The sequence below is a fragment of the Streptomyces sp. NPDC027189 genome (assembly GCF_055566975.1).
Map to the genome: position 1 here is coordinate 1 of NZ_JBVHRI010000034.1, position 57671 is coordinate 57671.

General features: G+C 71.6%; 45 protein-coding genes (1 of these 45 running past the window's edge). 22 read left to right on the forward strand and 23 right to left on the reverse strand.

Annotation, left to right across the window (positions count from 1 at the left end; translation table 11 throughout):
- The first annotated feature begins 415 nt into the window (after positions 1-415).
- Together ACZ4RZ_RS43875 and ptsP are read left to right on the forward strand one after the other, a co-directional pair.
- Positions 416-865 (forward strand): PTS sugar transporter subunit IIA, encoded by a 450-nt coding sequence (locus ACZ4RZ_RS43875; RefSeq protein WP_467753162.1) that lies wholly within the window; start codon positions 416-418, stop codon positions 863-865.
- A gap of 80 nt (positions 866-945) precedes the next feature.
- A complete protein-coding gene (gene ptsP / locus ACZ4RZ_RS43880) occupies positions 946-2616 on the forward strand; it encodes a phosphoenolpyruvate--protein phosphotransferase (protein ID WP_467753163.1) in 1671 nt (556 codons plus the stop codon).
- 68 nt (positions 2617-2684) lie between these two features.
- On the opposite strand, the gene ACZ4RZ_RS43885 is transcribed toward ptsP, so the two are convergent.
- Positions 2685-3578: a hypothetical protein gene (locus ACZ4RZ_RS43885; protein WP_467753164.1), complete on the reverse strand. Its 894-nt coding sequence runs from the start codon at positions 3576-3578 to the stop codon at positions 2685-2687.
- Between the two features lie 300 nt (positions 3579-3878).
- Here ACZ4RZ_RS43885 and ACZ4RZ_RS43890 point away from each other — a divergent pair, with 300 nt between their 5' ends.
- Positions 3879-4265 carry a hypothetical protein gene (locus tag ACZ4RZ_RS43890; protein ID WP_467753165.1) on the forward strand — a complete coding sequence of 129 codons (387 nt, stop codon included), beginning with the start codon at positions 3879-3881 and terminating at the stop codon, positions 4263-4265.
- Between the two features lie 82 nt (positions 4266-4347).
- Here the strand turns inward: ACZ4RZ_RS43890 and ACZ4RZ_RS43895 are convergent, their stop codons facing one another.
- Positions 4348-6315 (reverse strand): acetoacetate--CoA ligase, encoded by a 1968-nt coding sequence (locus ACZ4RZ_RS43895; protein ID WP_467753166.1) that lies wholly within the window; start codon positions 6313-6315, stop codon positions 4348-4350.
- 213 nt (positions 6316-6528) lie between these two features.
- Here ACZ4RZ_RS43895 and ACZ4RZ_RS43900 point away from each other — a divergent pair, with 213 nt between their 5' ends.
- Positions 6529-8907 (forward strand): glycoside hydrolase family 31 protein, encoded by a 2379-nt coding sequence (locus ACZ4RZ_RS43900; protein ID WP_467753167.1) that lies wholly within the window; start codon positions 6529-6531, stop codon positions 8905-8907.
- A gap of 91 nt (positions 8908-8998) precedes the next feature.
- Here the strand turns inward: ACZ4RZ_RS43900 and ACZ4RZ_RS43905 are convergent, their stop codons facing one another.
- Positions 8999-9535: an NUDIX domain-containing protein gene (locus ACZ4RZ_RS43905; protein ID WP_467753168.1), complete on the reverse strand. Its 537-nt coding sequence runs from the start codon at positions 9533-9535 to the stop codon at positions 8999-9001.
- 240 nt (positions 9536-9775) lie between these two features.
- Between ACZ4RZ_RS43905 and ACZ4RZ_RS43910 the strand changes: the two genes are divergently transcribed.
- The 5 genes from ACZ4RZ_RS43910 to glpK all read left to right on the forward strand — a co-directional run bounded on the left by ACZ4RZ_RS43910 (position 9776) and on the right by glpK (position 16456).
- Positions 9776-10201: a Zn-ribbon domain-containing OB-fold protein gene (locus ACZ4RZ_RS43910; RefSeq protein WP_467753221.1), complete on the forward strand. Its 426-nt coding sequence runs from the start codon at positions 9776-9778 to the stop codon at positions 10199-10201.
- Positions 10202-10229: 28 nt separating this feature from the next.
- On the forward strand, positions 10230-11420 hold the full coding sequence (locus ACZ4RZ_RS43915) for a lipid-transfer protein (RefSeq protein WP_467753169.1): 1191 nt from the start codon (positions 10230-10232) through the stop codon (positions 11418-11420).
- A gap of 422 nt (positions 11421-11842) precedes the next feature.
- Positions 11843-13486: an EAL domain-containing protein gene (locus ACZ4RZ_RS43920; RefSeq protein ID WP_467753170.1), complete on the forward strand. Its 1644-nt coding sequence runs from the start codon at positions 11843-11845 to the stop codon at positions 13484-13486.
- Positions 13487-14181: 695 nt separating this feature from the next.
- Positions 14182-14922: an MIP/aquaporin family protein gene (locus ACZ4RZ_RS43925; RefSeq protein ID WP_467753171.1), complete on the forward strand. Its 741-nt coding sequence runs from the start codon at positions 14182-14184 to the stop codon at positions 14920-14922.
- A 13-nt stretch (positions 14923-14935) separates the two neighbouring features.
- On the forward strand, positions 14936-16456 hold the full coding sequence (glpK, locus tag ACZ4RZ_RS43930) for a glycerol kinase GlpK (protein ID WP_467753172.1): 1521 nt from the start codon (positions 14936-14938) through the stop codon (positions 16454-16456).
- 186 nt (positions 16457-16642) lie between these two features.
- On the opposite strand, the gene ACZ4RZ_RS43935 is transcribed toward glpK, so the two are convergent.
- Genes ACZ4RZ_RS43935 through ACZ4RZ_RS43955 form a run of 5 tightly spaced genes read right to left on the reverse strand, consistent with a single transcriptional unit; the run spans position 16643 to position 24688 of the window.
- Positions 16643-17248 (reverse strand): GTP-binding protein, encoded by a 606-nt coding sequence (locus ACZ4RZ_RS43935; RefSeq protein WP_467753173.1) that lies wholly within the window; start codon positions 17246-17248, stop codon positions 16643-16645.
- Positions 17229-20873 (reverse strand): hydantoinase B/oxoprolinase family protein, encoded by a 3645-nt coding sequence (locus ACZ4RZ_RS43940; RefSeq protein ID WP_467753174.1) that lies wholly within the window; start codon positions 20871-20873, stop codon positions 17229-17231. The genes ACZ4RZ_RS43935 and ACZ4RZ_RS43940 overlap by 20 nt, the downstream gene beginning before the upstream one ends.
- A gap of 24 nt (positions 20874-20897) precedes the next feature.
- Positions 20898-21293 (reverse strand): DUF742 domain-containing protein, encoded by a 396-nt coding sequence (locus ACZ4RZ_RS43945; RefSeq protein WP_467753175.1) that lies wholly within the window; start codon positions 21291-21293, stop codon positions 20898-20900.
- A gap of 9 nt (positions 21294-21302) precedes the next feature.
- Positions 21303-21743: a roadblock/LC7 domain-containing protein gene (locus ACZ4RZ_RS43950; RefSeq protein ID WP_467753176.1), complete on the reverse strand. Its 441-nt coding sequence runs from the start codon at positions 21741-21743 to the stop codon at positions 21303-21305.
- Entirely contained in the window at positions 21740-24688 is a 2949-nt protein-coding gene (locus tag ACZ4RZ_RS43955) for a sensor histidine kinase (protein ID WP_467753177.1), read from the reverse strand. The genes ACZ4RZ_RS43950 and ACZ4RZ_RS43955 overlap by 4 nt, the downstream gene beginning before the upstream one ends.
- A gap of 422 nt (positions 24689-25110) precedes the next feature.
- Between ACZ4RZ_RS43955 and ACZ4RZ_RS43960 the strand changes: the two genes are divergently transcribed.
- Positions 25111-25647: a hypothetical protein gene (locus ACZ4RZ_RS43960; protein WP_467753222.1), complete on the forward strand. Its 537-nt coding sequence runs from the start codon at positions 25111-25113 to the stop codon at positions 25645-25647.
- A gap of 168 nt (positions 25648-25815) precedes the next feature.
- Here the strand turns inward: ACZ4RZ_RS43960 and ACZ4RZ_RS43965 are convergent, their stop codons facing one another.
- From ACZ4RZ_RS43965 to ACZ4RZ_RS43985, 5 genes are all read right to left on the reverse strand, one after another.
- On the reverse strand, positions 25816-26193 hold the full coding sequence (locus ACZ4RZ_RS43965) for a hypothetical protein (RefSeq protein ID WP_467753178.1): 378 nt from the start codon (positions 26191-26193) through the stop codon (positions 25816-25818).
- A 611-nt stretch (positions 26194-26804) separates the two neighbouring features.
- On the reverse strand, positions 26805-31679 hold the full coding sequence (locus ACZ4RZ_RS43970; protein ID WP_467753179.1) for a hypothetical protein: 4875 nt from the start codon (positions 31677-31679) through the stop codon (positions 26805-26807).
- Positions 31680-31740: 61 nt separating this feature from the next.
- On the reverse strand, positions 31741-32619 hold the full coding sequence (locus ACZ4RZ_RS43975; RefSeq protein WP_189188118.1) for a hypothetical protein: 879 nt from the start codon (positions 32617-32619) through the stop codon (positions 31741-31743).
- Between the two features lie 133 nt (positions 32620-32752).
- The gene (locus tag ACZ4RZ_RS43980; RefSeq protein ID WP_467753180.1) at positions 32753-34279 is read right to left on the reverse strand and encodes a hypothetical protein; all 1527 of its coding nucleotides are present in this window, start codon (positions 34277-34279) and stop codon (positions 32753-32755) included.
- A 164-nt stretch (positions 34280-34443) separates the two neighbouring features.
- A complete protein-coding gene (locus ACZ4RZ_RS43985; protein ID WP_467753181.1) occupies positions 34444-35148 on the reverse strand; it encodes a GntR family transcriptional regulator in 705 nt (234 codons plus the stop codon).
- Positions 35149-35369: 221 nt separating this feature from the next.
- On the opposite strand from ACZ4RZ_RS43985, the gene ACZ4RZ_RS43990 reads away from it, so the two are divergent.
- The 5 genes from ACZ4RZ_RS43990 (at position 35370) to ACZ4RZ_RS44010 (ending at position 39930) form a co-directional block, all read left to right on the forward strand.
- Positions 35370-36689: an MFS transporter gene (locus ACZ4RZ_RS43990; protein ID WP_467753182.1), complete on the forward strand. Its 1320-nt coding sequence runs from the start codon at positions 35370-35372 to the stop codon at positions 36687-36689.
- Complete coding sequence (locus ACZ4RZ_RS43995; RefSeq protein WP_467753183.1) at positions 36686-37516, forward strand: putative hydro-lyase; 831 nt, start codon at positions 36686-36688, stop codon at positions 37514-37516. Before ACZ4RZ_RS43990 ends, ACZ4RZ_RS43995 begins: the two co-directional genes overlap by 4 nt.
- Before the next feature lie 45 nt (positions 37517-37561).
- Positions 37562-38320: a LamB/YcsF family protein gene (locus ACZ4RZ_RS44000; RefSeq protein ID WP_467753184.1), complete on the forward strand. Its 759-nt coding sequence runs from the start codon at positions 37562-37564 to the stop codon at positions 38318-38320.
- A 50-nt stretch (positions 38321-38370) separates the two neighbouring features.
- Positions 38371-38988: a 5-oxoprolinase subunit B family protein gene (locus tag ACZ4RZ_RS44005; RefSeq protein ID WP_467753223.1), complete on the forward strand. Its 618-nt coding sequence runs from the start codon at positions 38371-38373 to the stop codon at positions 38986-38988.
- A gap of 72 nt (positions 38989-39060) precedes the next feature.
- Positions 39061-39930 carry a 5-oxoprolinase subunit C family protein gene (locus ACZ4RZ_RS44010; protein WP_467753185.1) on the forward strand — a complete coding sequence of 290 codons (870 nt, stop codon included), beginning with the start codon at positions 39061-39063 and terminating at the stop codon, positions 39928-39930.
- Between the two features lie 25 nt (positions 39931-39955).
- On the opposite strand, the gene ACZ4RZ_RS44015 is transcribed toward ACZ4RZ_RS44010, so the two are convergent.
- The 5 genes from ACZ4RZ_RS44015 to ACZ4RZ_RS44035 all read right to left on the reverse strand — a co-directional run bounded on the left by ACZ4RZ_RS44015 (position 39956) and on the right by ACZ4RZ_RS44035 (position 45446).
- Positions 39956-40810 (reverse strand): SGNH/GDSL hydrolase family protein, encoded by an 855-nt coding sequence (locus ACZ4RZ_RS44015; RefSeq protein WP_467753186.1) that lies wholly within the window; start codon positions 40808-40810, stop codon positions 39956-39958.
- Positions 40807-41961 carry a glycosyltransferase gene (locus ACZ4RZ_RS44020; RefSeq protein ID WP_467753187.1) on the reverse strand — a complete coding sequence of 385 codons (1155 nt, stop codon included), beginning with the start codon at positions 41959-41961 and terminating at the stop codon, positions 40807-40809. The genes ACZ4RZ_RS44015 and ACZ4RZ_RS44020 overlap by 4 nt, the downstream gene beginning before the upstream one ends.
- Before the next feature lie 109 nt (positions 41962-42070).
- On the reverse strand, positions 42071-43195 hold the full coding sequence (locus ACZ4RZ_RS44025) for a glycosyltransferase family 4 protein (protein ID WP_467753188.1): 1125 nt from the start codon (positions 43193-43195) through the stop codon (positions 42071-42073).
- A 139-nt stretch (positions 43196-43334) separates the two neighbouring features.
- On the reverse strand, positions 43335-44753 hold the full coding sequence (locus tag ACZ4RZ_RS44030; protein ID WP_467753189.1) for a HEAT repeat domain-containing protein: 1419 nt from the start codon (positions 44751-44753) through the stop codon (positions 43335-43337).
- A 300-nt stretch (positions 44754-45053) separates the two neighbouring features.
- Complete coding sequence (locus ACZ4RZ_RS44035) at positions 45054-45446, reverse strand: ankyrin repeat domain-containing protein (RefSeq protein ID WP_362517465.1); 393 nt, start codon at positions 45444-45446, stop codon at positions 45054-45056.
- Positions 45447-45783: 337 nt separating this feature from the next.
- On the opposite strand from ACZ4RZ_RS44035, the gene ACZ4RZ_RS44040 reads away from it, so the two are divergent.
- Positions 45784-45978: a hypothetical protein gene (locus tag ACZ4RZ_RS44040; protein ID WP_399076138.1), complete on the forward strand. Its 195-nt coding sequence runs from the start codon at positions 45784-45786 to the stop codon at positions 45976-45978.
- Positions 45979-46015: 37 nt separating this feature from the next.
- Positions 46016-47596: a hypothetical protein gene (locus ACZ4RZ_RS44045; RefSeq protein ID WP_467753190.1), complete on the forward strand. Its 1581-nt coding sequence runs from the start codon at positions 46016-46018 to the stop codon at positions 47594-47596.
- A 231-nt stretch (positions 47597-47827) separates the two neighbouring features.
- Here ACZ4RZ_RS44045 and ACZ4RZ_RS44050 read toward each other — a convergent pair whose 3' ends face one another.
- The gene (locus ACZ4RZ_RS44050; RefSeq protein ID WP_467753191.1) at positions 47828-49327 is read right to left on the reverse strand and encodes an SCO1417 family PLP biosynthesis transcription factor; all 1500 of its coding nucleotides are present in this window, start codon (positions 49325-49327) and stop codon (positions 47828-47830) included.
- A 102-nt stretch (positions 49328-49429) separates the two neighbouring features.
- Here ACZ4RZ_RS44050 and yczE point away from each other — a divergent pair, with 102 nt between their 5' ends.
- The 4 genes from yczE (at position 49430) to ACZ4RZ_RS44070 (ending at position 52878) form a co-directional block, all read left to right on the forward strand.
- Positions 49430-50092, forward strand: coding sequence for a membrane protein YczE (gene yczE / locus ACZ4RZ_RS44055; protein ID WP_467753192.1), 663 nt, complete (start codon positions 49430-49432; stop codon positions 50090-50092).
- A complete protein-coding gene (locus ACZ4RZ_RS44060) occupies positions 50089-50856 on the forward strand; it encodes a glycerophosphodiester phosphodiesterase (protein WP_467753193.1) in 768 nt (255 codons plus the stop codon). Before yczE ends, ACZ4RZ_RS44060 begins: the two co-directional genes overlap by 4 nt.
- A 42-nt stretch (positions 50857-50898) precedes the next feature.
- Positions 50899-52248, forward strand: coding sequence for an MFS transporter (locus ACZ4RZ_RS44065; RefSeq protein ID WP_467753194.1), 1350 nt, complete (start codon positions 50899-50901; stop codon positions 52246-52248).
- A gap of 255 nt (positions 52249-52503) precedes the next feature.
- The gene (locus ACZ4RZ_RS44070; protein ID WP_003977404.1) at positions 52504-52878 is read left to right on the forward strand and encodes an RNA polymerase-binding protein RbpA; all 375 of its coding nucleotides are present in this window, start codon (positions 52504-52506) and stop codon (positions 52876-52878) included.
- 150 nt (positions 52879-53028) lie between these two features.
- On the opposite strand, the gene fxsA is transcribed toward ACZ4RZ_RS44070, so the two are convergent.
- The 4 genes from fxsA to ACZ4RZ_RS44090 form a co-directional block, all read right to left on the reverse strand.
- A complete protein-coding gene (gene fxsA, locus ACZ4RZ_RS44075; RefSeq protein WP_467753195.1) occupies positions 53029-53607 on the reverse strand; it encodes an FxsA family membrane protein in 579 nt (192 codons plus the stop codon).
- A 179-nt stretch (positions 53608-53786) separates the two neighbouring features.
- Positions 53787-54578, reverse strand: coding sequence for a polyprenol monophosphomannose synthase (locus tag ACZ4RZ_RS44080; protein ID WP_467753196.1), 792 nt, complete (start codon positions 54576-54578; stop codon positions 53787-53789).
- Positions 54579-55141: 563 nt separating this feature from the next.
- Positions 55142-56758, reverse strand: a complete 1617-nt coding sequence (locus ACZ4RZ_RS44085; protein WP_467753197.1) for an amidohydrolase — start codon at positions 56756-56758, stop codon at positions 55142-55144.
- A gap of 150 nt (positions 56759-56908) precedes the next feature.
- Positions 56909-57349, reverse strand: coding sequence for an Lrp/AsnC family transcriptional regulator (locus ACZ4RZ_RS44090; protein ID WP_467753198.1), 441 nt, complete (start codon positions 57347-57349; stop codon positions 56909-56911).
- Positions 57350-57616: 267 nt separating this feature from the next.
- Here ACZ4RZ_RS44090 and ACZ4RZ_RS44095 point away from each other — a divergent pair, with 267 nt between their 5' ends.
- Positions 57617-57671 carry the 5' portion of a hypothetical protein gene (locus ACZ4RZ_RS44095; RefSeq protein WP_189188096.1) on the forward strand. It continues 383 nt past the right edge of the window, so the window shows 55 of its 438 coding nt (coding positions 1-55); the start codon lies at positions 57617-57619; the stop codon falls past the right edge of the window.

Below are 57671 nucleotides of genomic sequence, written 5' to 3' on the forward strand. Positions count from 1 at the left end.
TTTTGGCACGCTGTTGAGTTCTCAAGGAACGGACGCTTCCTTTGTACTCACCCGAGAGACTCTCTCAGGCTTTCCTCCGGGCGCTTCCCTTCGGTGTTTCAAACTCTATCAGTGTTTTTCCGTCTCGCTGACCATCGTCCTGCGGACATGCAGAACGAGACCCCGAGATAGGATCTGACAAGTTGGGTGCTGCCAGGCAAGGACGCTTGGTCGCGTCGCTCAGCCTCAAGCAGGAGTACGACTGTACACGGGGCCCGGGAGCGGGCGCAAATCGTTTGCGCCGTTCTCTACGGCCGCCAACCGGGACGTCCCATGCGGAACCGGTAGTTCATATGACATACCCTGCTCAACAGTGCGCCGTCCGGGACAGGCAGTGACGGCTCATATAAAAATCTCCACCCCTGGGAGGCTTCCCATGACCACCGTGACGTCCCCTATTGCAGGACGCGCCATCGGACTCGCCGCGGTACCTGATCCCGTGTTCTCCGGGGCGATGGTGGGCCCCGGCACCGCGATCGACCCGGTGCGCGAGCCCTCGGAGGCTGTCGCCCCCGTGGACGGAGTGATCGTCTCGCTTCACCCGCATGCTTTTGTCGTCGTCGACGACGAGGGGCACGGTGTGCTCACGCACCTGGGCATCGACACCGTACAACTCAACGGTGAAGGCTTCGAGCTGCTCGTCAACAAGGGTGACACCGTCACGCGGGGTCAGAGCGTCGTGCGTTGGAACCCGGCCCTCGTCGAGGAGGCCGGCAAGTCCCCGGTGTGCCCGATCGTGGCGCTTGAGGCCACCGCCGACTCTCTCTCCGACCTCCAGGAGGACGGCGACACGAAGGCCGGCGACGTCCTCTTCACCTGGCGCTGACATCAGGGCCGTCAGAGACGGCGACTTGGACAACCACCACCGCGGCGGCGGGACCCGCCGCACTATCGGAGACGGGTGAGATGGAGACAACGCTGCGAGGCGTCGGCGTGAGCCACGGTGTGGCCATCGGCGAGGTTCGGCACATGGGAACGGCGGTTCTTGAGCCGCCTGCCAAGCAGATCCCTGCGGAGGACGCGGAGCGCGAACAGGGGCGTGCCCGCCAGGCCGTGGAGGCTGTGGCAGCCGACCTGATTGCGCGCGGCAATCTGGCGGGGGGCGAAGCCCAGGCGGTGCTCGAGGCCCAGGCCATGATGGCCCAGGACCCCGAGTTGATGGCGGATGTGGAACGTCGTATCGCGGTCGGCAGTACGGCCGAGCGCGCCGTCTACGACGCGTTCGCCGCCTACCGCGCGCTGCTGGCCGGCGCCGGTGAGTACCTCGCCGGCCGGGTGGCCGACCTCGACGACGTGCGGAACCGTATCGTCGCGCGGCTGCTCGGGGTGCCCATGCCGGGTGTCCCGGACAGCGACGAGCCGTACGTCCTTATTGCTCGTGACCTCGCGCCCGCGGACACCGCGCTGCTCGACCCGACTCTGGTGCTCGGTTTTGTCACCGAGGAGGGCGGGCCGACCAGCCACAGCGCGATCCTGGCGCGTGCGCTTGGCGTTCCCGCCGTGGTCGCGCTCCCCGGTGCCGGTGAGCTCGCCGAAGGCACGATGATCGCTGTGGACGGCAGCACCGGTGAGATCTTCGTGGAGCCGAGCGCGGAGAAGAGGACACAGCTGGAGGCCGCGGCGGCGGAGCGCAAGGCGGCGCTGTCCGCGTCGACGGGTCCGGGTGCCACCTCCGACGGTCACAAGGTGCCGCTGCTGGCGAACGTCGGCGGTCCGGCGGACGTGCCGGCCGCTGTCGAGGCCGGTGCCGAGGGTGTCGGTCTCTTCCGTACCGAGTTCCTCTTCCTGGACGACAGCAAGAATGCGCCGTCCGAAGAGAAGCAGGTCGAGGCCTACCGTCAGGTGCTCGAGGCCTTCCCCGAGGGCCGCGTCGTGGTGCGGGTGCTCGACGCGGGAGCCGACAAGCCGCTCGAATTCCTGACTCCGGCCGACGAGCCGAACCCGGCGCTGGGTGTGCGGGGTCTTCGGTCGCTGCTCGACCACCCCGAGGTGCTGCGTACGCAGCTGACCGCCCTCGCGAAGGCTTCGGAGGGGCTGCCGGTCTATCTCGAGGTCATGGCTCCGATGGTCGCGGATCGCACCGACGCCAGGGCGTTCGCGGACGCGTGCCGTACGGCCGGGTTGCAGGCGAAGTTCGGCGCGATGGTGGAGATCCCCTCGGCCGCGCTGCGGGCGCGGTCGATCCTGCAGGAGGTCGAGTTCCTGTCCCTGGGGACCAACGACCTCGCGCAGTACACCTTCGCGGCCGACCGGCAGGTGGGTGCGGTCTCTCGTCTGCAGGACCCGTGGCAGCCCGCGCTGCTCGACCTGGTCGCGCTGTCCGCGGAGGCGGCGAAGGCCGAGGGCAAGAGCTGTGGTGTCTGCGGTGAGGCCGCGTCGGACCCGCTGCTCGCGTGTGTGCTGACCGGTCTGGGCGTCACCTCCCTTTCCATGGGTGCCGCGTCCATTCCGTATGTCCGGGCCACGCTGGCCAAGTACACGCTGGCCCAGTGTGAGCGTGCGGCCGCGGCCGCACGTGCCGTGGACACGGCCGAAGAGGCGCGTACGGCGGCGCAGGCGGTGCTGTCCGGCGAGTAACCGGGCCGCGTCGTCGCCCGACCGGTGTCCAGGGGCGCTCCACCCACGGGTGGGGCGCCCTTTCGCGTTCAATGCGTGTGGCCCGTCCCTTGTCCTTCGTCTCCGAGGCCGGGTGGCACGCAGTAGTCGACACCCGATTCCGGGGAGACGAGGTCACCGGAATCGGTGTCGGTGCAGTAGGCGTCGAAGACTTCCGCGGCGGTCAGGGGTTCCAGGTCTTCGCCGCGCAGGCGCCATCCGTAGACACAGTCGGTGGTATCGGGGGCGGTGGTGCGCATGACCAGTCCTCCGGCGCTCCGTGTCGCGATGCCAAGGGCCAGCACCGTGGTGAATTCGAGGGCTTCTGTCTCGTCGAGGCGGGTACCGCCCCCTGGGTCGCCATCGGCTCGGAGTACGGCGACGAGCGTCTCTGGGGCTGCCGAGACGCTGCATACGAGGTGCAGGTCGCCGCGGCGCGCGGTATCGAGGATGCGGGCGAGCAGGTGGGAGGCGCGGGCGAAGGACGCTCGGCCGATGTCCTCACCACAGGACGCGCAGTTGCCGATGCGGGCCAGGAGTGTGCTCGCGTACTCCCAGGTGGCCTGGCGGATGGCCTCGTCGACGAGGTCCGGGACGAGTTCGTCGAGAGGCTGTCCGTCGTACGGAACGGTGGGGCCCGTAGTGGCCAGCTCGGCGGTGAAGCGTGTGCGGCTGGCCGGGGCGTCGGGTTCCAGGCGGCTTTCGGCGCAGAATTCGGCGTACTCCTCGGGGTCGAAGAGTGCCACCGTGGTGTGGCTGCCCTGGGCGGCGAGGGTCCTGAGCAGGGCTTCCACCTGTTGGAGGTAGGTGGTGTGGTCGTCGAAGGCGAACGTGCGGTAGCGCCGCATCGCCGTGAAGTCCTCTTCGTCGGTCAACAGGCCGATGGTGCCGGCGATTTCGCGGCGCAGTACGCGTCGCATGGTCTGGTGCTGGGTGTGCGCCATGTTTCCCCCTGTGCGCAGTCGATCAATGCTCACTCACAGTAACTGGCGGCACTGACAATGCCGGGCGGGCGAGGTGGTCGCGCACCAGACGGTGCTGAAACAGGCAGGTCACGGCTATGGTCGCGCCGAATGCAGTCCAGCCGAGGGGACCGATGGCGATGGCCGCGGTGACGGCCAGTGGTCCGACGCTGCGTTGGGCGGACTGCGCCGGTCCGTGGACGCCGAGGTAGGCGCCTTGCGCCGTGTCGGGTGCGCACCTTGGCCACGGGCGATCTGGTGCGTTGGGTGCATGTGCGGACCGTGAGCAAGTTCCTGGGGACCGATCTGCGGTCGGCCGCGGCGGCCTGCGATCCGACGACGCTGGCTCGGCACGACGGTCGGCTGCTGTTGACGTCGGGCTGGGTCAGCCATCTGTTGCAGGAGACGGTGTACGGGCTCGTGACGGACGACGACACACGCGCGTTGGTGGCGCGTGCCCGGGAGACGTATGGGCTGCGGCGCAGTGCCCTCGCCCGGGAGCTCGCAGGGCGTGGGATCGAGGCCCACGGTGTGAGCGGGATGAACCGCTGGGTGCCCGTGCGGGACGAGTCGGCCGTCGTGAACGGGCTGAGGTCGTACGGGTGGTGTGGCGGCGGGTGCGCGCTTCCGGCTCGCTTCCGGACCCGGCGTACGGATCTCGGTCGCTGATCTCGAACCCGCCGACGCGGTGCGGCTGGCCTCGGACTTCGCTGCCGTGCTCGGCGAGCCCAAGGCCACCTACGGGGGATGATCAGGCGCGCTTGCGGGCCAGGTCTTCGTAGAAGCGCAGCAGTTCGACGTTGTCCACGGAGCCGACGTTGACCGCCTTCTCCAAGGAGGCGCCCTGGAGGAGGCGTTTGACCGGGACCTCGATGCGCTTGCCCGTGAGGGTGTGGGGCACGCCGGGTACCTCGATGACCTCGTCGGGGACGTGGCGGGGGGAGAGTTGTTCGCGGATGGTCTCCTTGATGCGCTTCAGGAGGGCCTCGTCGAGCACGGCTCCCGGGGCGAGGTGCACGAAGAGGGGCATCCAGTAGCCGCCGTCGGGCTGTTCGATGCCGATGACGAGCGACTCCTTGATCTCGGGGAGGCGTTCGACGGCTTCGTAGATGTCGGCCGACCCCATGCGCACGCCCTGGCGGTTGAGCGTGGAGTCGGAGCGGCCGTGGATGACGACGGAACCGCGTGAGGTGGCGGTGATCCAGTCGCCGTGGCGCCACACTCCGGGATACGTGTCGAAGTAGCTGTCGTGGTAGCGGCTGCCGTCGGGGTCGTTCCAGAAGCGGATGGGCATGGACGGCATCGGGTTGGTGACCACCAGCTCACCGACTTCGTCGGTGAGAGGCTTTCCACTGGGGTCCCAGGACTGGAGGTCGGTGCCGAGGCCGGGGGCCTGGAGTTCGCCGATGTACACCGGGAGGGTCGGTACGGCTCCCGCGAAGCAGGAGCACACGTCCGTGCCGCCGCTGACGGAGGCGATCCACAGGTCCTCGCGGACCTCGTCGTGCAGCCAGCGGAAGCCGTCGGGCGGAAGGGGCGAGCCGGTGGTGGCGACGCACTGCACGCGCGCGAGGTCGAAGTCGTGGGAGGGGCGGACGCCCGCCTTTCGGCACGCCATGACATACGCCGCGGAGGTGCCGAAGAGGGTCGCCCCCGTGCGTTCGGCGATGCGCCACTGGGCGCCCGTGTCCGGATACCCCGGGCTGCCGTCGTACAGGACGATCGTGGTGCCCGTGAGCAGGCCGGAGACGAGGAAGTTCCACATCATCCAGCCCGTTGACGTGTACCAGAAGAAGCGGTCCTCGGGGCCCAGGTCGCAGTGCAGGCCGAGCTGCTTGAGATGCTCGACGAGGATGCCGCCCTGGGACTGGATGATGGCCTTGGGGAGGCCGGTCGTTCCGGAGGAGTAGAGCACCCACAAGGGGTGGTCGAAGGACACCTCCTCGAAGACGGGCTCCACGTCTGCGGAGGTCAGGGCGGACCACTCCAGAGCGCCCTCGGGTGCCTCGGTGCCGAGCAGTGGGATGTGCACGACGGCGCGCACGGTGGGCAGTTCCCGGCGCAGCTCGGCGACGGTGTCGCGGCGGTCGTGCTCCTTGCCGCCGTAGCGGTAGCCGTCGACCGTGAAGAGCACGACGGGTTCGACCTGCTGGAAGCGGTCGAGGACGCTGCGGGCGCCGAAGTCGGGGGCACAGGACGTCCAGACGCCCCCCACGGCGGCTGTCGCGAGCAGGGCGACCACGGCCTGCGGAATGTTCGGGAGATAGCCGCTGACACGGTCTCCGGGGCGTACGCCGAGGGCGCGCAGCTCGGCGGCCAGGGAGCCGACCTGGCGGCGCAGCTCGGACCAGGTCACCGGGATCGGCTCATGGGTCTCGTCGACGTAGAGGAGGGCCGGATCGTCCGCGCGGGACTCCGCCGCACGGAGGGCGTGCTCCGCGTAGTTGAGCGTCGCCCCGGGGAACCATTCGGCGCCGGGCATGGAGCGGTCGCCGAGCACGCGCGCGTAGGGCGTCGAAAACCGTACGTCGAACCACTCGGTCACGGCTTGCCAGAACGTGTCCAGCTCGTCCACCGACCAGCGGTGCAGCCCCGCGTAGCCGCCGCCGGACGGGGCTCCGTGATGCTCGGCCGCCCAGGCCTGGAATTTCGTGATCTGCGCCTGGGCGATGCGTTCCTCGGTGGGCTGCCAGAGCGGTGAGGGGTTCGCGGTGGACATGGGGCGGCTCCAGGACTGTGCGCGTCGTGTGCGTCTGTCGCGCACGAGCAGGGGTGTGCGCGTCACGCGGCTGACACGGACGATGCCATGTGATCGACTTCTGCACCAGGGTGCGCCACACATAGTCGGCAGAGTGAAGATGTGGCGTCGCCACGGGTGAACGGGAGTTGAACGACTCACCCATTTGGCGCCGGCAATGGCAGGGTGAGCAGCATGGACGGTCGTGACCTGGTGCGTTCGATGAAGTCGGTCGGTTCGGGGGGTGTCACTCAAAGGTTGCGCACCATGCGGGCCGCGTGGCGTAGGAGGCGTGCCGACGCCACCGGGTTGCCGCGGCAGGGCGCCGAGCGGGCGCGGGTACCCGGGCCGGTGCGCGGTGTGGAGCCGGGGCCCGGCGGCGGTGTCGTCCGGTTCACGCGGTCCGAGCTGCGGATCATGGTCGCGGTGAACGGAGCGGTGTTCTGGGGCTGGGACGGGGTCGGCCCGGAGCCGTCGTACGCGCTCGCGGGCCGCTGCCCGGAGCCGGACCCGCGCGCCGTCCTGGAGCCGGACAAGGACGGCGGCTGGCGGGTGGTGGCCGAACGGGCGACCGTCGTCGTGTCGCGGCACGGAGCGGTCGAGGTGCGTACCCCCGGTGGTGTGATCCTGCGCCGCGACCTGCCGCCTCGCTGGTGGGAGCCGGTCGACGGCGGCGGGGCCCGCTGGATGCAGCGTTCCGAAGTGGCCGCCGACGCGCGGTTCTTCGGCCTGGGCGGGCGCGCGGCGGGTCCCCGGCTGCGCGACGGGCAGTACCGGCTGTGGAACACGGACCCGGGCCAGGCCTTCGGGCCCGGCGACGATCCGCTGTACATCACCATGCCCGTGCAGATGGTGGTCGCGGACGCTGCCACGCACCTCGTGTTCCACGACACGTCGTGGGACGGCACGGTGACCCTGCGCGAGGGCGAGGAAGGGGCGGGCTCGGGGCACGACCGGGCCGGGACGTGCGAGCTGCGGATGGACGGCGGCCCGCTGCGCTGCTGGGTGATGGTGGGCACCCCCGCGCGCGTGCTGCACGCGTGGGCCTCACTCACCGGAGCGCCCGCACTGCCGCCCGTGTGGGCGCTGGGGCACCATCACGCGCGGTGGGGCTTCGGCAGCGAGCATGAGGTGCGGCGGATCGTCGCGGGGTACCAGGAGCGTGGTCTTCCGCTCGACGCGGTCCACCTGGACATCGACCATTACGACGCGCACCAGGTGTTCACGGTCGACCGGGAGCACTTCCCGAAGCTGCCCGTGCTCGCCGAGGAGCTGCGCCGCGACGGCATCCGCCTGGTGTCGATCGTCGACCCGGCGGTCAAGGCCGAGCCCGGCAACACCGTGTACGACAGTGGGCTCGCCGAGGACGCCTTCGTACGGGACGCCTCGGGGCGGCTTGTGCGGGGTGTCGTATGGCCTGGAGAGTCGGTCTACCCGGACTTCACGCACGCGCGCGTGCGGAATTGGTGGGGCGGACTGTACGAGGAGCGGCTCGCGCAGGGGTTCGCCGGGTTCTGGCACGACATGAACGAGCCGACGTCCTTCACGGCGTTCGGGGAGTCGACGCTGCCCCGCTCGGCCCGGCACTCCCTGGAGGGGCACGGCGGAGACCATCGCGAGGCGCACAACGTGTACGCGCTGGGGATGGCCCAGGCAGCGTACGAGGGTCTGCGTGAACTGGCGCCCCAGGAGCGGCCGTTCCTCTTCTCGCGGTCCGGGTGGGCCGGAATGCAGCGCTACGGAGGGACCTGGTCCGGGGATGTGGCCACGGGCTGGCCCGGGTTGCGGGCCTCGCTGTCACTGGTGATGGGGCTCGGGCTGTGCGGGGTGCCCTACTCGGGGCCCGATGTGGGCGGCTTCGACGGGAGTCCGTCGCCCGAGCTGTATCTGCGGTGGTTCCAGCTCGGCGCGTACCTCCCGCTGTTCCGTACGCACGCGAGTCTGCGCGCGGGGCGCAGGGAGCCCTGGGAGTTCGGTGACGAAGTCCTGGAGCACGCGCGCGTGGCGCTCGTCGAACGGCGGCGGCTGCTCCCTTACTTCATGACACTGGCGCATCTGGCAGGCCGAACCGGTGCGCCGTACGTGCGACCGGTGTGGTGGGGTGCGCCCGAGGACCGGGCGCTGCGCGACTGCGAGGATGCCTTCCTGCTCGGCGACTGCCTCCTGGTGGCGCCCGTACTGGACCACGGGGCGGACCGGCGGGCGGTGCAACTGCCGCGGGGACGCTGGTACGACACCGTCACCGAGGAGGCGTACGAGGGGCCGGCCCAAGTGCTGATCGACGCCCCCTTGTCGCGGATTCCGGTACTGGCGCGGGCCGGCGCCGTCGTGCCCGTAAGGGGAGCCGACGGCAGTCTGGAGCTGGAGGCATGGGCTCCCGCGCGCGGACGCAGCGGGGGCGGGCTCGTCGTGCCGGACGCGGGCGACGGATGGGAGGAGCCGGAGATCGAGCGCTATGTGACGCGCTGGGAGGGTCGGCATGTGGTCGTGCGACGAGAAAGCGAGGGCGGCCTGAGCGAGCCGCCGTATCCCGTTCGGGTGCGCGGGCTCGGGACAGAATTGAGGGATCACTGAGCATCCCGAGCACGCGCCTTGAGGCGTACGGATACCCGGCGGGGCTACAGCTGCACGGGGTCCCGAGTGTGTCTCGGGGTGCGCGGGCCCTTCAGACGTACCGCCCCTCGAACCACGCCCGCACGGCCAAGGTGTGCAGCGGGAAGGCGAGTTCGGCCGGTCTGCGCAGCAGGTGCCAGCCCTCCGTCTCGTCGGTGGCCGCGGATGGCGGCAGTTCGGCGGCCGGGCGCTCCGGGAGAAGCCCGAAGAGCAGCAGATGCCCGGCGGGAGAACTCATCGCGTCGGCGAGCCGCACTTCCCGGCTCGCCGCGTCGATGCCCGTCTCCTCCTTGAGCTCGCGCACGATGGCGTGCCGCCAGTCCTCCCGGTGGTCGATGAACCCTCCGGGCAGGGCGATGCCTCCGCGCGCGGGGGCGATGGTCCGGGTGATGACGACCAGGGACGTTCCCCTGGCGTCGTACACGGGCTGCAGGGCCACCGCGACCGGCAGCGGATTGCGGTAGGCCACGGTGCCGCAGGCGGCGCAGGTGCGGGGCCAGCCGGAGATGGCCTCTCCATAGGGTGCGCCACAGCTCGAACAGTGCGAGTCCGGTGCGAAGTCGGCGGGCGGGTGCGGGGTTGCGGACACGCCGCGGACTGTATCCGATCACTGGACGGACGTCTTTACCAGAGCGCGCCCTCATGGGTACGGCGGAACGGACTGAATCACCCCCCGTAGGCCCCCAGCTGTCCCCCCGGTGCTCCGATGCCTGAGCGGCGCCTGTGGTTCGTCCCGACGCCCTGCCCAATTCCCGTGGCCCGTGGCACACTTCTGACGTTCCGTCAGATCCAGTACCGTGGAGGGGCCTTGTCGCGTACACGCACGCCTGTGGTCGCCGGGTGGTTCGCCGGGGAAGGGGAGGACTTCCGCCTCCTCGGTACGCGCTGCTCGACGTGCTCCTCGGTGTTCTTCCCCCGCGAGGACACCTTCTGCCGCAATCCGGGCTGCCCTGGCCGAGAGCTGGCCGAGGTGCCGCTGTCCCGACGCGGCCGCGTCTGGTCGTACACGGACAGCCGGTACCGGCCACCGTCACCCTATGTGACCGATCCGGAACTCTCCTGGGAGCCCTACGCGTTGATCGCTGTGGAGCTGGAATCCGAGCGCATCGTGATACTCGGCCAGGCGGTTCCCGGGATCACCGTCGCCGACCTGACGGTGGGCATGGAGGTGGAGGTCGTCCCCGGTGTGCTGAACGAGGACGCGGAGACGACCTGGACGACGTGGCACTGGCGGCCGACGGGGGTGACGGCATGAAGGGCATTGTGGCGTACGGGGTGACGGCATGACCGGCGACGTGGCGGTGCTCGGCGCGGGCATGCATCCGTGGGGCAAGTGGGGGCGGGGGTTCGTCGAGTACGGGGTGGCGGCGGCGCGCGCGGCGCTGGCCGACGCGGGACTCGACTGGCGGGACATCGGCTCGATCGTGGGCGCGGACACCGTGCGTGGCGGCTATCCGGGGTACGTGGCCGGGGCGACCTTCGCCAAGGCGCTGGGCTGGCAGGGGGCCCGGGTCGCGAGCGTGTACGCGGCGTGCGCGTCGGGGGCGCAGGCTCTCAACACGGCTCGGGCGCAGATCCTTTCGGGCCTCGCGGACGTCGTGCTCGTGGTGGGTGCGGACGCGGCGCCCAAGGGGTTCTTCCGCCCGGCGGGCGGGGACAGGCAGGACGATCCGGACTGGCTGCGGTTCCGCGTCCTCGGGGCGACGAATCCGACGTACTTCGGGCTGTACGCACGGCGGCGGATGGCCCTCCACGGGGACACGCTGGAGGACTTCGCGCAGGTCAAGGTGAAAAACGCCGCTCTGGGGGCGCTGAATCCCCACGCGCGGTACCGAAAGAGGGTCACCGCCGAGGAGGTCGCCGGGTCCGCGGTCGTCTCCGATCCGCTGCGACTGCTCGACATCTGCGCGACCTCGGACGGCGGCGCGGCCGTGGTGCTGTCCAGCATGGAGTTCGCGCGCCGGCACGGGGCGGCGGATCCCGTGCGGATCCGCGCGGTGTCCACGGTGACGCCGCGCTATCCCAACACGGTGCTCGATCTGCCCGACATCGCCACGGACTCCGCGGTCGCGGTGGAGCCTGGGGCCGACACCTTCCGGGCGTCGATCGCGCGCGCGGCCTACGAGGAGGCGAGCATCGGCCCCGAGGACCTCTCACTGGCCGAGGTGTACGACCTCTCCACGGCCCTGGAGTTGCAGTGGTACGAGGATCTGGGGCTGTGCGGGGAGGGCGAGGCGGCCAAGCTGCTGCGAGAGGGCGCGACGGCACTCGGCGGGCGCATACCGGTGAACGTGAGCGGCGGGCTCGCCTCCTTCGGGGAGGCCGTTCCGGCGCAGGCCATCGCCCAGGTGTGCGAGCTGACATGGCAGTTGCGGGGCAGCGCGGGCGACCGGCAGGTCGCCGGGGCACGAGTGGGGATCACCGCGAACCAGGGGCTCTTCGGACACGGGGCGTCGGTCGTCGCCGTACGCTGAATCGGCAGGCGTTCGCGGGCAGTCGTCCGGGCGAATGTCCTCGTGCGTTCGCTCCGGCAACCGTCCTCGTGCGCTCGTTTCAGCGCCGGTCCTCGTGCGCTCCTTTCAGCGCCGGTCCTCGTGCGCTCGATTCGCCGCCGGTCCTCGTGCGCTCCTTTCAGCGCCGGTCCTCGTGCGCTCGATTCGCCGCCGGTCCTCGTGCGCTCGTTTCGGCACGTGTCCTCGTGCGCTCGTTTCGGCACGTGTCCTCGTGCGCTCGTCCCGGTCTCGGCGACCGGCCGCGTGTGCTCATCATGGGTTCGGGGACCGGCCGCATGCCCTGGTCCCGGCGGCCTCCACACCCACTGTGACGAGCTCGGAATCCTGCGTGAACAGCTCGTGAATCGCGCCCGGGTATGCGCGGGCGGCGCCATCATTCTGCCGTGCCCTCCTGGACGGATACTGTCCGCTTCGCCTTCCAACCGGTCGTCAATCTGACGACCGGCGGGGTTGCGGCGCTGGAGATACTCGCCCGTCCGGAGGCCGGTGACATCCTGGCGCAGGCCCGCCGTGACCCCGAACTCGACGGCCGGCTGGCCGCGCTGGCGATCCGCGCCGCGGCCCGCAAGGAGACGCTGCTGCCGCTGCACGTCAATGTGTTCGCCGGAACCCTGGCCGACCTCGGCGGGCTCGCGGCGATGCGCGAGGCGGTGCGCGAGGCCGGGCGGCTGCCGTGGGAGGTGACCGTCGACGTCGGGCCGCCGTACACCCACGTACCGCAACACGCCCTGCTGGAGGCGGTGGCCGCGCTGCGGGGCGAGGGCTTCCGGATCTGCGCGGACGGGGTGGGCGACGGCGACGTACCCCTGCGGCTGCTCACGGATCTGGCGCCCGAGCTGATGAAGCTCGACGTGTCCCTGCTGACGCGGCCCGCGGCGGTACGGGCGATGCGGACGCTGTGCGAGCAGTTGGGCGCGCTGCTGTCCGTCGAGGGGGTCGAGACCGAGCTGCAGTGCGCGGCCGCGGTGTCTGCGGGCGCGCAACTGGCACAGGGCGAGCTGTTCGCGCCGCCCGCTCGGCTGCCCGCAGCGGACGTATACGTTCCGGCCCTCTCCCCCGGCGTCGCGTCGACGCCCCGGTCAGGGCCGTCCGTACGACAGTTCGTGCGGCCGGCGGCGCTGCTGCCCGCCACCGCCTCCGCGGGGCAGGTGCGGGCGCTGCTCACCGGTTCGACCGACGTGTCCGGGGTGCTGCTCGTGGATTCCTCCGGGATCCCGGTCCGGTCGGTGCACCGGTCGCGGTTCCTGCTGTCGATGTCGGGGCGCTACGGGCATGCGTTGTACGCTGACCGGCCGGCCGCCAAGCTCGGCGATCCGCCGCGCACGGTCGGCGTCGACGCCACCGCGTGGGAGGTTCTCGACGTGGTCGCGGACGGGGAGCGGGATCGCACGTCGGACGACGTCGCGGTCGTCGACCGATACGGGCGGTGCGTGGGTGTCGTACGGCTCGCGGATCTCGTACGTGCGCTGGCCGAGAGCCGGGTCGAGGAGGCGGCGGGGCTCAACCCGCTGACACGGCTGCCCGGTTCGGACGCGATCACCGGCGAGGTGGACCGACGGATCGCGGACGGCCGGATGTTCGCGCTGAGCTGGCTGGACGTCGACCACTTCAAGCAGGTCAACGACGGGGCGGGGTTCGCGGCGGGCGACGAGCTGATCCGGGCGGTCGGACGGGCGTTGCAGCACGCGGCGTCCGAGGCGACGCGGGTGGGGCACATCGGCGGGGACGACTTCCTGGTCCTCGCGGACCCGGACACCCTGGACCCGCTGGCCCACTCGGTGCTCGACACGCCCTGGTCCGCGGGCGGACGCATCGTCACGCTGTCGCTGGCCACGGTGCTGTGCGCGCCAGGCAGCGTGACCGACCACCGGCAGGCGGCCGCCTGCCTGGCGCCTCTCAAGCAGGCCGCGAAGGCCCTGAACGGGGCGAGTTGGGTGCTGGGGCGCGCGGGTCTGCCGGGCCACGAGATCCGCCGCGGCTCGGGGGCGGCACCGACCCAAACGTCCGGGCATACGCTGACGGGCTGACCGCTCGGCCCGGGGACCGGTTGACCGCCCGCCTCGGTTGACCGCCGTGTGCCGTCCAGCCGACCCTCCGACCCGGAAGACGGCCGGCCTGCCGGACCTCGGACCGGGAAGACGGCCGACCAGCCGGACCTCGGACCCGGAGGACGGCCGACCTGCCGGACCCTCCGACCCTCCGACCCTCCGACCCTCCGACCCTCCGACCCTCCGACCCTCCGACCCTCCGACCCTCCGACCCTCCGACCCTCCGACAGCGATGGTGCACGAGCCGGTCGACCATCGGTCCTCGGCGCGTCGACGCCGATCGGGCCCGGCGGTTTGCCGTCCGGAGTCGAAGGGTCCGGCCGCTCGCCTGCGCCCTGCCCTGGGCCGGCCGTCGGCGGGGCCTCGCCTCGCGCCCTCTTTGCGGCCCTCGAACCGTTGCGGTCCGCGACCTTGACGCCCCCTGGGCACCGGTGAACACTTCCGGGTGTCAGTCGGCATCGCCGCATTCGGGCGTCTACAGGCACCGCTCCGCTCGGGTTTCCGACCTGTACCCACGGGCCGTCCCCCACGGGCGATTCCGCTGCGACGGCACGCTCGTCACGGACGCCGGGCGGGGCGCGGGACTCCCTGCCTTCGGCTGAAGTAGCCATGGGAAACGCACCCTGCACGGTGGCCCGGGGCCGATCGCCCCGGGCGAGGGCCTAGGAGCCGCCATGAGCAACGGAGACATTTTTGTCGGCGAGTTGATCGGCACAGCAATTCTGATCCTGTTCGGCGCGGGAGTATGCGCCGCTGTCACGCTCAACAAGTCCAAGGCACAGGGAGCGGGCTGGGTGGTCATCGCCTTCGGGTGGGGCTTCGGCGTGCTCGCTGGTGCGTACACCGCGGCACCGCTGTCCGGAGGACAGATCAATCCGGCGGTGACCATCGGCTTCGCGATCGAGGGCTCCACGAAGTGGGAGGACGTGCCCTTCTACATCCTCGGGCAGTTCGCCGGAGCCATCGTCGGAGCCACGCTCTGCTGGCTGCTCTACCTCGGCCAGTTCAACCTCAACGCCGAAGAGGACAAGGCCATCGAGACGCTGGGGATCTTCTCGACACGGCCCGAGATCAACAACCCCGTGCAGAACCTGATCACCGAGATCATCGCCACCGCCGCCCTGATGCTGCCCATCCTCGGGCTGGTCGGCGGGAGCAAGCACGTCGCGGGCATCGGCGACGCGGGCCTGCCCGTCCTGCTCATCTCCCTCCTCGTCGTCGGCATCGGCCTCTCGCTGGGCGGCCCCACCGGGTACGCCATCAACCCGGCCCGCGACCTGGGGCCGCGCCTCACCCACGCGCTGCTGCCGATTCCCAACAAGGGCACCTCGGAGTGGAGTTACTCCTGGATCCCGGTGGTCGGCCCGATCGCGGGTGCCGCCATCGGGGCCGCGATCTACAACGCAGCCTTCTGACGAAGGGGACGTCATGACGGACCATGCCGAGAAGTACGTCGCCGCAATCGACCAGGGCACGACCTCAAGCCGCTGCATCATCTTCAACCAGGACGGCGCGATCGTCGCCGTCGACCAGCGCGAGCACCGCCAGATCTTCCCGAAGCCCGGCTGGGTGGAGCACGACGCCACCGAGATCTGGTCCAAGGTGCAGGCGGTGGTCGCGGGCGCGATCGCCAAGGCCGGTCTGCGCGCCGACCAGGTCAGCGCGCTCGGCATCACCAACCAGCGCGAGACGACGGTCCTGTGGGACCGTGCCACCGGCAAGCCCGTGCACAACGCGATCGTCTGGCAGGACACCCGTACGTCCGCGCTCTGCAACGAGTTGGGCGGCTCGGACGGACAGGACCGTTTCCGCGAGCAGACCGGACTGCCGCTGGCCAGCTACTTCTCCGGGCCCAAGGCGGCCTGGCTGCTCGACAACGTGCCGGGGCTGCGCGCGCGTGCCGAGCGTGGCGAGATCGCCTTCGGCACCATCGACTCCTGGCTGATCTGGAACCTGACCGGCGGCACGGACGGCGGGCAGCACGTCACCGACGTGACCAACGCCGGGCGCACCATGCTGATGAACCTCGAGACGCTCCAGTGGGACCAGTCCATCCTCTCCGCGATGAACGTCCCCGAAGCGGTCCTCCCCGAGATCAGGTCCTCCTCCGAGGTGTACGGCACCGCAGTGGGCCAACTCTCGGGCGTCCCCGTCGCATCGGCGCTCGGTGACCAGCAGGCGGCGGTGTTCGGGCAGGCCTGCTACGACGTGGGCACGGCGAAGAACACCTACGGCACGGGCAGCTTCCTGCTGCTCAACACCGGTAACCGGCCCGTTCCTTCGAAGAACGGTCTGCTGACGACCATGGGGTACAAGATCGGCACCGAGGCGCCGGTCTACTGCCTCGAAGGGTCGATCGCGATCACCGGGGCGCTGGTGCAGTGGTTCCGCGACCAACTCGGCATCATCCGCAGCGCCGACGAGATCGAGACACTGGCGGCGAGCGTGGAGGACAACGGCGGCGCGTACATCGTGCCCGCCTTCTCGGGCCTGTTCGCCCCGTACTGGCGCTCCGACGCGCGCGGGGTCGTCACCGGGCTCACGCGGTACGTCACGAAGGCGCACCTGGCCCGCGCGGTCCTGGAGGCGACGAGCTGGCAGACACGTGAGGTCGTGGACGCCATGTTCCAGGACTCCGGGGTGCAGATCACCACCCTGAAGGTGGACGGCGGCATGACCAAGAACAATCTGCTGATGCAGCACCAGGCGGATGTCCTCGGGGTGCCGGTGATCCGTCCGAAGGTCTCCGAGACCACCTGCCTGGGCGCCGCATACGCGGCCGGGCTCGCGACGGGTGTGTGGAACGACCTCGACGAGCTGAAGTCGCACTGGCAGAAGGACGTCGAGTGGACGCCGGCCATGGAGGCCTCCGTGCGCGACCGCGAGTACCACAACTGGCGTAAGGCGGTGGAGAAGAGCTTCGGCTGGCACGAGGACGAGGTCGGCTGAGACAGGGGTCTACGCGCGCGTGCGTCTCGCGTGAGCCACGCGCGCGTGCATGACTGCGGCCCGTACCCCGGTCGGCGGGGGTACGGGCCGTACCTATGCATCGGCGGGCCGTACCGTGCGTCAGGTCACGACACGTGCGGGCTCTAGCCGTGGTCAGGTCATGACATGTGCGGGCTGTAGCCGTGGTCAGGTCATGACCGTCTGGCGGCGGTCGGCGGCGTACGCCATCGCGTGCTGGACGACTGCGATGAGGACCTCCTTGACGGATTCCCGGTCCCGCGCGTCACAGAGGACGACCGGTACTCCGGGGTCGAGGTCCAGCGCCTGGCGGACGTCGTCGGAGGGGTAACGGGCAGCGCCCTCGAAGCAGTTGACGCCGACCACGAAGGGTATGGAACGGCGCTCGAAGTAGTCGACGGCGGCGAAGCAGTCCTCCAGGCGACGGGTGTCGGCGAGTACGACGGCGCCCAGCGCGCCGGTGGCGAGCTCGTCCCACAGGAACCAGAAGCGGTCCTGCCCGGGGGTCCCGAAGAGGTAGAGCACCAGGTCCTCGCGGAGCGTGATGCGGCCGAAGTCCATGGCGACGGTGGTGGTGTGCTTGCCCTCCACGCCACCGGTGTCGTCGATCGGCCGGCCCGCCTCGGTGAGCACCTCCTCGGTGCGCAGCGGCTTGATCTCGCTGACCGCGCCGACGAGGGTCGTCTTGCCCACGCCGAAGCCGCCGGCCACGAGGATCTTGAGCGTGACGGGCTCGACCGGGGGCTTGCCGCGCTCAGAACGCCCGAAGATCATCGATCTCTTCTCCTGCTTGATGGGGGTCGTGCGGCGGTGGGCCGTAGCCCCCGCCGCCGGGGGTTTCGATGACGAGTACGTCGCCGGGGCCGACGTCCGTCGAATCACTTCCGCCAAGTTCGGTGACTGTGCCGTCCGCGCGCTCGACACGGTTGGCGCCGAGCGCTCCGGGCGCGCCGCCCGCCATGCCGTAGGGCGGCACCCGGCGGTGCTGGGACAGCGTGGAGACGGTCATCGGCTCGAGGAACTGGATGCGGCGCACCGCACCGTCACCGCCACGCCGGCGCCCGGCGCCGCCGCTACCGCGCCTGACTGCGAACTCTTCGAGCCGGACGGGCAGTCGCCACTCCAGGACCTCGGGGTCGGTGAGCCGCGAGTTGGTCATGTGGGTCTGCACGACGGGCGCGCCGGGGAAACCGTCGCCCGCGCCAGATCCGGAGGCCACGGTCTCGTAGTACTGGTACCGCTCGTTTCCGAAGGTGACGTTGTTCATGGTGCCCGAGCCCTCGGCCTGCACTCTCAGGGCCGCGTACAGGGCGCCGGTGATGGCCTGGGACGTCTCCACGTTGCCCGCGACCACGGCGGCCGGGGGCTCGGGGGCGAGCATCGAACCCGGTGGCACCACGATGTCGAGGGGCCGCAGACAGCCGTCGTTGAGCGGGATGTCGTCGGCGACCAGGGTGCGGAAGACGTACAGGACCGCGGCGTTGACCACCGCGAAGGGTGCGTTGAAGTTGGTGGTGAGCTGCGGAGAGGTACCGGTGAAGTCGATGGTCGCGGAGCGTTTTTCGCGGTCTACGCGGACGCGGACTCGGATGACGGCCCCGGAGTCGGTCTCATAGGCGAACTCACCGTCTTCAAGGGCGTCGATGACGCGGCGCACCGCTTCTTCGGCGTTGTCCTGGACGTGCTTCATGTACGCCTGGACCACGTCGAGCCCGAAGTCCTCGATCATGCGGCCGACTTCGTCGACGCCCTTCCGGTTGGCGGCGATCTGGGCGCGCAGGTCGGCGAGGTTGGTCTTCGGGTTGCGCGAGGGGTAGGGCGCCTCGGTGAGCAGGGCCAGGGTCTCGGCCTCGCGGAAGCGGCCGTTCTCGGCGAGCAGCCAGTTGTCGAAGAGGATGCCCTCCTCGTCGATGGTGCGGCTGTTCGCGGGCATGGAGCCCGGTGCGATGCCGCCGATCTCGGCGTGGTGGCCGCGCGAGGCCACATAGAAGAGGATCCGCTCACCCTCCGTGTTCTCCGTGCTTCCTGTGTCGAAGACCGGGGTGATCACGGTGACGTCCGGGAGGTGGGTGCCGCCGTGGTACGGGTCGTTGACCGCGTACGTGTCACCCGGGCGCATGCTGTCGCCGCGGCGCCGGATGACTTCCTTCACGCTCGTGCCCATCGAGCCCAAGTGGACAGGGATATGAGGGGCGTTGGCGACGAGGTTGCCTTCGGGATCGAACAGCGCGCAGGAGAAGTCCAGGCGCTCCTTGATGTTGACCGACTGGGCTGTGGACTCCAGGCGGGCGCCCATCTGTTCGGCGATGGACATGAAGAGGTTGTTGAAGACCTCCAGGAGAACGGGGTCGGCTTCCGTGCCGAGATCGGAACTCTCCGTGACCGCGACGCGTTCCATGACCAGATGCCCGTCGTCGGTCGCCGCGGCCCGCCAGCCGTCGTCGACGACGGTTGTCGCGCTGGCCTCGGTGATGATCGCGGGGCCGGTGACCGCCTCGCCCGGGGGCAGTTCCTCACGGCGATGCAGGGGGACGTGGCGCCAGGCACCACCGGTGTGCAGGCTGACCGTCTCCGAAGCGGCTGGGCGGCCTTCGACGGCCGTTTCGTAGGGAGCGAGGGCGGAGAGATCGGGGGGGTCGGTGAGACCGGTGGCTTCTACGGACAGGGCTTCCACGACGACCGGACGATCGAGGATGAAGGAGTAGGTGGCGCGATGACGTTCTTCGAAGCCGCGGGTCATGGTGTCGGGCGCGGTGAGCTCGACCGTGAGCGCTGTGTCCGTGCCGTCATAGCGGAGCTGGGCGCGGCGGGTGACCTGAATGCGGCCCTCGGGCACGTCCTCGGCGAGGAGTTCGGCGCGGGCGGCGCCCTCCAAGTCGTCGGCCGTCTTGAGGATTCCGGGCATCGAGGAGGCTTCCAGGGGCGCCTCCACGGACTGCTCGCGCATGGCCGTCGTATCGGCGAGTCCGATGCCGAGGGCGGACAGGACACCTGCCATGGGCGGGACGAGGACGGTACGGATGCCGAGCGAATCGGCGACCCTGCACGCGTGCTGGCCGCCCGCGCCCCCGAAGGTGGTCAGCGCGTACCGGGTGACGTCGTGGCCCTTCTGCACCGAGATCCGTTTGACGGCGTTGGCGATGTTGGCCACGGCGATCTGGAGGTAGCCCTCGGCCACCTGCTCCGGGGTGCGGTCGTCGCCGGTCCGCTCACGGATCTCGCGCGCGAGGGCGGCGAACCGGTCGCGGACCAGCGCGTCGTCGAGGGGCTGGTCGCCGTCGGGGCCGAACACCCGTGGGAAGTGGGCGGGTTGGATGCGGCCAAGGGCGACGTTGGCGTCGGTCACGGTGAGTGGGCCGCCGCCGCGGTAGCAGGCGGGCCCGGGGTCGGCGCCCGCCGAGTCGGGACCCACGCGATAGCGGGAGCCGTCGAAGTGGAGCACCGAGCCGCCGCCCGCGGCGACGGTGTGGATGTCCAGCATGGGCGCGCGCAGCCGGACCCCGGCGATCTGGGTGGTGAAGACCCGCTCGTACTCGCCCGCGAAGTGCGAGACGTCCGTGGACGTACCGCCCATGTCGAAGCCGATGACGCGGTCGAAGCCGGCGAGCTGCGACATCCGGGCCATGCCGACGATGCCGCCGGCGGGTCCGGACAGGATGGCGTCCTTGCCACGGAACTGGCCCGCTTCGGCGAGACCTCCGTTGGACTGCATGAACATCAGCCGCACGCCCTGGAGTTCGTCGGCGACGTGCTGGATGTAGCGGCGCAGTACGGGGGACAGATAGGCGTCGACGACGGCCGTGTCACCGCGTGGGATGAGCTTCATCAGCGGGCTGACCTCGCTGGAGAGCGAGATCTGCGGGAAGCCGATGCGGGCTGCCAGCTCGCCGACGGCTTGCTCGTGGGCGGGGTGGAGGTGGCTGTGCATGCAGACGACGGCGACCGCGCGGATCCCGGAGTCGTAGGCCTCCTGGAGGGGCCCGGCGAGGGTGTCCAGGTCGGGGGCGCGCAGGACCGTGCCGTCGGCGGCGATCCGTTCGTCGACCTCGATGACACGCTCGTACAGCAGCTCGGGCAGTTCGATCGCGCGGGCGAAGATGCGGGGGCGGTTCTGATAGGCGATGCGCAGGGCGTCGCGGAAGCCGCGGGTGACGACGAGGAGGGAGCGCTCACCCTTGCGTTCCAGGAGAGCGTTGGTGGCGACGGTGGTGCCCATGCGGACGGCCTCGATCTCCCCGCCCTCTTCGAGGAGCTCACGCACGCCCGCGACCGCCGCGTCGGCATACCTGGCCGGGTTCTCGGACAGCAGCTTGTGCGTGAGCAGGCGGCCGTCCGGGCGCCGCGCGACGATGTCGGTGAAGGTGCCGCCTCGGTCGACCCAGAACTGCCAGCCTGTCACGTCTGTTCCCCGCTTCCGCCCAGCTCAGAGCGCCCGGAGGCCGTTGATCACGTCGCGCAGAATACTCTCGTCCGGTAGCTCGGCAGGGGGTACGGGGCGTGTCACATGGACCATTTCCTCGTCGACCAGGTCCCCGATGAGGACCCGTACCACTCCGATGGGCAGGTCGAGTCCGGCGGCGAGTTCGGCGACCGACTGGGGGGCGTCGCGGCAGAGTCCGACGATGTCCACGTGTTCCGGGGACAGCGTCTGGTCCGCTTCCGGGTCGTCGGCGTGTGGTTCCGTGACGACCACCGCGATCAGGTCGAGGCGGTGCTGGGCCGGACTGGTGGTACGGCCGCGTGTCATGGCGTACGGACGAACCACCGGTCCGGCCTCGTCGTCGAACCAGTGGCGTTTTCCCTGACCGTCTCCGCTCATGTCATCCCACTACCCGCCCGAAGGCAGATCGGTGCGCGGAGTGGCCGCCAGATGTACGCCGACCCGCTTGACGAGGAGCGTCATCTCGTAGGCGACCTGCCCGACGTCGGAGTCGGCGTCCGTGAGGACAGCGAGGCAGCTGCCGTCACCGGCGGCGGTGACGAACAGGAAGGCCTCGTCGAGCTCGACGACGGTCTGCCGGACGCTGCCCGCCTCGAAGTGGCGGCCGACGCCCTTGGCGAGGCTGTGGAAGCCGGAAGCGACCGCGGCCAGGTGCTCGCTGTCCTCCCGGGTCAGATCCTTGGAGGCCCCGGTGGCAAGGCCGTCGCCGGAGAGCACGATCGCCTTGCGGATGCTGGCGACGCGGTCCACCAGTTCATCGAGAAGCCAGTTCAGCTCGCCTGACGCCTTGCTGGTCGTGGTGGGCCCTGCGGCCTTCGGTGCGGTCATCGACCGTCCCCCTTTGTCGTTCCTGGTGCTGTGCCGTCCTGGGCCTCGTCGCCCGCGGCGTTCTCCTGACGGCCGCGCTGCCAGCCCCGCTGGAGCGAGGCCATCCGGTTGCGTACCTCGTCGGCGTCGCGGTCGGCAGGGTCCGCTCCCGTGCCGTGGCGAGCCTTGTCTCGCTCGGTACGACGTTCGGGGCCGGCCTTCAACTGCGGCGCCAGATTGGCCTGTCGGACGCGGCGAGGCAGCGGGCCCACACCCGATTCTGCCTCTCCCGTCACGGCGTCGGAGCGCGGGGTGGTCTCGCCCGTACTCGGCGACGCGGGGGTGCGACGGGTGCGCTTGGGGAGGGCGGGGGCATCGCGGAGGCCGGACGCCTCACGCAGACCGGGCGCCTCATGCAGACCGGCGGTCTCTCGCGCGCCGGAGGCTTCGCGAAGGCCTGGGGCCTCGGAGCGCTCGCCGCCGCGCCGTGCCGGGGTCTCTCGGCCGTCACCGCGCCGGGTCGGCAGCGGCTTCGCGCCGTCGAGCTCGAGGGTGCCGCGCTCCGCCGGCTCCAGGTTCTGCACCGGCTCCAGACTCTGCAGCGACTCGAAGTCCTCGGCGAGTTCCTCGTCCGTCTCGTCGCGCCTCGACCTCGTCTGGGTCACGGGACGGCCGTGCGAGCTGACGAGCTTGGGAGCCCGACGTCTCGGCAGCGGGACGGGGGCGGCATCCGCAAGGTCGCCGTCGCCGGAGCGGGCGGGCTCGCCACGGCTGTCGCCCTCCTGCTGATGCTGTTCGCCGGGGACGCCGACGATGGAGCGGCGCGGCCGGAACAGACCGCCGCGTTCGCTGTCCTCGTCGTCGAGGGCGCCCGGGAATCCGGTGAGGGGGTCGAGCCCCCGGTCCAGGTCGACCGGCGCCTCCAGTTCGACGGGACCGTCCAGGATCGAGGCGGGCAGTCCCGGGAGCCGCACGGGCACCTGGGAGAGCGCGGCCTTGCGGTTCTCCTCGATCTCGCCCTCCTTGGTGGGCAGCGCGCGGTCCAGGCGGAAGCCGATGCCGTTGGTGTCCGGGACATCGTCGGTGAGCAGCGCGTCGGCGATGAACACCACCGCGGTGGTGCCGCCGTACGGGGAGGGCTGGAGGGAGACGCGGGCGTTCTGCCGCTGGGCGAGCCGGCTGACCACGAAGAGGCCGAGCCGGTCGGTGTCGGAGAGTTCGAACTCGGGGGTCTCGGCGAGTCGCAGGTTGGCGTCGAGGAGCGCCTCGGCGGCCATGCCCAGGCCGCGGTCGTGGATCTCCAGGGTGAAGCCGTTGGCGACGCGCTCGCCGAGGACCTGGACGGCGGTGTGCGGGGGTGAGAACACCGTGGCGTTCTCCAGGAGTTCGGCCACCAGGTGGGTGAGGTCGGCGACCGCGGGTCCCGTGACGGCGACGCGCGGAAGACGCCGCACCTCGATGCGCTCGTAGTCCTCGACCTCGGCGACGGCTGCGCGGACGATGTCCATGAGCTGGACCGGCTTGCGCCACTGCCGGGAGGGGGCGGCGCCGGAGAGGATGACGAGGCCCTCGGCATGGCGGCGCATGCGCGTGGTCAGGTGGTCGAGGCGGAAGAGGTCGGCGAGTTCGTCGGTGTCCTCGGTCCTGCGCTCCATCGTGTCGAGCAGGGTGAGCTGCTTGTGGAGCAGGACCTGGCTGCGCCGGGCGAGGTTGACGAAGACCTCGGAGACACCGTGGCGCAGTTCGGACTGCTTGACGGCGGCCTCGACGGCGGCGCGCTGAAGGGTGTTGAGGGCCTGGCCGACCTCGCCGATCTCGTTCTTGTCGTACTCCAGGCGCGGCACTTCGGTCTCGACGTCGACCTGTTCGCCGGCGGAGAGGCGACGCATGACGCTGGGCAACCGGACGCCGGACGCCTCGTGGGCCTCCAGGCGCAGTCGGCGCAGATCGCGGATGAGACTCCGGCCGATGCGTACGGACATGACGAGCGAGACCAGCAGGGCTATGAGCCCGAGGACGCCCGCGATGACCGCCTTGACGATGACGCCCATGGCCACGGGCCGAACCCGGTCCTGATAGCGGTCGCCCGCCTTGTCGTCGAGGTCGCCGAGTTCGTCCAGAACATGCCCGGCCACCCTGTCCCAGCTTTTCGCGGTCACACCGCGGGGCGAGCCCGCGGCCGAAGTGACGACGGACTGCTCGGCCACACGCAGGGGCGCCGTGTCGGCGTTCTTCCAGTAGCGCTCGTAGCGTTCGCGCTCCGAGGAGGGCAGCAGCGGCAGGCTGATGTCGTAGAGCAGGGTGCGCTGGACCACCAGGTCGGAGATGTCGCGGATCTCGTCGCGCGAGATACGGCCCGCGACGAGTGCGGAGCCGAGGAGGGCGTCTTCGCGGGAGAGCAGCTCACGGGCGCGGGTGACGTTGAGGAGGGCGCGGGCCTGCTTGTCCATCGTCACGTTGTCGACGCCGTCGAGGGAGGTCAGGAGGGCGTAGCAGGGGTCCACGAGATGGTTGTACTGGTTGAGGGCCTCGGCGCGGGGCACCGTTCCGTCCTCGACGCTGCGGCGCAGCGAGTCGATGCTGCCGACGGCGTCCAGGATGGAGGTGAGACGCCCCGCGGTGCCCTCGCCCATCTCCTCGCGCAGGTCCTCGTCCTTGGCGTTCTTACGAATCTTCGCCACGGCCCGGTCGGTGGCGGTCCTGCTGCGCTTGAGCGCCGCAAGCCCGTCGGAGGCGCGGGGATCGGCCAAATAGACGAGGGTCTGGCGACGTTCCTGCTGGAGGACGCGGACGGTGTCCTCGGTGGGGTAGCCGATCTTCTCCACGATGTCCGACACGTTGAACAGCTGGTTGGCCGCGCGGCCCGTGAGCACGGTCGCGAAGGCCCAGATCGCGGTCAAGGACACCAGCGGCACGAGGAGCAGCGCCACGATCTTCCGGCGGATGGACTTCCCGCGAAAGCGCATGGCCTCCCCCAGCTCGCCCCCCTTTGGCCCGGGGGTACACATGTGCGTCAACAAACGGCGTGAGCCTACTACCGACGCACAGGTAACTCGAAGAGCTGTCCGGGCGCAGCCCCCGCGCGACGGGAACGAGACATGGGCAGTTGTCCGTTCATTGGGGGAGATTGCCTCCCCGAATCCGGCACTTGGGGCCGACCGGATCGGAGCGGTGAACTTGGCCAGTTGGCTGGATTTTTTCGCTCGTTGGGAATCTTCGCGGCATGTCGTTCGTCCTTCTGTACGGGAGATGGGGGCGGAATCGGTCACAGGGGCCGCATGCCGCGCTCAGGCGGCGTAAAGCAGCGCAAGCCGGGCAGCCACTGGGGAGCCGGTGTCGCATGACACCAGTGCGAGGGGCCTGCTGGGCGGTGGGGAGTGACGAGTTGATGGGCACGGCGGAGCAGCGCGTGGCGCCTGAGGACGGCGATGCGGCGCACCAGACGGCGCGGCGGGGTCCCGAGGCACTGGATCGCGACATTCCGGCGCACGGGGGCGGGACCGCTGAGCGCGCCGCGGCTCAGGAGCAGCCGCACTACCGGCCGTTGTGGATCGAGGAGCCCGCGCGGCGGCGCCGGATGCCCGATCCGGTGCGTACGGCCGCGGTGCGGGCGGTGCTGATCATCGCCGTGACGCTGATCCAGGCGATGGTGGCGTTCCTGTGCACGCTGGCCGGATCATGGCTGGCGTTCCCGATGGTCCTCAGCAGCGTGGCGAGCACCGTTGTGGCGACGTGGGCCGCGCTCGACGTCTGGGTGACCCGCCAGGTGTGGAACCAGCGCAACGGCGTGGTGTCGGCACCGAGCAGCACCGCCCGGTCCCTGCGGCGCGAGCGGCGCAGGGCACGACGGCAGGCGCGTGCCGCGGAGCGGGCTCAGGAGCGCATACGCCGACGGGGCGGGACGGGGCAGTTGTCGCACCCTTGAGGGAGCCGAGGTCGTCGAGGACCAGGCAGTGCAGCTCGGCCCACACCCCGGCCTTGCCCCACTCGGTGAACCGGCGCTGGGCCACGGCCACCGGCGCAGGGCGAGCACTGACCTGCGAACTCGAAAGCGGCGGGCCCGAGGGCCCGCCCGTTCGCCGACTTGTGACGGTCAGGCCTTGGCGTACTCCCAGCCGCCGCAGCTGTACGGGGTGCCGTTGGACGTGTCCTGGAGGCAGGCGCGGATCTGCAGGGTCGTGCCCTCCGCGAAGGACAGGTTCCAGTCGTGGGCGACGGCGTAGCCGTAGCCGTTGTAGTACGAGTGGGTGGCGGAGCTCGAGTTGTAGCGCCACTGCGCGGCGGTGCCGTGGCCGTCCTTCTTCATGTCGAGGGCGGTGAGGATCTCGCCGTCCTCGGCGAACTCGGTCATCGCGCTCGGCGAGGTGATGGCGTTGTAGGCCTCGTAGACGTTGCCGGCGGCCTGTGCCGGGGCGATACCCAGGACGAGCGCCGACGCGGAGGCCGCGGCTATCCCAAGGACAGTCGTCACACGACGGTAGGGCGTGCGCAAGGCAGGGTTCCTCTCTCCGGACAACTGGTCGAGCCCGAACTTACATGAGGGGAAAGGGAGTTCATCGCCGAATTTCTCCGTGCCCGGCGGTGCGCCAGGAAACGGGAGGGGGCGTTGGAGTCCGTTACAGGTCATCTCAATTGGCCAGGTGGGCCCTCGGCTGTGGTGGGGATCGCTCAGCGGATGGTGCCGGAGGAGTTGTGGGGGCTGTTCCGGCGGGAGGTGTCGGCGGCGATCGTGTTCGTCGCGATGTGGCTGCACGTGGCAGCAGCTTCGCCCTGCGTCGTTCGGTCCGTCCAGGACCACGGCCCAGCGCCGGTTCACAGAGTGGAGCAAGGCCGGGGCGTGGGCCGACCTGCACCGCCTGGTCCTCGACGAACCCGACTCCCGCGGCGACCTGGAATGGTTCTCCGCTGTGCGATCGGCTCGCCCGACACGCGAGCCGACCACGCCCACCTGCGACGATGGTTGGCGGCACGGGGTAACCGGCTGCGACGCCGCTACGAACGCAAGACCGAGCACTTCCTCGCTGTCGCAAGCACCGCCTGCACCCACGCCGCGGAGCCGCATATCCACACAGTCCCGCGCCCCTAGGGGGTTGCAGGCGCCGGGCGTTTGAACATCCGCGTGGCTGTGATCTCGCTGTGCACCGCCTCGTCCCCCTGAGGCTGCTGCGGCAGCCCCGGGCGGAGGTGTTCCTCCACGCTGATGTACTTCAGGCCAGCCCGCAGGTCGGCGTCGTTGCGCAGGCGGATGACGAGGGGGAACTCGGCGAGCGCGGTCGTGTCGAACAGGCCGGTGGTGTAGAGGAGTTGGACGCCCAGCGCGTCTGACACGGCCCGCTGGAGTTCCAGCAGATACGTGGCGTTGGCGCGGCCGATGGGATTGTCCAGGAACAGCGTTCCGGCGTGCCGGTGCTTGTCGCGGCCCCGGTCGTTGCTGCGCAGCGCCGCCATCGTGCAGTACAGCGCGATGGCCGCGGTGAGCAGCTGGCCGCCGGAGAAGACGTCGCCCATCTGTCCGACGGGGACGCGCTCGGCGCGCAGCACGGCATCCGGCTTGAGAATCTCGACGGCGACGCCCTTCGGCTGGAGCGCGGCGCCGACTCCGCGCAGCAGCAGCGACATGCCGTCGCGGCGCATGTCGGAGTTCTTCTTGACCGCCGCGCGGGTGGCCTCGTCGACGACCTCGCCGAGCCGCTCTGCGAGCGTCGCCTGGTCGGGCTCCTCGAAGCGGATGCGCAGGAATTCCTGACCGGACCACTCACCGAGCCCCTCGGGAAGCCGGGAGAGCCGCTGAGCGGACCGCAGGGTCGCCAGCGCCGACTCCACGAGCCCACGCAACCGGTCCACGATCGAGTCCCGGTTGCGCTCCAGTTGCTCCAACTCGTCGGTGAGGACCCGCAGTCGGGGCGCGAACGCGTCCGCCCACTTCTGCGCGTGCTCGGGCAGCGCGGACGCGGGCAGCTCGCGGATCTGCTGCCGGGCGGGGGTGCGCACCTGCTCGTACCGCGTGGAGTTGGCATGCCGTACGAGGACGTCGCTCGCCTCGCGCACGGATGCCTCGGCGGCCGAGAGGTCGGCGGCGCAGCCGCGCAGGGAACGGCGGGTCTCGGCGGCGGAGTGCCGTGCCTCTTCGAGGGTGCCGGGGTAGGGCTCGGGCTCCTCCTGCTCCTCCTCGACATGCTCCCGCAGCAGGTCCCTGAGCAGGGCGGCCGTCTCGTCGAAGCCGCCGGCCGCGTCCTCGGCGGCGCGGTGGGCTTCGAGCAGCTCGGCGTGCGCCTCGCGCGCCTGGGTCAACGCCTCCGTACGGGAGGCGAGTTCGGCGGTCGCGGTACGCAGCAGGCTCTGCGCGTGCTCGGCGTCGCGCGGGACCAGCTCCTCCGACAGCTCGGTGTGGACCTCACCGTCCTCGGGCGCGTGCCGCTCGGCCTCGCCGCGCAGCCGTCCGAGCTGCTCGCTCGCGGAGGACATGCGGGTCTCCAGGAGCTGCACGAGCTCCTCGGCCCGCGCGGCGGCGGCCTGCCGGGAGGGCCCGTCGGAACCGTCGGGCGACTCCAGGAGTTGCGCCGCGCGGGTGCGCACCTTGTTGCTGAGCCGGTCCAGCTCCGCGAGCGCGGCGCTCTCGTCGCTCTCGGCCCGTGCCTGCTCGGCCCGCAGGTCGGCGCCGACACCGACCTTCTCGTACAGCTGGGATGCGGCCCGGTAGGCCTCACGCAGGGCGGGCAGGGACGACCTCGCCGCGCCCTCCTCGTCCTCCGGTACGTCGTCGGGGGCCCCGGCGATCTCCGCGCGCTCGGCTCGCAGCGCCCGGGCCGTACGGCGGGCGTCGTCGGCGGCGCGCTGAGCGGCGCGGCGGTCCTCGTCGGCGGCGCGGGCACGCTCCAGGCAGACCTGGGCGCGGGCCTCCGACTCCGTTGCCTCGTCGGCTAGTTCGCGCAGCTTGACCTGCCAGCCGGCCCGCTCGCGCAACCGGAAGGCGAGCCCGGCGAGGGCGTCGGCTGCGCGCCGGGCCCGCTGGGCGGCGTCCTGCCGCTCGTCCCGCACGTGGGCCGCCTCGGCCGCCGCCTCATCGGCCTCCGCCCGGACGGTGCGCGCCTCGGCGAGCTCGGCCTCGGCCTCCTCCGCGAAGGCGCGCGCGTCCCGGGCGGCCGCGGCGAGCTCGACGAGCCGCCCCGCGGGGCAGCCGGTCCGCCAGGACGCCAGCCGCGCGGCCAGCTCGCGGTCCTTGCCCAGCCGGGCCGCGAGCACCCGGATCTCCTCGTCCCGCTGGGCCGCGCGGGCGCGCAGCGCCTGCCGCTCCTCGTCGGCGGCGTGCTCGTCGTGCATGGCGGGGTTCGGCGGTACGAGGAATACATCGCTGTCGCCCGCGCCGGGGGCCGGAGTCGGGGCGAGCAGTGCGGCGGCCGTACCGACGGCGACGGTGGACCGCGGCAGCAGTGCGGCCTCGCTGAGCGCCTCGCGAGCCCGGGCGTGCGTGTCCGGGTCGGTGATGATCACGCCGTCGACCAGCTCCGGCCTGGCGGCCAGCACGCGCGCGTGGTCGGCGGGGTCTACGGCCTGCGCGAGGTAGCGCCAGCCGGGCAGCGCCGGGATTCCGTGCTCGCCGAGGTACTCGACGGTGGCCAGGACATCCGGCCCGGGCGGCAGCAGCCCGCCGTCACCGAGCGCTCCCAGAATGCGTGCGTCGTCCGCCGCGGCGGTCCGCAGCTCGAAGAGCTGGCGCTCGGCGGAGGCGACACCCTCGTCGAGGAGCTCACGGAGTTCGTCGGCGTAGTGGTCCAACTGCTCGGGGGTGAGGGGGCCTTCGGCCGGGGGCCAGGCATCGTCCCGCGCCTCGCCGGAACCGCCGCCCGGCCGGCCGGCCACTGCGCCGACAGCCTGCCGGCCGCGGCCGGAGCCGACGCCCATCGCGCCACCGGCCTGCCGACCGGAGGCACCCCGGTCTCCGGCTCCGGCCGCGCCACCATCGGTGCCGTCACCGGCGCCGGGGCGATGCCGCGTCGTGCGGGCGCCGCCCTGGCTGTCACTGCCGATGTCATCGGGCGCGGCCCCCCGCCCGCCCGAACCGTCGGCTCCCGCTCGCGGCACCGGCACGCCGACACGCCCGGCGTCGGAGGCGCCCGGCAGGCTCAGCAGCTCCGCCAGCCGCTCCTCCCTCGCCAGCGCCTCCGCCGTACGCCGTTCCGCGTCGTAGGCCCGCTCTGCGGCAGTCGCCGCATCGGCCGCGCGCGCCGCCGTGAGCTCCGCGCGGGACTCGGCGGAGGCCGCCTCCCGGGCATGCTCCGAAGCGCGCCGTGAGGCCTCGCGTGCGGTGTCCCAGGCGGCGACGGCCGACTTCTCGGCGTCGCTGGCGGCAAGGGCAGCGCGGGCCGGGTCGGCGTCGGGGGCGCTGTCGTCGAGCCAGCCCGCGCGGACCGCCTCGGCGGTCTCCTGCTCGACCTCGGTCAGCCGCTGGCGCAGATGCCCGACCTCACTGCGGGCGCGCTGCGCTGCGGTGGCCGCCGCGGTCGAGTCCGCGTGCGCCGTCTCGCCGACCTCCTGGAGCCCGGCGGACCGCTCCTCCTCCTCGTTGGCGAGCGCCTCGGCGCCTTCGGCCGCGCGGTGCAGGGCACGGACGAGGTCGACGGCGGCCTTGGCCCGTGCGGCGAGCGCGGGCGCGGCGTCCCGCTCGGCCTCGCGGATCGCGGCGGCCACACGCGCGGAGCGGTCGGCGGCGGCGCGGTGCCGCAGCACGGCCTCGGCGGCCTGCCAGGCGGAGTGCAAGGTGCGCGCGTCGGCCAGCTCACGTTTTTGCGCGGCGGCGGACTTCTCCGCCCCGGCGAGCGCCAACGAGGCGTGCCGGTAGGCGAGTTCGGCGGCGATCAGCGCGCTGCGCTCGCGGGCGCCCTCGGCATGCGTGACGGCGTACGCGGCGGCGGTCACGCGCTGCGCGAGTTCACCGGCGCGCACGCGCTCCTGCACGGCCCGTGCGGACAGCCGTCGCGCCAGCGTCCGTGTACGCCGCTCGGCGCCCGCGTGGATATCACGCGCGCGTGCCCGCGCCTCGGCGGCGTCGACGATCCGGCCGAGCAGATCCACGGACCCGGCCGTGAAGTCGCGCTCGGCGATCAGCTCGGCGCGCCGCCCCAGCTTGTTGCCGAAGCCGCCGACCAGGTCGGCGAGACCGTCCGTGTCCCGGGTGTCGGTGACGGCACGCAGCAGCAGATCCGTGAAGTCGGAGTCCTTCTTGACGGCGAAGAGACCGGCTGCCTCGCCCTCGTCGGCGTTCATCTCCCGCTGGTAGCGGAAGAGTTCGGGGTCAAGGCCCAGGTCGCCGAGGTGCTCGTTCCAGCGGTCGTGGATCTCCTCCCAGTGCACTTCGAGGTGCGGGTACGCCTTGCCCGCCTCGGTGATCGCGTCCCGGAAGCCCTTCATGGTGCGCCGGCGCCCCTGCGCGCCGGAGGCCCCCTCGACGGGCGGACGCACGGCGGTGGCCTCGGCCACGGGCAGATTGTCCAGGCTCAGCCCCGGCCCGGGGCGGAACGAGTACCAGGCCTCGGCGAACTTCCTCGGGTCGTTGGAGACTTGCCGCCCCCGCCACTCGCTCACCTTGCCGACCACGACGCACTCGCCGGTCAGTGTGTGCTGCCACTCCAGGGCGACATGCCCGCAGTCGTCGGCGAGCAGGAACTTGCGCAGCACACCGGAGCTGGCACCGCCCAGCGTGTTCCGGTGGCCCGGGAGCATCACCGAGAAGATCAGCTTGAGCAGCACCGACTTGCCGCCGCCGTTCTCCAGGAAGAGCACCCCCGCGGGCGCGGGCCGACGCGGCGGCCCGATGGGCTCCTCCTCGAAGAACTCCGCCTGGGTGGGCGCGGGGTCGGGCACGGGCTCGCCGACACCCCGCAGGTCAAGCACGGTGTCGGCGTAGCGCGCACCGGCAGGCCCGATGGAGTAGAGGCGGACCCGGGACAGCTCGTACATGGCGGCGGACTCTCGTTGTAAGTCTTGGGAGGATCGAGGAAGTTCAGGCTGTGCGGCCTGTTCAGGAGTGGAAGGGCAGTCCGGCTCCGGCCGCGAGCTCCAGGTCGTCGGTGTCCTCGGCGGGCAGCAGCGTCGCGGTGCCGTCGGTCACCGGGACGATGCCCAGCTCGAGGAGCTCGGCCATGGCCGCGCTGCCGGCCATGTCACGGACCTGAAGCTGATAGCGGGCCGTCGTCCGGTACGTACCTCCACCGTCGTCCCCGGTGCGCTGCAGGAACCCGGAGTCGGTGAGGAACGCCACGGCCTTGCCGACGATGCCGGTGGTCGAACCGGCCAGTCTTCGCGCGTCCTTGGTGGCACCGGTGGAGCTGCGCCGCGCCCAGATCCGCCAGGCCGCCTCCAGGCCGGGCGCGTCCGTGGCCGGGTCGGTGTTCTCGCCCTGCTCCTCGGCCCGCTCCTCCAGGCGACGACAGGCCTGCCGTACGAACGCGTCGACTCCGTTGACCGATACGCGCCCGATGTACCCGTCGTCCGCGAGGTCCTCGGGGCGCGGGAACGCCATGGCGGCGACGGCGAGATGCGCGAGCCCGTGCAGGAAGCGGTCCCCCGAGTCGGCCGACGCGCGACGCGCGTAGTCGCCCATCCGGACGGCGAACACGGAGTCCTCCGCGGCGGTCACGGCCATGCCCGCGCGCGGGGACACCTCGAGGACGACCAGCCCGAGCCCGGCGGCCACGGCGTCGGCGAGCCGCGCGAACGGCGGGTCCTCGCGATAGCGCCGCAACAGCTCCGCGTACTCCTGGTCGCGCGCGGGCTGCAGCTTGGGCTGCAGCCCAAAGGCGACGAGCCGCGCCGCGTCGGCGGCGTCGGCGGGTGTGACGGGCGCGTTCGCCGGAGCGGCGACTGCCTCCGGCTCACTCCACTCGACGTGCTCGGTCACGGTTGGGGCTCCTTGGTCTGAAGAACGGGGGCGAGGGCAGCCCCGCGCGGGGCGCGGGGCGTGACCTCGTGCGGCTCCGCCGCGTGGGCGCGACCAGCCACAGCCGGCCCGCGGTAGAAGGACGACCCGCAGTTCACGCAGCCTCCGTCCGGTCGGCCGCCATCCCGGCCGCATCCAGCAGGGCCGTCCCCACGATGAGATCCGCCCCACCGAACTCGGGATCGTCCAGCTCGGTCCCGTCGTCGACGGCGAACAGCAGCTTCTCCTCGCCCTGCCGGTACGCGGTACCGACCGGCGGACTGGCCGCATGGACGGCCAACAGGGCAACGAGATACGGAAGTCCAGGGTCGCGGCGGCGGGCCTCGGCCAGCAGCCCGGACAGCCGCCGCGGCGCATCGGCCGGCAGGTCGAGCAACTCCATCGCGCTCGCGAGCTGCTCCTCGCTGAACCGACTGTCGTCGGGGGTGGCGATGAGATCGGGCTCGGGCATCTCCGCCCCGAGGTGCTCCCGCTCCAGCGGTGGCGTCAGCAGGAGGTCGACCAGGTCCCCCACGCGTACGGCCGCGGGCGTGCGCAAACCGGTCCCGCGCGCGAAGAACGCGTCCGTCACACGCAGCGCGTGCTCCACGGGCAGCGGCAGCACGGGGGCGACGAGATGGCCGTAGAGGTCGATCCCCGAGGTCGTCATGGGCGTGGCGAAGGCCTGACGGTCCTGCTCGGCGCGGAACAGCGGGCCGGCCTCCAGGAGCCGGGACTGCAGCTGCGTATGCCTGCGGATGCAGTCCTTGACGATGTCGACGAGCTCGGCGGCGCGGCGCTTCTGCTCGGGGTCCTCGGACTCGTCGCGGGCCTTGCGGATGTTGGTGAGGATCGCGTTCTCGTGGCGGTAGCGGTCGGCGACGTGGTCGAGGGCCTCGGCGATCATGTCGGGCACGGCCTGGAGCCAGTCGACGGCGCGCACATTGCGCCGGGTCGCGTCGAGGGCCCTCCTGAGCGTCTCCGAGTACTGCACGGTCCGGTAGCGGGCCTGCTCGGCGGCGAGCTGGGCGTCGGCGAGCCGACCGCGGCTGATCAGCACCTCCAGCTTGACCTCGGCGGCGATCTGGGCACTGGTGACGTCGGTGTCGAGGGCGCCGACGAGGACGTTGACCGCTTCGTCGGTCGTCCGGAGATAGACACTCCCCCCGTATCCGGGCACCTCCTCGATCAGCTTGAAGTCGTAGTCGCGGCGCACATAGGAGCCGTCGGGCGCGAAGGTGCCGTACACGGCGCGGAAGCCGCGGTCGACGCTGCCGACGTTGATCAGGTTCTCCAGCACCCAGCGGGCCACGCGCTCGTGCTCGGCGACGGGCCGCTGCGGGGCCTGGGCGGCGATGCGCGGGATGAGCCTGGCCACTATCTGGTCGTGGTCGGCGCCCGTGTCGAAGTCCATGTTCAGTGTGACGAGGTCGATGGCGGCGAGGGCGACCTCCGCCATCCCGTACACCGTGTACTCACCCGCGAGGTTCGCCTTGCGTACGTCGAGGTCGTGCAGCGGCGCGGTGCAGGCGAGCGCGCGCAGCCGCCGCGCCAGGCCCTCGTCGGCGGCCGGGCCCGGAGCGGGCCGCGGCCCCGCGCTGAGCTGGGGCGGAACGCTGTCCGTCGATGCAGGCGAAGTCACGGTGCACAGACTAGGTCCTCGGTCTGACAACGGTCGAAACGACGCAGAAGGCCCTGGCTGTCACCGCTGCTTCATGATCGCGGCCGGATCCGCGGTGACCTTTGCCGTGCGGCCGGGGAACGAGTCGTCGCCCCGTGCCTCGCGCTCGTCCGTCCCGTCACGCCTCAGCCGATCCCCTGCCCGCCGTCGGCCACCCGCCGCGCGTACACCTCCACGAGCCCCTTGAGCGAATCGTCGAGATAGACCGCGAGCAGCCGCTCGGCTCCGTCCCGGTCGCCCGCCTGGAGGGTCTGGAGGATCTCACGGTTACGGGCGAGATACGGCTCGTGGAGGCGCCGTGGGTCGTCCACCACGTGGAAGGCGAGGCGCAGTTCGGCGAAGACGCTGCGCATCAGCTCGTCGGTGCGGGCGCTCCCGGCGAGCGCGACCAGCTCCCGGTGGAAGTGGATGTTGGCGGTCGAGACGCCTTTCCAGTCACCTTCGCGCGCCGCCCGCCGCCCCTCGGCGACGGCCCGGGCGAGGCCGTCCACGGCGTACGGCGGCTCGCCGAGGCCGCGGACCACGGCGCACTCGACGAGACCGCGGGTGCGGTAGATGTCCTCGACGTCCTCGACGGTCAGCACCCGGACGAAGACCCCGCGATTGAGCTCGTGCACCAGCAACCGCTCATGCGTGAGCAGCCGGAACGCCTCGCGCAGGGTGTTGCGCGAGACACCGAGCGCCCCGCCGATGCTGTCCTCGGACAGCCGCGTGCCGGGCGGGAAGAAGCCCTCGGCGATGCGACTCCTGAGGATGTCCGAGACCCGCTCGGCGGTGCTGGTGCGGCCCAGCAGGGCGCGATCGTCGGCCAGTCCCGTCAGCTCTGCCATGCCCGGAATTCAATCGCAGATACAAGAACGAAACAACATGGGTATTGAGGGATCGTTCAACAATCCTCTACCTTGGCGGTCAGGCGCCGACCGCACGACCGCACCGCATCCCTCTGCACGGCTGCGGCGCCCATCGCTTCCGCACGGCACGGCCCAGTTCTCAACTCCCGCACGGCACGGCTCAGTCCCCAGCACCCTCCGTCCCTCACTGTGAGGTGCCCATGAGCACGACCCCTCCGCCCCAGGCCCTGACGGCCGACGCCCGGCCCGGCACCGGTGAACTCACCGCTCAGGACGGCGCGTTCGCCTGGCTGCGCGCGCTCGGTCCGCGCGGCCGCCGCGCCTTCGCCGGCGCGTTCGGCGGCTACGCCCTCGACTCCTACGACTACTTCACGCTGCCGCTCAGCATGGTCGCGCTGGCGGCGTACTTCGGCCTGGACAGCGGCCAGACCGGCCTGTTCACCACGGTCACGCTGGTCGTCTCGGCGGTCGGCGGCGCCGTCGCCGGCGTCGTCGCGGACCGGATCGGACGCGTCAAGGCGCTGATGATCACCGTGGCCACCTACGCGGTGTTCACCGTGGCCTGCGGCTTCGCGCCCAACTACGAGACGCTGCTGGTGTTCCGCGCCCTCCAGGGCCTCGGTTTCGGCGGCGAGTGGGCGGTCGGCGCGATCCTGGTCGCCGAGTACGCGAGCCCCAAGCACCGGGGCCGCACGCTCGGCGCGATCCAGAGCTCCTGGGCCGTCGGCTGGGGGCTCGCCGTACTCGTCAACACCCTCGTCTTCCAGTTCCTGGACGACGATCTGGCCTGGCGCGTGATGTTCTGGACCGGCGCGCTGCCCGCGCTGCTCGTCCTGTGGGTGCGACGCCAGGTGCATGACGCCCCGGAGTCGGCCGAACGCCGCTCGGACAGTGCCGAGAAGGGCTCGTTCGCGGCGATCTTCAAGCCGGGCAGGGCCGGCGCGCCCGGGCTGCTGCGCACGACGGTCTTCGCGGGCCTGCTCTCCACGGGAGTCCAGGGCGGCTACTACACGCTGGCCACCTGGGTGCCCACGTACCTCAAGACCGAGCGCGGACTGTCGGTCGTCGGCACCGGCACATATCTCACGTTCCTGATCTCCGGAGCCTTCATCGGCTACCTCACGGGCGGCTATCTCACCGACAAACTGGGCCGCAAGCGCAACATCCTGCTCTTCGCGATCCTCTCCGCGGCGTGCATCCTGGCGTACGCGAACATCCCCAGCGGCGCCAACACCCTTCTCCTGGTGCTCGGTTTCCCGCTCGGCTTCTGCATGTCGGCGATCTTCAGCGGCTTCGGCTCGTTCCTCAGCGAGCTGTACCCGACAGCGGTGCGCGGTACGGGGCAGGGCTTCACGTACAACACGGGACGCGCCGTGGGCGCCGCCTTCCCCACCACCGTCGGCTTCCTGGCCGACAGCTGGGGCGTGGGCGGCGCGCTGGTCTTCGGCGCGATCGGCTATGCCCTCGCCGCGCTGGCCCTGATCGGGCTCCCCGAGACCCGTGGGAAGGAGCTCCTGTGAACGACACCGTCCAGGACCGCCCGTCGGGCCTGCTGGAAATCGACGGCCACGCGCACGCGTGGACCCCCAACGAGGCGCGTGCCCAGTTCCGTTCGGGTGTGTCGGGCCCCACCGCCGGAGTCGCCGCGGGCCACACCCAGGCGAACCTCATCTCGGTGCCCGCCGACTGGGCGTACGACATGCTGCTGTTCTGCCAGCGCAACCCGAAGCCCTGTCCGGTCCTCGACGTCACCGACGCCGGATCCTGGACCACTCCGCTCGCTCCGGGCGCCGACCTGCGCACCGATCTGCCGCGCTACCGGGTGTGGGAACACGGTGAGTTGGTCGACGAGCCCACCGACGTGGTCGACCGCTGGCGCGACGACCTGGTCTCGTTCCTCATCGGGTGCAGCTTCACCTTCGAGTGGGCGCTGAGCGAGGCGGGCGTCCCGATGCGCCACATCGAGCAGGGCCGCAACGTCTCCATGTACGTGACGGGACGCCAGTGCCGTCCCGCCGGGCGGCTGCACGGCCCGATGGTGGTGTCGATGCGCCCTGTCCCGCCCGAGCATCTGGCCGCGGCGATCAGGGAGAGCAGTCTGCTGCCCGCCGTGCACGGCAGCCCGGTGCACTGCGGCGAGCCGTCGGGGCTGGGCATCGAGGATCTCACGCGCCCCGACTTCGGCGATCCGGTCGACGCCGCACCGGACGACATCCCGGTGTTCTGGGCCTGCGGAGTGACACCACAGGCGGCCGTGATGGCGTCCCGTCCTCCCTTCGCGATCACCCACGCGCCCGGCCGGATGTTCCTCACGGACACCCGCGACGAGCAGTACCGCGTGGCCTGAGAACAGCCGGCGAAATTACGGCCTACGAAGGAGAACCCGCACCTCATGACCCCGATCGATCTCAACGCCGACCTCGGCGAGGGCTTCGGCCGCTGGCGCCTGACCGACGACGAACAGCTGCTGTCCGTCGTCACCAGCGCCAATGTGGCCTGCGGTTTCCACGCCGGGGACGCGGCCACCATGCGGCGGGTGTGTGAGCTGGCGGCCGAGCGCGGCGTGCGGATCGGCGCCCAGGTCTCCTACCGGGACCTGGCGGGGTTCGGGCGGCGCGCGATGGACGTGCCGCCCGACGAGCTGGCCGCCGAAGTGGCGTACCAGATCGGCGCCTTGGAGGTGTTCGCGCGCGCGGCGGGCACGCGCGTGTCGTACGTGAAGCCGCACGGCGCGCTCTACAACCGCGTCGTGCACGACGAGGAACAGGCGGGGGCGGTCGTCGACGGCGTCCTGCTCGCGGACGCCGGACTGCCCGTCCTCGGCCTGCCCTCCTCCCGCTTCCTGAAGCTGGCCGAGCAGGCGGGACTGCCCACCGCCACCGAGGCGTTCGCGGACCGCGCGTACACCGAGGAGGGCACCCTGATGCCGCGCACCCAGGACGGCGCGGTGATCACGGACGCGGACACGGTGGTCGAACGCTCGGTGGGCCTGGCCCGCTTCGGCACGGTGACCTCCGCCTCCGGGGAGCGCATCCCGGTCCGCGCCCGCTCCCTGTGCCTGCACGGAGACACTCCGGGCGCGGTGGAGCTGGCCCGCCGGGTGCGCGCCCGGCTGGAGTCGTCCGGCGTCCGCGTGGAGGCGTTCGTATGAGCGCTCTGCCCACCGGGGGCGGTATGAGGACTCCGTCTGCCGGCGACGGCATGAGGGCGCTGCCCGTCGGCGACCGCGCACTGCTCGTCGAGGTCTCCTCGGGCGACGCGGCCCAGGCCCTGCACGCCGAACTGCTGCGCCGCCGCGCGGAGGGCTCCCTGTCGGTGCGGGAGATCGTCCCCGCGGCCCGCACGGTCCTCCTGGACGGCTTGGACGACCCCGCGCGTCTGGCGGAGCGGCTGCCCACATGGGACATACCCCCGCTGCCCCCGCGCGCGGACGAGGCAATCGAGATCCCCGTACGGTACGACGGTCCCGACCTGGCGGATGTCGCGGCTCTTTGGGGTGTGCCCGAGCACCGGGTGCCCGAGATCCACGCGGCGGCCGAGTTCCGGGTCGCCTTCTGCGGGTTCGCGCCCGGCTTCGGCTACCTCACGGGCCTGCCGTCGCGGTACGACGTCCCGCGCCGGGCGACTCCGCGTACGACGGTTCCCGCGGGTTCCGTGGCGCTGGCGGGCCCGTACACGGGCGTGTACCCGCGCTCGTCGCCGGGCGGCTGGCAGCTGATCGGGACGACGGACGCGGTGCTGTGGGACCACGCGCGCGTGCCGGCCGCGTTGCTCGCTCCGGGCGCCCGGGTCCGCTTCGTACCGGCGAGGTGCTCGTGACCGCCACGGCCCGGTTCGTACCGGCGAGGTGCTCGTGACCGCCACGGCCCGCTTCTCATCACCGAGGCGCTCATGACCGACCGTGCCCTCTCCGTCGTCCGGGCCGGGGCCCTGACCACCGTCCAGGACCAGGGCCGTCCCGGCCACGCCCACCTCGGAGTACCGCGCTCCGGCGCCCTCGACGGGCCCGCTGCGGCGCTGGCCAACCGGCTCGTGGGCAACCCCTCCGAGGCGGCCGTTCTGGAGACGACACTCAACGGATGTGCCCTGCGGCCGCGTTCCGCTGTCACCGTGGCGGTGGCGGGAGCGCCCTGCCCGGTCACCGTGGACGGGCGTCCCGCCGCCTGGGGAGCGCCCGTACGCGTACCCGCCGGAGCACTGCTGGACGTCGGCCACGTGCGCGCCGGGCTGCGCGGCTATGTGGCCGTCTCCGGTGGAGTGGCCGTGGACCCGGTCCTCGGCAGCCGCTCCACGGACCTCCTCTCGGGCCTCGGCCCCCCGCCCCTCTCGGACGGCATGGTGCTCCCCCTGGGCCGCCCGGACACGCTCCACGCGCGCGTGGACGTCGTCCCGCACGTCGCTCCGCCCGCGGAACTGGTCCTGCGCGTGACGCCCGGTCCGCGCGACGACTGGTTCACCGCGTCGGCCGTGCGCACCCTCACCACCGGCGCCTACCTGGTGTCGTCCGCGAGCAACCGCATAGGCCTGCGAACGGAAGGGCCCTCACTGGAGAGGGCCGTTTCCGGCGAACTCCCCAGTGAGGGCATGGTTCTGGGCGCCGTCCAGGTACCGCCCGACGGCCGCCCGGTCGTCTTTCTCGCCGACCATCCGACCACCGGGGGGTACCCGGTGATCGCGGTCGTCCGTTCCACCGACCTCCCCGCGGCCGCTCAGGCGGTGCCGGGCACGCCGGTCCGCTTCGTGGCCGGACGCCGCCACTGAGCGCCCCCGCACAGCCGCTGAACCGTCATGCCGCGTCCGGCTGTTCGGCCACCGACAGCGCGGCCAGCGCGGACGCGACGGCGTGCGAGGCACTGAGGTCGAGCCGCGCGCTGGTACCGCGCGCCCGGTGGCGTACCTCGGCGGCGGCGAGCGTGAGCAGCTGCGGCAGCAGGTCCGTGCACCGCCGGGCCACCCACCCCGTCCCGGCGGTGGCCAGCCACAACAGACTGGCCGACCGCGTGGGCGCGGGAAACTCGGGCTCGGCCGAGGGCGCGGCCCCCGTGGCGATGCCCTGCTCGCTCAGCAGCGCGTGGAAGCGGAGGGCGAGTTGCCGGTGCCCCTGCTCCCCCGGGTGGAGTCGGTCCGCGCTCCACATCGCACGGTCCGTCAGCCACTCCTCCTCCGCGGCATGCAGATGCACCGCCCCGTAGCGCTCGGACAGCGCGTGCACGACCGTGTTGACGGCCCGCTGCCGCCGGGCCAGCGGGCGGGCCAGCGCGCCCGGCAGTCCCAGCATGGAGCCGGGATCCGGCAGACAGGCCGTCATCACCACCGCATCCCGCGCCCGGAACGCCGCGTACACCTTGTCGAGCCGCGCCGCCACGGAGTGAATGTCGAAGGTGCAGCGCAGGGTGTCGTTGACACCGATCACGACGGAGACGACGTCGGGCTCCAGGGCCAGCGCCGCCGGTGTCTGGCGCTCCAGCACGTCCCGCGTCTGCGCCCCGCTGACGGCGAGGTTGGTGAACTCCACGGGCGTGTCCGCGGGGGCCAGCCCCTGCCCGAGCAGTGCGGCCCACCCCCGCCAAGCTTCCCCGACAGGGTCGCCGACGCCTTCCGTCAGCGAGTCCCCGAGGGCCACGAATCGCAGCGGTCTCATCCGACGCCCTCCTGCGCGCGCGGCCGCACCGGAACCGTCGCGTCGTGCGCGGCCAGGAAGCCCTCCACCGCGGCGCCCCAGCCGAAGCACTCGGCACGCGCGCGTGCGGCCTGCCTGCGCTCGCCCTCGGGACGCCCGAGAAGCAGCCGTACCGCATCCGCGAAGGAGTCTCCACTGTCCCCCGCGGTGGCCCCGGCGGACCCGACGACCTCCGGCAGGGCGGACAGCGCGCTGGCCACCACCGGCGTACCGCAGGCCATGGCCTCCAGGGCGGCGAGCCCGAACGTCTCGGCGGGCCCGGGGGCCAGACACACGTCGGCGGAGGCCTGCAGCGCACCGAGCACGGCACGGTCGGAGACGTGCCCGAGGAAGGTGGCGGGCAGCCTCCGCTCCCGGGCGCGCTGTTCGAGCCGGGTCCTGAGCGGTCCGTCCCCGGCGACGACGAGCACGGCCCGCTGTCCGCGCCGCAGCAGCGCCTCCAGCGCGTCGAGTGCCGTGCCCGGCCGCTTTTCGACGGACAACCGGGAGCACATCACGAGCAACGCCTCGTCCGCGTGCGCGTAGCTTGCGCGCAGCCCGGGGTCCCGCAGCGCGGGGTGCCGGCCCACCAGATCGACACCCAGCGGGGCACGTACGACATTGCGGGCGCCGATGCGGACGAACTCGCGCTCGGCGAACTCCGTGGTGCACACGACCCGCGAGTAGGTGTGCGCCGTACGGACGTTGAGGGCGTCGGCAGTCCGCCGGGCCATCCCCTCGGGAAGGCCCCAGGTCCGCAGCACTCCGTCGGCGGTCTCGTGGGAGACCATCACGGCGGGCACCCGGGCCCGCCGTGCCCACACTCCGGTCCAGCGCAGGGTGGTCCGGTCGGAGACTTCGAGGCGGTCGGGTGCGAGCGACTCCAGGAGCCGCGCCACCCGCCGCTTGTCCGTGAGCACGCGATAGCCGCCGGTCCCGGGCAGCAGCGGCCCGGGCAGCGTGATCACCCGGCCCTGTTCGGTGTCGCGGTCACTCGCGCGCTCACCGGGGATGATGAGCACCGGTTCGTGTCCGGCCGCCCGATAGCCGGCGCCCAGCTCCCGCAGCGCGGTGCGCAGGCCGCCGGACGCGGGGGCGACGAAGTTGGCGAGCCGTACGATGCGCAGACTCATGCCGCCCTACCTTCTTGAGTGCGTCCCATGAGTTCGCGACTCCGGGACTGCGCGAGCGCCGGCCCTACCAGGCCCGGCCGCCTCTTCATCTCGTGGCTTGACACAAGCATTAGGCAGCCACCAGCTTCCGCGCCGAAAGCACATCGGCGTAGTGCCCGATGAGCTGGTCGCCCACGGCTGCCCAGGTGCGGCCCTCGACCATGGCGCGTCCGGCGGCCCCATACGCGGTCCGGAGGGCCGGATCGGAGGTCAGGGCCCACACCGCGTCGCGCACGGCGGCCGCGTCGCGCGGCGGCACCAGCAGCCCCGTACGCCCGTGGGCCACCAGGTCGAGCGGTCCGCCCGCGGCGGGCGCGACGACGGGCACCCCGCTCGCCATGGCCTCCTGCACGGTCTGGCAGAAGGTCTCGAAGGGGCCGGTGTGCACGAAGACGTCCAAGGAGGCGAAGATCCGGGCGAGTTCGTCGCCGGTACGGCGTCCGAGGAAGACCGCGCCGGGAAGGGCGCCCTGCAGGGTGGTTTCGCTCGGCCCGTCGCCGACCACGACGACGCGTACGCCGTCCAGTCCGCACGCCCCGGCGAGCAGTTCGACCTGCTTCTCGGGGGCGAGCCTGCCGACGTAGCCGACGATCAGCTCGCCGTTCGGGGCCAGTTCACGACGGAGCGCCTCGTCCCGGCGGTCGGGACGGAAGCGGACCGTGTCCACGCCGCGCGGCCACAGCCGTACCCGGGGCACACCGTGTGCCTCCAGGTCGTGCAGGGCCGCACTGGACGGAGCGAGCGTCCGGTCGGCGGCGGCGTGCACGGAACGTATGCGCCGCCATGCGGTGCCCTCACCCGCGCTGATGTATGTGCGGGCGTATCCGGCGAGGTCGGTCTGGTAGACGGCCACGGCGGGAATGCCGAGCCGGGCGGCGGCCGCCATGCCGCGGACGCCGAGGATGAAGGGGCTGGCCAGGTGCACGATGTCGGCGCGGTGATCGGTGATCGCCGCGGCGACGCGTCGGCTGGGGAGTGCGACGCGGACCTGGGGGTAGCCCGGGAGCGGTAGGGAGGGGACACGGACGACGGGGCACGGCGCGAGAGCGTCGGGCCCGCTCCCGGCCGCGGTGGCCGGGGCGACGACGAGGGGAGCGTGACCGCGATCGACGAGGTGCCGGGCGGTCTGGAGCGCGCAGTGGGCCACGCCGTTCACATCGGGGGGAAAGGATTCGGTCACGATGACGACACGCATACCCGTGTTGTCGCCGTACTGGACGTGGCCGCGTCAACGTGGATCTTTGCGAACGGTGAACGTCCCATGAGCGTTGCGCTGCACACCCGAGCAGGTCGGCCCCCGTCCATGCTCTCCTGACTCCGGGGTCACCGAACGTTCATACGGCTGGCATGTCGGGCCCGATCCGGCTCCGTACCGCTGTCTGGACGTCCGCCTCCTCGGCCGGATCCGCTGCCAGCCGGCGCAGCTGATCCACCACACGGGCATCACCGGTCTCGGCGTGCCGTGCGGCCACCTCGCGAGTGGTCTCCTCGCAGTCCCACAGGCATTCGACGGCGAAGCCGGCGGCGAACGAGGGGTCCGTGGTGGCCAGGGCGCGGGCGGCGCGCCCGCGCAGATGGGATGACGCGGTCTCGCGGTAGATGTGCCGCAGCACGGGTGCGGCACAGGCGATGCCGAGCCGTCCGGTGCCGTCGACGAGGGTCCACAGGGTCGGCGCGTCGGGGCCTTCGCCCCGTACCGCCTCCCGCAGTGCGCTCAAGACCAGTTCGCTGTCCTGCGCTCCGCCCCGACAGGCGAGCATCCGTCCCGCGGCGGCCCCCAGGGCGTCGGGCCGGTGCGCCCAACCTCGTGCCCGGTCGACGGCGGCGACGCTGCGCATCCGCTCGAAGGCGTCGACGGCGGCCTCGGCCACGGTCGTCGTTCCGTCGGCCACGGCTCCGTCGATCAGGCCGAGGGCGTCCGGATCATTGCTGTCGGCGAGATAGCGCAAGGCCGTGCAGCGCGCTCCGTCGCCGCCGCCGCGGGCGGCCTCGACGATCTCGGGCCGGTCCTCGGGGCCCGCGACGGCGGTGAGGCAGCGGGCGGCCGGGACATAGAGCGCGGCGCCGCGGTCGATGCCCTGCTGCGCCCACTCGAAGACGGCCTGGACGCTCCACCCCGGGCGGGGCCCGGACGGTCGCATCTGGCGCTGCCAGCGGTCGAAAGAGCCCTGTTCCTGGGCGGCACGCACGCGCGTGCCGATGGATTCGCGGGGATCGTCGGCCCACAGCCGCCAGGGCCGTGGCTCGAAGGCGTCGCGCACGGCGGCGGCGAGCTCGGCCTCGCCCTCCGCGTCGGCCGGGAAGCGGGCGAGTACGGGCGCGGCCAGCGCGCGCAGACCCGCGTCGTCGTCGCGCAGGGCCAGCTCGTCGAGGGCCCAGGCCCAGTTGGTGCCGAAGGCGGCGTACCTGCGCAGCAGTTCGAGCGCGTCGCGCCTGCCGTACGAGGCGAGGTGCCCGAGGACCGCGAGGGCGAGTCCCGTGCGTGACTCGCACGTGTCGAGGACGTCCTCGGCGTCGAAGAGGTGCCGCTCGATCTCGTCGAGCTCACCGCTCAGATCGAGGTAGAGACGGGCGTAGTACAGGGAGCGGTTCTCCACCTGCCAGTCGTGGCGGGGGTCGCGCAGCACACAGTGGTTCAGTGCCGCGAGCGCTTCGGCCCGCGGTGCGGTGAGCGCGTGCAGCGTGCCGTCGCCGCGGCCCCTCTGGAGCAGGCCGAGCAGCGTTCCGCTGGGCGCTATGACCGGATCGAACATGGGAAACAGCCTCACATCAAGCGTCGACGCAACCGGGATCCTGCATTACCTGGCCGCGTGACAACACGTCGGAGCGCCCGCCGTCTCTTGCTTGCTGTAGACCATCTTCCTCTGCCTCTCGTCGGTGGCCCATGCGGGCCGCATCACGGCCCGCGCGGTGCGGCAACACCTGCCCAGCCATCGCGTCCGTGAATCACGACGTCATGATGACCCAGCGGTTCTTCCTGCCGCGACCGCATTTCCGGCGGCCCCGTTCCGCCTCCCTTATTTCTTGCGTTTCGCCTGGTCAGGGCGTTCGAGTCAGTGCGCGCCGAACAATTCGAGCAGTTCCGTCTTGCCGAACATGCGTGCCGTGTCGACGGCCGAGGGCGTACCCGCGGCGGGATCGGCGCCGCCGTCCAGGAGCACCCGGATCACGGCCTCCTCGCCCTTGAACACGGCCCCGGCGAGCGGCGTCTGACCCCGGTCGTTGATGCGGTCGGCCTCGGCGCCGCGCTCCAAGAGGGCGCGTACCGCCTCGGCGTGGCCGTGGTACGCGGCGAGCATCACGAGCGAGTCGCCGCGGTCGTTGGTGAGATTGGCCGGAACGCCCGCGTCCACGTACGCGACGAGCGCCTCGGTCTCGCCACGGCGCGCCAGATCGAAGATCTTGGTCGCAAGCTCCACGACCTCGGGGTCGGGGGCTTCACTCATCGGCCGGACCGCCTCTCACAACGACTACAACGGGGACTGCGGGAGCTTACGACAGCGAGCGGAGCTGTCAGCCCGGGCCAGTACGGCGGCGAGCGGTGCCCTCGTACGGGTGAATCGCCAGCGTACTGGCTCCGACGGCACATGACCGGCACCGTCACCGGCAAAGATCACAGCAGGCGCCGCCGGGCGCAACAGACCCGCTCGGGCGGCCCAAACGGCTCCGCCACTCAAGTGAAATCCGCCGAAATTCACCCAGTTGCACCTTTTATCGTATGGATACATCCTGTGATCCTGGAAGAACTCATGGTGACTGTCCCCACGACCCAGGAGAACTCAAATGATTCTGTCCATGTCAGGCGTCGTCCTGCTCGGCATCATCGTCTTCCTCTTCTTCCGCAAGGACGGGCTCAAGGGCTCGCACGCCTCCGTCTCCGTACTCTTCGGCTTCTACCTCGCGAGCACGGCGATCGCTCCGAGCATCAAGGCCGGCGGAGAGAGCCTGGCGAGCCTCCTTGGCGGGATCAAGTTCTGACGCCCCTCCCCCACACACGCACCATCAGGAGACAGCAGTGGCTCGGCGCCCTCTCCCCCGCATTCTGAGCAACGGCAGCGCGCAGATCGCCCGAAGCCGGGAGCTGGCCCGGACGGCAGCCGACAGCGCCACCGACGTTCTCCACCCGCTGATCACGGTCACCCGTGGACTGCGCCGGCTGGCAGGGGCCGGGCGGCGCAAGTGGGCCGCCACTCCCAAGGACCGGCGCGGGCCGCTGCTGTTCCTGGTGGCCTCGGTGATCCTGGTCGTGGCGCTGGTGCCGTACGGACCGCTGCTCGCCGTCATCAGCCTGATGGCGGCGGCAGCCTGGACCGGCCGCGACCGCACCTCGTCGAAGCCCACGGGCCCCGACGAGGCGCAGACCGGGCGGCTCAAGTCGCTGTACGAGGCCCTGGTCCCGTACTTCTCGGCGGCCGAGGATCCCGATCCCCTCTACGCCCACGGCGGCGACTGGGAGAAGGCCTTCTCCTCGTACGACTTCGACGACGACGGACGCGTGTCCCGACTCCTCATCCGCTACCCCGCCTACTTCACGGACGGCGAAGCGGAGTCCCGCGCCCGCATCGAGCACCTCCTGCACGCCAAGTCGGGACGTGGCCGCGAGTACCACTTCGACTGGGACGAGGAGGGCAACGAACTCACTGTCACCGTCCTCCCGCCCCTGCCCACCGACATCTCCGCCCAGCGCTTCGTCACCGCCCCCGGCGAGACCGTCCTCGGCTTCACCGACCCGGCCGACGTCCAGCGCACGCTCCCGCTCACCTACGGTGAGGAACAGCGCGACGTTCCCCCGGTCGTCTGGCGCACGGGGATCCGCTCCACGGAGCCGCACCTGCTGGTGGTCGGCGAGCCCGCCAGCGGCACGACCACCCTCCTGCGCTCCATCGCACTGCAGGCCCTTCAGTGCGGCGATGTCGTCGTCGTCGAGGGGGGCGGCACCGGCGAGTACGCCTGTATGACCGGGCGGAAGGGTGTGCTGGCCGTCGAGTGCGGCCTGGCGGGAGCCCTCGCCAGTCTGGAATGGGCCGCGCACGAGACGGAGCGGCGGCTGATCGCCGCCAACCGTGCCCGTCAGGCGGGTCATCCCCCGCCGGACGACACCAAGAACCCACTGTGGATCCTCCTGGACCGGCCCAGCGCGCTCGGCCACCTGGCCGCCGCCGACGGGCGCAAGGATCCGCTGGCTCTCCTTCAGGTCCCCCTCCGGCACGGGCGTGCGGCAGGCGTCACGGTGGTCGTGGCCGAGCACTTCGACGGTCTGGAGTTCCTCAGCGACGCGATTCGCCAGCACACCCGCGCGCGCGTGGTGCTCGGTCCGGCCTCCTCCGCCCAGCTGGAGACGATCCTGGGCGCACCCCCGCACACGACCCCCACCCGGGACGTGCCGCCCGGCCGCGGCTACGCCCGCCTCGGCACCGGTGCCGTTCTGCGCCTCCAGGTCCCGGCCACGCCGGACCCGTACGACGACGCGACGAGCGAGACCCATCGGCGGGCGGTCCTCGATCTCCTCCCGGAGCGGACCACTCCCGCGGAAGCGGAGCCGCTGCCGGCGGAGGCATCGGTGGCGGAAGCGTCGGTGGCAGTGGCTGAGGGCTGAGGGCTGAGGCCAGGGTGTTTTCCGCCCCCCGGCCCCTACCCGTCCCGTCCTTGGGGGCTCCGCCACCAAACCCCCGCTCCTCGAACGCCAGAGGGGCTGAACGCTTGCCGGCGGAGGCTGGAGGTTTCAGCCTGTCTGGCGTTTGAGGACGAACGCGTCAGCGCGATACGGGGCCTGGGGGCGCGGAGCCCCCCAGGTACGGGACGGGTAGGGGCGGAAGGGGCGACCCCCCTACGCCACGAACGTCCGCGGCGCCTCGTTCCCCCCGCTCGCCCCCGTCTCCACCAACCGCGCCGCCGCGGCCAGCCGCACCGCCGCCTCCTCGGCCACCGCACCCCCCACGGTGAACGGCAACCGCACATACCCCTCGAAGGCCCCGTCCACGCCGAACCGAGGACCGGACGGCACCCGCACCCCCACCCGCTCGCCCACTTCGGCGAGCCGCGACCCCGACAACCCCCCGGTCCGCACCCACAGCGTGAGCCCGCCCTTCGGTATCGAGAACTCCCATCCGGGCAGCTCCCGCCGCACGGCGGCGACGAGAGCGTCGCGGTTCTCCCGGGCCTGGTCCCGCCGGATGTCCACGGCCTGCTCCCAGCCCCCGGTGCTGAGCAGCCAGTTCACGGCCAGCTGCTCCAGCACGGGCGTGCCCAGGTCGGCGTACGCGCGCGCGGCGACGAGGCTGCGGATCACATCGGGCGCGGCCCGCACCCAGCCGATCCGCATGCCGGCCCAGAAGGCCTTGCTGGCGGAGCCGACCGTGATCACGGTCGACCCGGAGGGGTCGAAGCGGCACACGGGGCGCGGCATGTCCAGCCCCTCGTCCAGGTGCAGCTCGCTCATCGTCTCGTCGACGACCAGCACGGTGCCCGCGGAACGCGCCGCGTCCACGAGTCCGCGCCGCTGGTGCTCGTCGGCAAGTGCTCCCGTGGGGTTGTGGAAGTCCGCCACGACGTACGCGAGACGGGGCGCCGCCTCCCGCAGGACCTGACGCCACCGGTCCATGTCCCATCCGGCGAGACCCTCGGCCATGGCGACCGGCACCAGCCGGGCCCCGGCCTCACGCATCAGCTGAAGGATGTTGGCGTAGGAGGGCGACTCGACGGCGATGCGCTCGCCGCGCCCGGCGAAGAGGTGGCAGATGGCGTCGATCGCGCCCATCGCCCCGGTGGTCACCATGATCTGCTCGGGCATGGTCGGAATGCCGCGGGCGGTGTACCGCTCGGCAAGCATCGAGCGCAGCGCGGGCAGCCCAGCGGGATAGTCGCCGTGCGTGTGCGCGTACGGCGGCAGCTCCTCCAGCGCGCCCTGCACGGCGCGGGTGAGCCATGGCTCGGGTGCGGGCAGCGCCGCGCAGCCGAGGTCGATCACGGACCCGAGGGCCTCGGGCGGCAGGGGCTCCAGCCCGCGCGCGGGCAGCGGGTTCCCGGCCGGCACGGCGGTCCAGCTGCCCGCGCCCCGGCGGGACTCCAGGAACCCCTCGGCCCGCAGCGCCTCGTAGGCCGCGGCGACCGTCGTACGGCTGACCGACAGGGACAGCGCGAGCTCCCGCTCGGCGGGCAGCCGCGCGGCGACCGGCACCCGGCCTTCGAGCACCAGCAGCCGGATGCCGTCGGCGAGCGCGCGATAGGCGGGCGGACGGCGGGTGCCCGGCCCGGCGGGGCGCTCCTGCTGGGAGTTGAGGAGCCGGGCCAGCTGTGCGGCACCCACCGCCGAAGTCCACTGCGCCATGATTCCCAGTCCACCTTCCCCGAATTGGCCATGGATGACGTTTCTTCCCAAGCCACAGAGTGTCATGCGTCAGGCCACTACCACCACTGGGGGGGACTTTTCATGTCCACACGTTCGGAGTCCGGGCGGCTTCCCCGCCGCCTCGTCCAGCTGTACGTCGGCCTGGCTCTGTACGGCGCGAGTTCGGCCCTGCTCGTGGAGTCGGGCCTCGGGCTGGAGCCCTGGAACGTGCTGCACCAGGGCCTCGCCGAGCTGACCGGCCTGACGATCGGCGTGGTGTCGATCATCGTGGGCGCGGCGGTGCTGCTTCTGTGGATCCCGCTGCGCCAGCGCCCCGGCCTCGGCACGGTCTCGAACGTCTTCGTGGTCGGCATCGCCATGGACGGCACGCTCGCCCTGGTGCCCGACGCGCACAGCTTGACCGTACGGATTCCGCTCCTCGTGGCGGGGATCGTGCTGAACGGGGTGGCGACCGGCCTCTACATCTCGGCCAGCTTCGGTCCCGGCCCGCGCGACGGCCTGATGACCGGCCTGCACAAGCGCACGGGCCGCTCCATTCGCCTGGTCCGCACCGTCCTCGAAGTGGCCGTCGTCGCGACCGGCTTCGCGCTCGGCGGCACGGTCGGCATCGGCACGGTGCTCTACGCCGTCGCCATCGGCCCCCTCGCCCAGCTCTTCCTGCGGGTGTTCGCCGTCCGCCCGGCACCGGGCGGCAGCACCGTCGTTGCCGCCGGTCAACCGGAGCGCGCGATACTGCCCGGGTGAGCACGCGTATACGCCATCCGTACCTAGACCACCCCGGCCCGATCGCCTTCGCGCACCGGGGCGGTGCGGCAGACGGTCTGGAGAACACCCTGGCCCAGTTCCGGCGCGCGGTGGCGGCGGGCTACCGCTACATCGAGACGGACGTGCACGCGACTGCGGACGGCAGGCTCGTCGCCTTCCACGACACGACCCTCGACCGGGTGACGGACGGGGCGGGCCGGATAGCGGACCTCCCCTGGGAAGACGTGAGCCACGCGCGCGTGGCGGGCAAGGAACCGGTCCCCCTCTTCGAAGAACTCCTCGACACCTTCCCCGAGGTGCGCTGGAACGTCGACATCAAGGCCGAGCCCGCCCTCCAGCCGCTGCTCGACCTGATCGGTCGCACCGATGCCTGGGACCGCGTCTGCGTCGGCTCCTTCTCCGAGGCGCGCGCCGCCCGGGCCCAGCGCCTGGCCGGGCCGCGCCTGGCGACGTCGTACGGCACACGCGGCGTGCTCAATCTGCGGCTGCGCTCCTGGGGCATACCGGCCGCCGTGCGCCGCTCGGCGATCGCCGCCCAGGTCCCCGAGTCCCAGTCCGGTGTGCCGGTCGTCGACCGTCGCTTCGTACGGACCGCCCACGCGCGCGGGCTGCAGGTGCATGTGTGGACCGTGAACGAACCGGAACGTATGCACCGGCTCCTGGACCTGGGAGTCGATGGCATCATGACCGATCACATCGACACACTGCGCAAGGTCCTGGAAGACCGGGGCACCTGGTTCTGAGCCTCCTCGCGCGGTCCGTTCACGGGGAAGCGAGGGGCACGGGTGGGCACTGACACCGTGCGGGCACAGCCGGCCGACGAGGCCGCCGAGCGGCGGCGCGAGCAACACGGCTGGTACTTCTACGACTGGGCGTGCTCCGTCTACTCGACGAGCGTGCTGACCGTCTTCCTGGGCCCCTATCTGACGTCGGTCGCCAAACACGCGGCGGACGCGGACGGTTTCGTGCACCCCTTGGGCATCCCGGTTCGTGCCGGATCGTTCTTCGCGTACGCGGTCTCCGCCTCCGTCATCCTGTCGATCTTCGTGATGCCGATGGCGGGCGCGGCCGCCGACCGCACGGGCCGCAAGAAGCCACTTCTCGCGGCCGCCGCCTACCTGGGCGCCGCGGCCACCACCGGCATGTTCTTCCTCGACGGCGACCGCTATCTGCTGGGCGGCCTGCTGCTGATCGTCGCCAATGCCTCGGTGGCGGTGTCGATGGTCCTCTACAACTCCTACCTGCCGCAGATCGCCCCGCCCGAGGAGCGCGACGCCGTCTCGTCCCGGGGCTGGGCCTTCGGCTACGCGGCGGGCTCGCTGGTACTGGTCGCGAACCTGATCCTGTTCACGGCCCATGACACCTTCGGTGTCTCCGAGTCGACGGCCGTCCGCATCTGTCTCGCCTCGGCAGGCATCTGGTGGGGCGCCTTCACCCTCATCCCCCTCAAGCGGCTGCGTGATCGCCCTGCGGCCGCTGCCGGGACGGCGTCGGTGCACGGATGGCGGCAGCTTGCGGCCACGGTCCGGGACATGCGCGGCAAGCCGCTCACGCTCGCCTTCCTGCTCGCGTACCTCATCTACAACGACGGCATTCAGACGGTCATCTCGCAGGCTTCCGTCTACGGATCGGAGGAGCTGGGCCTCAGCCAGTCGACCCTGATCGTCGCCGTGCTGCTGGTCCAGGTGCTCGCGGTCGGGGGCGCGCTCGGGATGGGACGGCTGGCGCGGACGTACGGCGCGAAACGTACGATCCTCGGCTCGCTCGTCGCCTGGACCGTGACGCTCGGCGCCGGCTACTTCCTGCCCGCAGGCGCGCCCGTCTGGTTCTTCGTCCTGGCCGCCGGCATCGGCCTCGTCCTGGGCGGCAGCCAGGCGCTGTCGCGCTCCCTGTTCTCGCATCTCGTGCCGAGCGGCAAGGAGGCCGAGTACTTCTCGGCGTACGAGATGAGCGACCGTGGCATGAGCTGGCTGGGTCCGCTTCTGTTCGGGTTGACCTACCAGCTGACGGGAAGTTATCGGGACGCGATCATCTCGCTCGTGGCCTTCTTCGTCACCGGATTCGTGCTGCTCGCGCGGGTTCCGGTGCGGCAGGCAGTGCGCGAGGCGGGTAATCCCGTGCCGGACAGGATTTAGCGCACAGGGCCAAAGGCCGGTAGTGTACGCGTTTGGCCTGCCAGGCGTACCGTTACTGCGCGTCAAACATGCTGAAACGCTGGGTGACATCTGCTGCCAGATGTGACAAACCGGGCGCCAGTGGGTACAACAAGGGGCGGCTACGACGGCGACACATGACCCGGAACGGGAATCTTTACCGCCGACCGGACGTTGACCGGATGACGACGACAGCGACACCTGTCCTGTGGGCGACAAGCCCGGGAGGCACGATTCATGAGTGAGCGAGCTCTTCGCGGCACGCGCCTCGTGGTGACCAGCTACGAGACGGACCGCGGCATCGACCTGGCCCCGCGCCAGGCCGTGGAGTACGCATGCGAGAAGGGGCACCGGTTTGAGATGCCCTTCTCGGTCGAGGCGGAGATCCCGCCGGAGTGGGAGTGCAAGGTCTGCGGGGCCCAGGCACTCCTGGTGGACGGCGACGGCCCTGAGGAAAAGAAGGCCAAGCCCGCGCGTACGCATTGGGACATGCTGATGGAGCGGCGCACCCGAGAGGAGCTCGAAGAGGTCCTCGAGGAGCGCCTGGCTGTTCTGCGCTCCGGTGCGATGAACATCGCGGTACACCCGCGAGACAGCCGCAAGTCCGCGTAGTCCCTCCGGGGGTTGGGCGGCATACAACGCACGCACGTGACCGCGGGCGCCGTACACGATGTGTGCCGGTGCTCGCGGTTTCGCGCGTTCAGTGCGGGGCCCTGGCATGGCCCGTCCCCGGGGGCTGCTCCCCCAGGGACGGGCTGAGAACTAGCGGTTCAGCGGCGGGTGCGGGCCGGGCTCCGAAGTCGGGCCGCGCATGTCCTCGTCCCTGATGACCTCGCCCTGGACCACCTTGCCGTCGGGGCGGTGGATGCGGGCCTGCTGGAAGGCGTCGCCGAAGGTGCCGGGGACGGCCTCGCGCATCTTGCGGTCGAGGGTGCGCTCCGCGTAACGGCTGAGGGCCTTCTGGACCGGCGGGATCAGCAGGAGCAGGCCCACAGCGTCCGAGATGAGGCCGGGGATCATCACGAGGAGACCGCCGAGCATCATCAGGCCGTTGCCATCGCCACCCCCGGTCGTGGGGGCGATGCCGCTCTGCTGCTGTTGCAGTGTCTCGCTGAGGTTGCGGAAGGCCCGGCGGCCGGCCCGCTTGATGACCACGGCGCCGAGGACGAACCCGGCGACCAGCAGCAGGAAGACCGTGAAGCCGCTCGCCGCGCCGGCGACCACGGTCAGCAGCCAGATCTCCAGAACCAGCCACGCGGCGATGCCGAGCGGCAGGAAGGTGCGCAGCCGCGAGCGCCGCGGGCGGGCGGGGTACGTAGGAGTCGGAACACCAGTCGTCATGGTCCCAGTGTGCCTGGGCGCGTCTCAGTACGGGATAAGCGGATGATCAACAGCGGCTGTGGGAACGCAGGCGGCAGCTGTCGATCAAGGGAACGCCCGCGGCAGCTGCCGATCGAGGCCGCGCGTCAGAAGAACTTGCCGCCCATAGGACGTCAGGACGGCTTACGCCCCGCGAGACGTCAGGACGGCTTACGCCCCGTGATCCGCGCGACCCGCTCCCCCACGCCCCACGTGGTGACCCGCCACAGGGCCTCCACGAGGATGTCGCGGCTCATCTTGGAGTCGCCGAGTTCCCGCTCGACGAAGGTGATGGGCACCTCGACGACGTGGAAGCCGGCCTTGACGGCACGGCGGGCCAGGTCGACCTGGAAGCAGTACCCCTGGGAGGCGACCTCGCCGAGACCGAGGCCTTCGAGGGTCTCGCGGCGGAAGGCCCGGTAGCCGCCGGTGACGTCCCGGATCGGCACGTCGAGCAGGACGCGGGAGTACAGGCTGCCGCCACGGGAGATGAACTCGCGGGACTTGGGCCAGTTCACCACCCGCCCGCCCGGCACCCAGCGCGAGCCGAGCACGAGGTCGGCACCCTTGAGAGCGGTCAGCAGGCGGGGCAGCTCCTCGGGCTGGTGCGAGCCGTCGGCGTCCATCTCCACGAGTACGCCGTAGCCGTGCTCCATGCCCCAGCGGAAGCCCGCGAGGTAGGCGGCGCCGAGGCCTTCCTTGCCCTTGCGGTGCAGCACCTGAACGTGGTCGTCCTCGGCGGCCAGCTCGTCGGCGAGCTTGCCCGTGCCGTCGGGGCTGTTGTCGTCGGCCACCAGGACGTGCGCCTCGGGCACGGCGGCTCGCACCCGGCCGACGATCTTCTTGATGTTCTCCGCCTCGTTGTAGGTCGGAATGATCACCAAGGCCGTGCCGAGCGGGCCGAACTGCCGCCCCTGGGCTCCTGCCGCGAGGGTCCCGTAGCCGTCGTTCACTGCTGCCCCTTCGTGTCCGTACGCAGAGGTCCACCATAGTGCGCTCAACCTGGGCTGTTGCCTCGCCGCGTTAGTACACGCGTGTCGATTCGACAAGAGCCGGGTAAGACGGGGCACCCGGCGGCGGAATCGTGTGCTTCCGGCTGTGGAATTCATGTGCTGCGGATCGGGGCCCGGCGCCCTTCGGGCCGACCAGGGACCCGCTGGCTGCGGATCGACCGAAAGCCGTTGTCTACTGAACGTCCGGGCCCCACCCGGGTCACACCTGCCGACTTTTCGGAACGTTCCGTCGCCTCGTTGCGCGGGTGCTGGGCCTGGCTCCCAGTGGTGGTGCGCCGGTGCGGCACACCACCCCTGACCCAGCGGCACTTCGAGGCCGCGCGGAAAGTTCCCCAGTCGGACGTCCGGTGGTGGACCCGGCCGAACCTACCGGCCACCTGAGGCCAGCTGTCAACAGCCGCTTGAGCTGCCGGTTTCCCCTCCACCACCTGGTCAGTGCGGAGGATACGCAGGTCGCGCGACGCGGCGGCGGGCGATGAAGCGGACCGCGCCACCCCGGGACATCACTCGTTGGGCCGTACGAACACCGTCCGTCCGCCGACCACTGTGCGCAGACAGACGGGCAGGTCATTCCCCGGGGTCAGATCCGGCAGACCTGGAGTGCCGGAGCGGGGGTCGGTCGACCAGCGCGCGACCCGGTCGTCCGGGGCCTGCACGACGAGCTCGGCGGTGCGCCACACGGCGTAGTCGGCGGGCGCGCCGGGCACCAGGACACCCGCGTCGTCCCGTCCGATCGCCCGCCAGCCGCCTCGCGTATGCGCGGTGAACGCGGCGCGTACGGACACCCGGTGCTCGGGCGTGCGGTGGAAGGCGGCGGCACGGACCGTGCCCCACGGGTCGAGGGGCGTGACCGGGCTGTCGGAGCCGAAGGCGAGTGGCACGCCGGTGCGCAGCAAGGCCGCGAAGGGGTTGAGCGCGCGGGCCCGTTCGGCGCCCAGGCGCTGGGCGTACATGCCGTCCTCGCCGCCCCACAGCGCGTCGAAGGCGGGCTGCACGGAGGCGGTGAGACCGAGCTCGGCGAATCCGGCGATCGTTTCCGGGGTGAGCATCTCGGCGTGCTCGACGCGGTGCCGGGCGGCTCGGACGCGGGCGAGGCCGACCTTCTCTGCGGCGGCGCGCACGCCCTCGACCACGGAGGTCACCGCGGCGTCCCCGATGGCGTGGAAGCCCGCCTGGAGGCCCGCCTCGGTGCAGGCCACCACGTGCGCGGCGACCGCCGCGGTGTCGAGGTAGGCCGTGCCGGTGTGCTCGGCGTCGGCGTACGGCTGGTGCAGGCAGGCGGTGTGCGAGCCGAGCGAGCCGTCTACGAAGAGGTCGCCCGCGGCGCCGATCGCGCCGAGCCTCCGGGCCTTTTCGACGTCCTGTTCAGCCCAGTAGCCGACCACGCGGGGGCCCGGCTCCTCGGTGGCGAGCCGCAGCAGCCCGGTGAAGTCGTCCTCGGAGGAGATCTCGGGGCCGGCGCACTCGTGCACGGAGCCGATGCCGAGCGAGGCGGCGTGGGCGAGCGCGGCGCGCTGAGCCCCGGCGCGCTGCTCACCGCTGACGGCGCCCAGGGCCGCGGCGCGCACCGCGTGATGGGCGTCGCGGGTCAGCGGTCCGTCGGGCGAGTACCCGGCGCGGGCGGTGACCCCTGGGACCAAGTCCAGGAGCGCGGTGGTGACCGCGGCGGAGTGCACGTCGATACGGGCGAGGTAGAGCGGGCGCCCGCCGGTCGCCTCGTCGAGTTCGGCGCGCGTCGGAGGGCGGCCGCCGGGCCAGCGGGCCGCGTCCCAGCCGTGGCCGAGCAGCACCCGGTCGGCGGGGCGTGCGGCGGCGAAGTCGCGCACGAGGGCGAGGGCCGCGTCCAAGGAGGTGGCGTCCGACAGGTCGAGGCCGGTGAGCGCGAGCCCGGTGGAGGTGGTGTGCACGTGTGCGTCGGTGAACGCCGGGGTGACCAGGGCGCCCTCGAGGTCCACGATCTCGTCCATCCCGTCCGCGAAGGCGTCGGCCGCGCCTTCGGAGCCGACCCAGGCGACCTGTCCGCGCTCGACGACCATCGCTGTCGCGAAGGGGTCGGCGGGGCTGTGGACTTCGCCGCGGCGGAGCAGGACCGTTTTCGATGGGGCGGTGCGTTCACTCATAACGGACAGTTTCCCGCCCGGGCCCGCCGGTGCTGCACTTGGGGCACGTTTGCGGGGCGCCCGGCGCTGTCGGCCGGGCCCACGCTCGGCTTCGCTCGCGCGGGGCGCCTCCACGGCCCTGCGGAACGATTGCCCACAGCAGCTGCGCGGTCAGATACGGGGCGGCCGTGCCTCGTACGGCGTGGACAGCACCACCGTCGTGCGGGTCGACACGCCCGCGAGGCTGCGCAGCCGGGCGAGGAGCTCCTCCAGTTCGTGCGGGGTCGAGACGCGCACCTTGAGGATGTAGTTCTCGTCGCCCGCGACGCTGTGGCAGGCCTCGATCTCGGGGACGCCGGCAAGGCGTTCCGCGATGTCGTCCGGGGCGCTCGGGTCGAACGGCTTCACCGAGATGAAGGCGGTCAGGGGCAGCCCGACGGACTCGGGGTCCACGACCGCGGCATAGCCGCGGATGACGCCGCGCTGCTCCAGTCGGCGCACCCGCTGGTGCACGGCGGACGTGGACAGGCCCGTGGCCTTGCCCAGGTCGGTGTAACTCATCCGCCCGTCTTCGACGAGCAGCTGCACAATTTGTCGGTCCAGCTCCTCCATGGCGCAAGAACCTACAGGGCCCTTGATCTCCCCGGATACCTCAGCGGCGCAGGTCATACCCGGTTTGTGATGTAGCAGAGAGCGTCCTGTGAGCCATCCGTGGGACAAATCCACCACGCCGGGCACCTGCGGGCGGCATGTGACGAACGCCACAGCTCCACAACCGGGTCCGTGATGTTCTCGTGATTACTGCAGAGACCGGACGGGAAGTGCTTGCTGTGGTCGAGGCCGCAGTGCCTTGTCGGCCCACCCGAGGGGGAGAAACCCATGCAGAGTCTTAAGCGCCCTGGTCGTACCGCGTCCAAGCGGCAGCAGCCCGTTC

What these genes read in the sequence shown, in the direction of transcription:
- fxsA (WP_467753195.1), bottom strand. Translation starts at nt 53,607, where the DNA reads ATGACGACTGGTGTTCCGACTCCTACGTACCCCGCCCGCCCGCGGCGC.
- ACZ4RZ_RS44005 (WP_467753223.1), top strand. Translation starts at nt 38,371, where the DNA reads ATGAGGGCGCTGCCCGTCGGCGACCGCGCACTGCTCGTCGAGGTCTCC.
- ACZ4RZ_RS44035 (WP_362517465.1), bottom strand. Translation starts at nt 45,446, where the DNA reads ATGAGTGAAGCCCCCGACCCCGAGGTCGTGGAGCTTGCGACCAAGATC.
- ACZ4RZ_RS44085 (WP_467753197.1), bottom strand. Translation starts at nt 56,758, where the DNA reads ATGAGTGAACGCACCGCCCCATCGAAAACGGTCCTGCTCCGCCGCGGC.
- ACZ4RZ_RS44025 (WP_467753188.1), bottom strand. Translation starts at nt 43,195, where the DNA reads ATGCGTGTCGTCATCGTGACCGAATCCTTTCCCCCCGATGTGAACGGC.
- ACZ4RZ_RS44030 (WP_467753189.1), bottom strand. Translation starts at nt 44,753, where the DNA reads ATGTTCGATCCGGTCATAGCGCCCAGCGGAACGCTGCTCGGCCTGCTC.
- yczE (WP_467753192.1), top strand. Translation starts at nt 49,430, where the DNA reads ATGTCCACACGTTCGGAGTCCGGGCGGCTTCCCCGCCGCCTCGTCCAG.
- ACZ4RZ_RS44040 (WP_399076138.1), top strand. Translation starts at nt 45,784, where the DNA reads ATGATTCTGTCCATGTCAGGCGTCGTCCTGCTCGGCATCATCGTCTTC.
- ACZ4RZ_RS44070 (WP_003977404.1), top strand. Translation starts at nt 52,504, where the DNA reads ATGAGTGAGCGAGCTCTTCGCGGCACGCGCCTCGTGGTGACCAGCTAC.
- ACZ4RZ_RS43900 (WP_467753167.1), top strand. Translation starts at nt 6,529, where the DNA reads ATGGACGGTCGTGACCTGGTGCGTTCGATGAAGTCGGTCGGTTCGGGG.
- ACZ4RZ_RS43985 (WP_467753181.1), bottom strand. Translation starts at nt 35,148, where the DNA reads ATGGCAGAGCTGACGGGACTGGCCGACGATCGCGCCCTGCTGGGCCGC.
- ACZ4RZ_RS43895 (WP_467753166.1), bottom strand. Translation starts at nt 6,315, where the DNA reads ATGTCCACCGCGAACCCCTCACCGCTCTGGCAGCCCACCGAGGAACGC.
- ACZ4RZ_RS43970 (WP_467753179.1), bottom strand. Translation starts at nt 31,679, where the DNA reads ATGTACGAGCTGTCCCGGGTCCGCCTCTACTCCATCGGGCCTGCCGGT.
- ACZ4RZ_RS43935 (WP_467753173.1), bottom strand. Translation starts at nt 17,248, where the DNA reads ATGATCTTCGGGCGTTCTGAGCGCGGCAAGCCCCCGGTCGAGCCCGTC.
- glpK (WP_467753172.1), top strand. Translation starts at nt 14,936, where the DNA reads ATGACGGACCATGCCGAGAAGTACGTCGCCGCAATCGACCAGGGCACG.
- ACZ4RZ_RS43955 (WP_467753177.1), bottom strand. Translation starts at nt 24,688, where the DNA reads ATGCGCTTTCGCGGGAAGTCCATCCGCCGGAAGATCGTGGCGCTGCTC.
- ACZ4RZ_RS43925 (WP_467753171.1), top strand. Translation starts at nt 14,182, where the DNA reads ATGAGCAACGGAGACATTTTTGTCGGCGAGTTGATCGGCACAGCAATT.
- ACZ4RZ_RS44000 (WP_467753184.1), top strand. Translation starts at nt 37,562, where the DNA reads ATGACCCCGATCGATCTCAACGCCGACCTCGGCGAGGGCTTCGGCCGC.
- ptsP (WP_467753163.1), top strand. Translation starts at nt 946, where the DNA reads ATGGAGACAACGCTGCGAGGCGTCGGCGTGAGCCACGGTGTGGCCATC.
- ACZ4RZ_RS44015 (WP_467753186.1), bottom strand. Translation starts at nt 40,810, where the DNA reads ATGAGACCGCTGCGATTCGTGGCCCTCGGGGACTCGCTGACGGAAGGC.
- ACZ4RZ_RS44090 (WP_467753198.1), bottom strand. Translation starts at nt 57,349, where the DNA reads ATGGAGGAGCTGGACCGACAAATTGTGCAGCTGCTCGTCGAAGACGGG.
- ACZ4RZ_RS43960 (WP_467753222.1), top strand. Translation starts at nt 25,111, where the DNA reads ATGGGCACGGCGGAGCAGCGCGTGGCGCCTGAGGACGGCGATGCGGCG.
- ACZ4RZ_RS43945 (WP_467753175.1), bottom strand. Translation starts at nt 21,293, where the DNA reads ATGAGCGGAGACGGTCAGGGAAAACGCCACTGGTTCGACGACGAGGCC.
- ACZ4RZ_RS44020 (WP_467753187.1), bottom strand. Translation starts at nt 41,961, where the DNA reads ATGAGTCTGCGCATCGTACGGCTCGCCAACTTCGTCGCCCCCGCGTCC.
- ACZ4RZ_RS43885 (WP_467753164.1), bottom strand. Translation starts at nt 3,578, where the DNA reads ATGGCGCACACCCAGCACCAGACCATGCGACGCGTACTGCGCCGCGAA.
- ACZ4RZ_RS43990 (WP_467753182.1), top strand. Translation starts at nt 35,370, where the DNA reads ATGAGCACGACCCCTCCGCCCCAGGCCCTGACGGCCGACGCCCGGCCC.
- ACZ4RZ_RS43950 (WP_467753176.1), bottom strand. Translation starts at nt 21,743, where the DNA reads ATGACCGCACCGAAGGCCGCAGGGCCCACCACGACCAGCAAGGCGTCA.
- ACZ4RZ_RS43875 (WP_467753162.1), top strand. Translation starts at nt 416, where the DNA reads ATGACCACCGTGACGTCCCCTATTGCAGGACGCGCCATCGGACTCGCC.
- ACZ4RZ_RS44010 (WP_467753185.1), top strand. Translation starts at nt 39,061, where the DNA reads ATGACCGACCGTGCCCTCTCCGTCGTCCGGGCCGGGGCCCTGACCACC.
- ACZ4RZ_RS43915 (WP_467753169.1), top strand. Translation starts at nt 10,230, where the DNA reads ATGACCGGCGACGTGGCGGTGCTCGGCGCGGGCATGCATCCGTGGGGC.
- ACZ4RZ_RS44050 (WP_467753191.1), bottom strand. Translation starts at nt 49,327, where the DNA reads ATGGCGCAGTGGACTTCGGCGGTGGGTGCCGCACAGCTGGCCCGGCTC.